Genomic DNA, 57,671 nt, shown 5'->3' with positions numbered 1-57,671 from the left:
ATGGCGCTTGTGCTGGGGTGCCGGCCGCAGTTGGTGCTGCTGTCCTGTTTGGCCTTCCCGCTGTTCTGGCGTCCCTTCATAACCGAGGGCCGCATCCGCACCCGCGAGGGGCGGCGGCAATTCGCCTGCCTGGTGGCGCCGTATCTGCTGGTGGGGGGTGCCATCATGGCCTACAATGCCGCCCGGTTCGGCAGCCCCTTCAACTTCGGCGCCAACTACAACCTCACGGTGAACGACATGACCAAGCGCGGCTGGCAAATCGGCCGCCTGGCACCGGCCTTGTTCGCCTATTTCCTGCAGCCTCCCTGCGCCAACGGGGTATTCCCCTTCCTGCAGCCGGAGCCGTTCGCCACTACCTACATGGGGCAAACGGTGAAGGAGGCCACGTTCGGCGGCATCTTCGCCTGCCTGCCGCTTCTGTGGCTGCTGCCCTTTGCGCCTCGGCTTTTGCGGTGGCGGCGCCAGGCGCGCCAAACCCGCACCGTATTCGGGGTGGTATGCGTGCTGCTGGCCAGCGGCGTGGTCATCGCGCTTTTGGATGCGGAGATGGCCGGCATCTTGCAGCGCTACTATGCCGACTTCAGCTTCATGTTCTTGGCGGCTACGGTGCTGTTGGTGCTGATTGCCAATGAGGCGCTGCAAAAACGGCCGCAATTGAAGGAGGTGCTGCTGAAGGTGCTTATCGTGCTAGTTACTTTGAGCGTAGCCTATTCCTCGCTCTTGTGCTTTGTTCCAGAAATTGGTTGGTATTCCGATGTGTATCCCTGGGCTTATCAGAACCTCCTGGATGCTGTGCTGTTTTGGACTTAGTCCCGGCTTGGCGCAGCTTTGACTGCGCGTGGGCTTGCGCCTGCGCCCGTTCTTTCTCCATCGCGATCATCGTTTCCCGTTGTTGTCAGAACCGTCATTGGCGGGCAACGGTTTGACACCGATGCTGCATTTTGCCTGCAAGGGGTCTACATTGGCCCAAAGGCCAAGCCTCCACGGAGGGGGCTGGGAAAGACGGTGATGTGCATGCGAAACTGTGCAATGCGGATGAGCGGGGCAGGGAAAGGCGCGGCGGTATTCGTTTGCGAACGAAAAGGCTTGAGGTGGTTGGCGGCGCTGGCGGCGGCTTGCATGCTGCTGGCCTGTTTGTGCGGCCCTGCCCGCGAACTGGCCTTTGGGGCTTCGGGTGATGAGGCGGCTGGGGCATCCGGTGGCTCAGTTACCGTGACTTACGTACCCGATCCGGCTGATGCGGGGGCGGTTTCGGTGGTTGAGAACGTCGTCAATCCAATGACAGGGGAGGGCATTACCGGCTCCACCGCCATGCCCAACCATGGTAGGGTGTTTGTCGGCTGGTACCAGGGGAATACGCTTGTTACCTCCGATGCACTGCTTGGCCCCTCTCAGGTGCGCGCCCATATGGTTACCGCTGGCACCGGCGGCTTGAAGTCCACGACGTTTGTGGCCCGTTTTGAAAAGCCCTCGCCGGCAATTGCCTTGGCCAAGGCCATAACGGCGCCGCCCGCCAACGGCACTCATTTTGTGGTGGGAGATACCGTGCATTTCGCAATCACCGCTACCAATACGGGTAACATTACCCTGACTGAGGTGGTCATCGATGACACCTTGGCCAGTCTGGCCCCCCTGACGAATCTGGTGCCTGGTGAAAGTCGTACCGTGAGTTATGACTATACGGTGACCGAGGCCGATCTGGATGCCGGCTACGTGAGCAATGTAGCAGTGGCTCAGGCCTCAGTTAAGGGGTGGGCCACCAAGGTGATTAAAAGCGAGCCGGCTAGCATTGCGGCCTTGGTGAAGGAAGCCCCACCGCAGTCCACTTATGTGATCTGCGGGGCCTATCCTGCCGCAGGAGGTACGGTGGACGTGCCCTATGAGGTGGTAGAGGACGACTCCGGAAGTGGCCTGAGCCCTGTGACTGCCTCTGCCGCCGAGGGCTACGACTTTGCTGGATGGTTCCGTCATGACGGTGTTCTTGTGTCTGGCGATCCGGTGCTTGGCGTGGATGTTATTCGCGCGGGTTTGGGCCTGGGTGGAGAAAAACCGTCCTATGTGCCTGCCCTTTATCTGGCCTATTTCGTGCCTCGGGCGGAGGAAATCCCCGATGGCCCTGATGCTCCCGACACGCCGGATGTTCCCGGCGAAAGCGGCGGCACCGATGATGTGGTGAAGCCGGGCGTCGATGGGGGTTCCGATGCCGTTGCCCCCGATGACGGACAGGCCGGCGGTGCCGATGCCGAAGAGGCTCCCGACAAGGGCGCTGGCGAATCCGCCAAGGAAAAGCCCACCTACCACAGCGCGGACAAACCTTCTGTGGCGGCAAAGGGCATGCCCCAAACTGGTGACGGTCTGTGCACGGTGGCCACGGTGCTGCTGTTGGTGGCCATGGCCTCTATCACCATTGCCTGGGCGGCCCAGCGCGGACGGCAGCGTTAGCGGCGAAGCATTCCCCAAATTGCGAAACCAAGGCGCACCTGTGCGAAAATGGGCTAGTATGGAACAGCGCGCTAGCGCCTGCGGATGCGCCTTTGACCAAGGAGAAAGGTTACCCATGAAATTCATCATCACCGAAGACTACGATGCCATGAGCCGTGCCGCCGCCAACGTGATCAGCGGCTACGTGACCTCCCATCCCGGCTGCGTGCTGGGCCTGGCCACCGGTTCCACCCCCATCGGCCTGTACAGTTGCCTGGTGAAAGACTACGAGGCCGGCGTTCTCAGCTTCTCGGACGTCACCAGTTTCAACCTGGACGAGTACCGCGGCCTGGACCCGCAGCACGACCAGAGCTACCGCTATTTCATGGAGCACAACCTGTTCTCCCACGTGGACATCGAGGCGGCCCGCACCCATGTGCCTGATGGCGCCTGCCCCGACGCCGAGGCCGCCTGCGCCGCCTACGAACAGGCCATCGCCGAAGCGGGCGGGCTGGGGCTGCAGCTTCTGGGCCTGGGCCACAACGGCCACATCGGCTTCAACGAGCCGGCGCCCGACTTCCCCAAGTACACCCACTGCGTCACCCTCACCGAGAGCACCATCAACGCCAACTCCCGCCTGTTCGACTCCATTGACGACGTGCCCCGCGAGGCCTACACCATGGGCATCGGCACCATCATGGCGGCGAAGGAGATTTTGGTGGTGGCCAGCGGCGCCGACAAGGCCGACATCGTGCGTCGCGCCTTCTTCGGCCCGGTTACCCCCGAGGTGCCCGCGTCGGTGCTGCAGTTCCACCCCAACGTAACGGTAATCGTGGACAAAGAGGCCGGCGCCCTCTGCTAGGGCCGCGCTTCGGCCCCGTGCGGGCCGGTGTGAAAAGTTTTCAAGAATCTGTCGAAGGGGAGCGCTCGGCTCCCCTTTGCGCTACCATGGCCCCGTTATTCCAGAGAGAAAGGCGGAGGCGCGATGACTGTTCCCGTAAGTGCCGTAGTGGGCGGAAAGCTGTTCAACGGATCCGGTTTCGAAGAGGGCGAGCTGCAAATTGCCGCAGGCCGCTTTGCGGGGGATGTGGGCGGCGCCGCCGATGGGGAAGTGGTGGACGCTACCGGCTGCTACGTGATTCCCGGTTTGGTGGACCTGCATTTCCACGGCAGCGCCGGCGCCGACGTGTCCGACGGCGATGAGGAGGGGCTGCACAAGATGGGGGCCTACGAGGCCTCTCGCGGTGTGACCGCCATGTGCCCCGCCACCATGACCCTGCCCGAAGACGTGCTGCTGCGGGCCGCCGAAGCAGCGGCCGCCTACGTGCCCGCCGCCAACGAAGCGGATTTGGTGGGCATCAACATGGAGGGGCCCTACATTTCCCCCGGCAAGGTGGGGGCCCAGAACCCCGACTATGTGCGCAACCCCTCCGTTGAGGAGTTCCGCCGCCTGCAAGAGGCGGCCGGCGGCCTGTTCAAGCTGGTGGACATCGCCCCCGAAGAGCCCGGCGCCGACGTCTTCATCCAGCAGCTGGGCGACGAGGCGCGCATTTCGGTGGCCCATACCTCCTGCGATTACGAAACGGCGGCCCATGCCTTCCAGGAAGGCGCGCGCCATCTCACCCACTGCTACAACGCCATGCCCTCCATGCACCACCGCACCCCCGGCCCCATTCCCGCCGCCGCCGAGCACGATGAGGTGACGGCCGAGATCATCGCCGACGGGGTGCACATCCACCCGGCCATGGTGCGGCTGGCATTCAAGCTGTTCGGCGACGACCGCATGATCCTCATCTCCGACACGCTGCGGGCGGCCGGCCTGGGCGACGGGGTGTACGATTTGGGGGGCCAGGACGTAACGGTGAAGGGATACGAGGCCCGCATCGACAACGGTGCCTTGGCTGGCTCGGTTAGCGATCTCATGCGCTGCCTGTATGTGGCGGTGACCCAGATGGGCATTCCGCTGGCCAGTGCCGTGAAGGCCGCTAGTGCCAACCCCGCCCGCGCTTTGGGGCTCTCAACTCTCTATGGTTCGCTGCAACCGGGCCATGTGGCCGATGCCGTGCTGTTAGACGAGGAGACCCTGGAAGTGAAGGCGGTTATCCTGCGGGGCAATCTCCTGTAGGCCATCTATCGTCGCCATTTCCGTTGCCGCTGGGGTTGCCGTTCGCGCCCCAGCTTTTCTATGTTACAGGCTGTTAACAGAGCTCTTGCTATACTCGACTAAAGTGTTCTGGGGGCAGTCGCCGGGCGACGCGCCATTTCCCCGTGACAAAAGGAAGGCGGTTGCCGATGGACGGCATAGTGGACTTCATCAACTTACTGGACGGCTGGGTGTGGGGTGTTCCCATGCTGGTGCTGCTTTTGGGGTCGCACATTTACCTCACGTTCCGTACTGGCTTCATCCAGCGCAAGCTGCCCACCGCCATCAAGCTGTCCGTCACGAAAGACCCGGACGCTCCCGGCGACATCTCGCAGTTCGGCGCCCTGTGCACCGCCCTTTCCGCCACCATCGGCACCGGTAACATCGTGGGCGTGGGCACCGCCATCCTGTCCGGCGGCCCCGGCGCGGTGTTCTGGATGTGGATTACCGGCGTGTTCGGCATGGCCACCAAGTACTCGGAAACCTTCGCCGCTGTGAAGTATCGCGTGAAGGACCACAATGGCAACATGCTGGGTGGCGCCATGTACGCCTGGAAGCGCGCCTTCAACAAGGAAGACGGCTCCACCCCCTGGTGGGCGCTTTTGGGCGCCGGCGCCTTTGCCCTGTTCGCCGCCATTGCCTCCTTCGGCATCGGCTCGGCGGTGCAGTCCTCGGCCATGACCGACGTCATTTCCACCAACCTGCCCGGCATCCCCGGCTGGGGCATCGGCCTGGCCATCGTGATCATGGTTTCGGTGGTTATCTTCGGCGGCGTGAAAGTCATCTCGAAGGTGTGCGAGAAGCTGGTGCCCTTCATGGCCATCGCCTATGCCTGGGGCTGCGTTGTCATTCTGGGCATGAACTGGGAGTTCGTGTGGCCGGCCCTGTGCCTTATCGTGGAGAGCGCCTTTACCGCCAAGGCCGCTTTCGGCGGCGCGCTGGGCAGCGGCATCATGCTGGCCCTGCAATTCGGCTGCGCCCGTGGCTTGTTCTCCAACGAATCCGGCCTGGGCTCTGCCCCCATCGTGGCCTCTGCGGCCGCTACCCGCAACCCAGCCCGCCAGGCGCTGGTGTCCATGACCGGCACCTTCTGGGACACCGTGATTATCTGCCTGCTCTCCGGCCTGGTGCTGGTTTCCACCATGCTGGGCAACGAGGAACTGGGGGCGCAGGTGATGGCCGGCAACATCACTGCCGGTGCCCAACTCACCAGCGCCGCCTTCGCCGGCATTCCCTTTGTGGGCACGCCCATTCTGGTGTTCGGCATGATCTTGTTCGCCTATTCCACCATTCTGGGCTGGAGCTACTACGGCAACCGCTGCGTCACCTACCTGTTCGGCAAGCACGCCGTGCGTCCCTACCAGGTTATTTACGTGCTGGTGGCCTTCCTGGGCGCCGTTGGGGTGGGCGACGTCATTTGGACCGTTTCCGACATCACCAATGCGCTGATGGCGGTGCCCAACATCATCATGGTGCTGCTGCTTTCCGGCATGATTGCCCGTGAGACCAAGCACTACGTGTACGACCACAATTTGGACGAGCGGGACGACGCCCCCATCCCGCAGCTTGACTCCAAGTAGACGCCCTTGGAATACCAGATATCAAATCTGCCGCTGCCCCTTGATTGCTTCGCGCAATCGGGGCAGCGCCTTGTTTCGGGCGAGGTTGCCCGGGCCCTGCGGGTGCCCCCCGCCTCGGTGGTTTCGTGGCAGCTTCTGAAGCGCAGCGTGGACGCTCGCAAGAAGAACGCGGTGCATTTCGTGGTGAACCTGCGGGTGCAGCTGGCCGACGGCGCTCTGCCGCGCCCGCAAAAAGGAGTGCAGGTGGCGCCGTGGAAGCCCCGGCAGCCATGGAGCGTGGCGCCGGCGAGCGCCCTGCGGCGGCCGGTTGTAGTGGGGGCGGGGCCCGCGGGCCTGTTCTGCGCCCTGGTGCTGGTCCGCGCCGGGTTGCGACCATTGGTGGTGGAGCAAGGCCAGCCGGCGCCGCAGCGGGCGGCAGTGGTGCGGGCCTTCTTCGAAGGGGGCGCCCTTGACCTTTTCTCCAACATCCAGTTCGGCGAAGGCGGGGCCGGCACGTTTTCCGACGGGAAGCTGAACACCGGCACCAAAAGCCCCCACATACGCCACGTGCTGGAAACGTTCGTGGAAGCCGGCGCGCCCGAGGACATCCTGTGGCAGGCGAAACCCCATATTGGCACCGACTACCTGGTGGACGTGGTGGTGCGGCTGCGGCAGATGATCGAAGAAGCGGGAGGGGAAGTGCGCTTCTCCACCCGGCTTGAGGGCTATTCCCTGGATGGGGAAGGCCATATGGCGGAGGCCGTTTTAGCGCCGGCGGGCGGCGGCCAGCCCGTCCGGGTGGAAACGGGCGATTTGGTGCTGGCTTGCGGCCACTCCGCCCGCGACGTGTTCGCGCTGCTGCAAAAGCGCGGGGTGCCCATGGAGCGCAAGCCGTTTTCGATGGGGGCCCGCATCGAGCATCCGCAAACATGGCTGAACCGCGCCCAGTACGGCCCGGCCGCCGGGCATCCGGCCCTGGGGGCTGCGGAGTACAAGCTGGCGGTGCGCAACCGCGGCGGGCGGGGCGTGTACACCTTCTGCATGTGCCCGGGCGGCACGGTGGTGGCCGCTGCCAGTGAGGAGGGCGGCTTGTGTGTGAACGGCATGAGCAATTACGCCCGCGACGGCGCCAACTGCAACAGCGCTCTTCTGGTTTCGGTGGAGCCGGGCGATCTGCCCGGCACCGATGTGCTAGCGGGTGTGGAACTGCAGCGACAGGTGGAGCAGGCGGCCTTCCGGCTGGGCCGCGCCGCCACCGGCCTGCCCTTTGCGGCGCCGGTGCAAACAGTACAGGATTTCTTGGCGGACCGCCGCGGCGCCCCCAGCACCTGGGTGGCGCCCAGCTATCCCCGGGCAGTGGCCTGGGAGAACCTTGCCCAGTGTTTGCCGCCGTTTATCGTCGACGCCCTGCGCGAGGCGCTGCCGCTCATGAACGGCAAACTGGCCGGGTTCGCCAACCCCCAGGCGGTGTTCACCGGCGTGGAAACCCGCAGTTCAAGCCCGGTGCGCATCCTGCGCGGCGACGACTTCGCCTCGGTGGGGGTGCCCGGCCTGTACCCCGCTGGCGAGGGCGCCGGTTACGCCGGGGGCATCATGAGCGCGTCGGTAGACGGCATGCGGGTGGCGGAGGCTCTTGCCGCGAAATATCGGGTTTAGTTTTTAAGCTCCCTTCCGCCTGTGGCGCCCGCGCCCAAGTTGTGGGAAAATGCCACTCGCTCTGTATTCAACGAAAGGTCCTTTCATGTTCGATTTCTTCAAGCGCAAGAACTCCGGAGATAACGGTTCCCCGAAGAAGGAAGCAGCGCAGTCCGACAAAACCACCCAAGAGGTGCTGCGCTCCTTTATGGATTCTCTTTTGCCCGATGCGGTGGACACCCTGCTGTTCCGTGCCTCCATGGCCGGGGCCGATGACGGCAGCTTCAGCGGTTTCGAGCGCTATGCGGCCCGCCTGCTCACCGAAGCGGACGGAGGCCGGTTGCGTTCGGTGGCGGTGAAAAGCCCGCTGGATCTGCGCTGGCTGAATTCCACCGGCATGTTTTGGACCAACTTCAACGGCCAGGAAGTGGGGGAGGAGGGCCGTCGGCTGGTGCTGCGCACTGAGTCGGCCTTGAGCCGCCTTGCCCTGGTGGCGCAGAAGATGGAGCAGGAATCTGGATTCCGCTCGGTGGGTTCGTTCACCGAGGCGCAGCTTTCCGCCTTCGACGATGAGGCGCTGCGTTCGGTGGCCGATGCTGCCGGCGAGTTCTTCAACTGCTCCCAAGAGGGCAACGACCTGCTGTCCTTCCACGGGGTAACCGGCGAGCGCGGCGGCAACTGGGATCTCTCCACCCGCTTTGCGAAGGCGGCCGAGTCGGTGGTGCTGCCCTATCGCCTGGAGTACCGCTTCATCGCCGATGCGCAAACCAGCACCATTTCCGTGAAGATCTCTCTGCCCTGTCCGGAAGATTTCCCCCATTCCCGCTTCGATGCGGCCGAAGGGAAATGGGTAGATTGCACCGCCGAGCTGGCTGCCCAAGCGGCCGCCTATGCGCTGCGGCTGGTGGTGCTGGTGGCTGCTTGCGCCTTTGGCTGCAGCATCGGCATCAGCCGCGTGGTGGTCACCGGCTACGATGGCTCGCTGGAGGGCACGCCGCTCATCTCCATGGATTTCGCCCGCATGGCGTTTTCCCTCACCGCGCTGGAAGCGGCCAAGGACGGCCGCCTGAAGGGGCGGCCGGGGGCGCCGCAGCCGGCGCAGCTGCTGGGGCTTTTGCACTGCAGCAACCAAGCGGTGCAGTTGGGCGAAGACGGACGCCTTCAGCCCATCGAGCCGTTGGAGGTGGAGCTGTCGGTGCCCGCTGCGCCCCTGACCGACGATACCCGCGAGCTGCCGGAGGAGCTGCAGGGGCTGTTCCAGGCCACCCGCGCCTGCGAGCTTGACGTGATTTCCCCGCAGGACCAAGAGCTGCTCGCCCGCTACCGCGCCATCATGGACGAGCGGGATGACTCGCTGCTTTTGGCTGCGGCCCAGTTGGAAGAGATCGTGGCCCAAACCAAGGAAGCCGACGACGCCCGCCTGGCCCAGGCCCGCGAGGCCTCCGCCGCCCCCGACAAAGTGAACCTGCTGTACTGCGAGAACGTGTTCTGTCGCTTCCTCACCTCCCTTGCCAACCCCGACCCCGCCGTGCGCTTCTGCCGCATGTCGGATGTGGGCTACGGGGCGCGCTCTGCGCTGGTGGACGTCAACCGCGACATGGGGGACAGCGAATCTGCCGAGTCCCTGTGCCAGGAGATGCTGGAGCTGGCCCCCACTTCCACGTCTCCCTACATGGACCTCATCAACACCTACGCCAACCAGGAGAATTACGAAGCGGTGGTGGAAGTGTGCAAGAAGGCGCTGGAGTTTGCCGTGGTGCGCTCCGACATCTCGCTTCTGTACTACCGCCTGGGCTACGCCTTCTGGCGCACCGGGCAGTACGTGCCGGCGCTTGCCGCCTACGACCGCGTGGCCAAGGACAGCCCCTTTGCCAGCGCCATGGAAGACGAGCGCAACGGCGTGCTGAACGACATGGGCGGCGCCCCCGACGGCGGCTACGACGGCCCTGCCGCGCTGCGCCTGGCCGGCGTGCCGCTGCCTCCCACCGATGCGGCCGAGCATCTGGTGGCGATGGCGGCCATCACTCTGTGCGACAAGGGCTTCCCGGCTGCGGCCGCCCCTGCCGCCACGGCGCTGGGGATGTTCGAGCGCAATGACATCCTAGAGGCCACCGCCGCCAGCCTGAAGGCCTGGGTGGCCCAATAGGGCCCGCGCTCGATGGCGGCTGCGGCGAAAAGCCCCGCTTGGGGCGGCGTTCCCGAGCTTATAACTGTTGATGAAGCGGCGGCGCTCCTGAAAACGGGGCGCCCCGTCATTTTCCCCACCGACACGGTGTGCGGCTTAGGACTGTGTCCTGCCTTTGCCGCTTCTCCGGCGGAGCTGTTTGCCCTCAAGGGGCGCGACGAAGGCAAGCCGGTGGCCTGGCTGGTGTCAGGAGCCGATGCGCTGGACGAGTGGGGGAGCGCGGTGCCCGATTGGGCGCGCCGGCTGGCCCGCAGCCATTGGCCCGGGGCCCTTACGCTGGTGGTGCGGGCGGCCCCCCGCGTGCCGGCCCCCTTTGCCTCCGCAGCGGGCACCATCGGGCTGCGCATGCCGGCAAGCCCCACGGCCCTGGCGCTCATGGAGGCGCTGGGGGCGCCTCTGGCCACCACTTCGGCCAACCTTTCCGGCGCATCGGCGGTGGCCTGTGTGAATGAGGTGGACCGAACCCTTGCGGCCCGCGTGCCTGTGGTGGCGCCGCTTGCGGGCGAGCGCCCTGCGCCCGGTGCCGCCGCATCCACCGTGGTGGGCTGCACGGGGGCGGCTCCGGTGGTTCTGCGCCAGGGCCCGGTGCAGTTGTAATACAATGGGCGCCATGCGGCCATTTCCCAGAAAGGACACCTCCATGCGCATCAGCATCGCCAGCGATCACGCCGGGTTCGAACAGAAGCAGGCTCTTGCCGCCTACTTGCAAGGGGAGGGCCACGAGGTGGCCGACCGCGGCCCCGAAAACGACGACCGGGTGGACTACCCGGATTTCGCCCAGCTGGTGGCCCAAGATGTGGCCGACGGCGCTGCCGACTACGGCGTGCTAGTGTGCGGCACCGGCATCGGCATGGCCATCGCTGCCAACAAGGTGCACGGCATCCGCGCCGTGAACGTGGTAACTCCGCAGTTCGCCGAGCTTTCCCGCGAGCACAACAACGCCAACGTGGTAACGGTTTCAGGCCGTTTCGTGCCGCTGGAAGAAAACGAGGTCATCATCGATGCATTCCTCTCCACCCCCTTCGGCGGCGGCCGCCATGCGGGGCGCGTGGAGAAAATCATGGCCCTGGAAGAGAACTAACCGCGCGCTCGCGCTCAAACGAAAGGCACACCCATGGCTGACGCCGCTGTCCAAACCCCTCATCCCGAAACGCGCCCCAGCTGGGATGAGTACTTCATGATGTTGGCGGAAGAGGTGGCCACCCGCACCACGTGCCTTCGGCGCGGGGTGGGGGCCGTTATCGTGAAGGACCGCCGCATCCTGGCCACCGGCTACAACGGCGTTCCCACCGGTTGCGCCCATTGCGCCGAAACCGGTTGCTTGCGCGAGCAGCTGGGGGTGCCTTCCGGTCAGCGCCACGAAATCTGCCGCGGCCTGCACGCCGAGCAGAACGCCATCATCCAGGCGGCCCGCTACGGCATCAACATCGACGGTGCCACTATTTACGTCAACACCCAGCCCTGCGTGGTGTGCGCGAAGATGCTCATCAACGCCGGCATCAAGGAAATCGTGTACAAGAACCCCTATCCCGACCAGCTCTCCCAAGACATGCTGGCAGAAACCGACATCCTGGTACGGGAGTTCGTTGGCGAATAAAACCGTTTCCCCGGAACGCAGGAAAACTATTGCAGCTAAAAAGGTGAGCGAGGCGCACAGTGGCGCCCGTAATTGCCCTGAAGGCCGGCTGAGCGTACTTCGGTGCGCGAAGGAAAGGCCTGAAGGGCAAGGACGGGCGCCACTGTGCGCCGCAGCGTCGAGCCGTTCTGACGGCCGTTAGGCCGGCAGAACAAAAAGAAACCACTCACCCCGCCTATTGCTTGAATATCGGGCTCTCCACTGTTGCAAATGTGTTTCGGGCTAGAATAGGGCCGTTTGAAATGGGCTTGAATGGAACACAAGCGCATGAGGGAAGCGAAGAGAAAGAAGGCGAATGCTGCCGGCCATTATCATCGGATTCGCTGCGGGCATAGTTGGCTTTCTGCCGCTGTGGGGTGCACTGTTGCTGATGAAGAAGGCTCCGGGCCAGGGTTTGGCCGGGTCGGTGTTCTGGCTTCTTTTGGCCCTGGTAGTGTCCTTCGTCCTTCTGGTGGCGGCCGTTTTCGCGGCCATTGCCATCAACAAGGATCTGGGCCTGCCGTTCCTCTTTTCCGAGGCCCTGGGCCTCTCCCTTGCTGCCATCGCGTTCGGCGTATGGCGCTTGCTCCATAACCGCTAAGGAAAGGGTAGGGTTTCGTGGACGCTCTGGAAATGCTTACAGAACACGCGCAGGAACTGCGGGAGTCGTTCGTCCCCCACGTGGTGTTGGGCAACGGTACCGTCGGCTTGACGCAGTACACCTTCTATATGATCCTCGTGTGGATTATCGTGGCGCTCATCGTGTGCCTCGTGGCCAAGCGCCTCACCCTCATCCCCACCAACAAGTTCCTGAACACGGTGGAATACGGCTACCAGTTCGTCCGCAACGACATCGGCGAAGGGGTTATCGGCCACGGCTTCAAGAAGCACGTGCCGTTTCTGGCCACCCTGTTCTTCTTCATCTTGGTGGCCAACTTCGTGGGCCTCATCCCCGGTGCCGGCGCCGCGACGGGCGCCATCTCGGTAACTTGGGCCCTTGCCACCATCTCGTTCGTGTACTTCAACTACTGGGGCATCAAGGCCCACGGCGGCCTGGGCTACATCAAGTCCATCGCCCCCTCTGGCCTGCCGGCCCCCATGGTGCCCATCATCTGGATCTTCGAGTTCATCTCGCTGGTGCTGCGCTGGCTCACCCTGGCCGTCCGTCTTTACGGCAACATGTTCGCCGGCCACATGGTGCTGGGCATCTTCGCCCTGGCCACCTCCATCTTCATCAACGTGGGCATTCAAATGGCCAGCCCCATTGCCGCGGTGTCGGTAGGCTGGTTCGCCCTGCTGTTCATCATGTACGCGCTGGAATGCCTGGTGGCGTTCATCCAGGCCTACGTGTTCACGGTCCTTTCCGCCGTGTACGTGTCGCTGGCCACCTCTTCCCACTAAGCGCGGGCGCCCGCCCCAGCGCATGGGGCCTCATTTCCCTTTGGGTTTTTCCGGTCCAATGACAGAGAAGGGCCGGTTGACCGTAGTATCCATGTTTTTGAGAAACAGGCTCAGAAACGGTAAAAGGAGGAAGTAATGGATCTTACCATCATTCTGTCTGCCATGAAGGTCATCGGCTACGGCCTTGGCACCCTTGGCCCCGGTCTTGGCATCGGCATCGCCTGCTACGGCTGCTGCGTCGGTTCCGCCCGTCAGCCGGAAATCGCCGGTCGTCTGTTCACCAACTTCATCATTGGTGCCGCTCTTGCCGAGGCTCTGGCCCTCATCGGCTTCGTTGTTGCGATGATCTCCTAACTCAAGTCGTTTCGGTTACATCCACGCCGAGAAGGCTGTAAAGGAGGAAAGCACGTGAAAACAAGAGCGAAACTGGCAAGCGTTGCGGCGGCTTCCGTAGTTGCCGTGAACACTTTGTCTCCTGCGCTCGCGTTCGCGGTTGAAGTTGAAGACACCAGTGCCGGGATTGGCCAGATCATTCCCGACATGCTGGAGTTCATCCCCATGCTGGTGGCCTTCATCCTCCTCTGGATTGTTCTGGCGAAGTTCGGCTGGCCCATGTTCAATGGCATGCTGGAGAAGCGCGAGAACAGCATTCGGGAAGCCCTGAAGAAATCAGAGGAAGCTCAAATCGAGAGCGAGCGGGTGCTTGCGGAGTACAAAAAGCAGCTGGCCGACGCAAAGGCTCAATCGGCTGAAATCGTTTCCCAGGCGCGCGCCGCCGGCGAAGCGGTGAAGGCCGACATCACTGCGAAGGCCCAGGCCGAGGCTGCCGACATGATCGCCAAGGCCAAGGGCGCCATCGAGGCGGAGAAGAAGGCTGCCATCGCCGAGCTGCAAACGTCCGTTGCCGACACGTCGGTTGCGGTGGCTGCTCGCCTGATTGGCGACGATCTTTCCGCCGACGAGCATCGCAAGATCATCGAGCGCTACGTGGCAGAGGCAGGTAGTTTCAATGCCAACTAATCGTCTTGTCGAAGAAGGCCAGGTAGAAACTTACGGCAGCGTCCTGTTCGACGCCGCCTTGGCTACCGGCGGGCAGGATGAGGTCCTTGAGGTGCGCGACCAGATGGAGCAGATTCTGTCCATCTTGCGCTCTGATATGGATTTGGCCATGGCGTTGGCCAATCCCGACTACACCCCCGAACAGCGGAAAACCCTGGCAGAAGGCGTGTTCGCCGGCTGTGTGGAGCCGCTTCGGGTTGTGCTGGCTGTCATGGCCGAGCGCGGTAACGCCCCGCTGCTGAAGCGGGTGCACGAAGCCTACAACAACCAGCTGGAAAGCCAGCTGGGCATTTGTGTGGTGGACGTTACCACCGTTGTGCCCCTCGATGACAACCTGCGCCACATTATTTCAACCAAAGCCGAGGCCGATTTGGGCAAGAAGGTGGTGCTCCGCGAGCACATCGACAAGTCCATTTTGGGCGGCATCATCATGAGCACCAATGGAAAGCGCATCGACGCCAGCATGAAAACCCAGCTGGCCAACGCGCGCAACGTGCTCTGCGACACATCTGATGGAGGTGAATGCTAGTGACTGAGATCACCGCTCAATCCATTGACGAAGCGCTGCGCAAGCAGCTGGATGCGCTCAATGTATCTGTGGAGTCCCGCGAAGTGGGCACGGTTATCCAGGTGGGCGACGGTATTGCCCGCGTGGACGGCCTGCGCGACTGCATGGCCGGCGAGCTTCTGGAGTTCTTGGGGGAGGGTGGCAAGACCGTTTACGGCCTGGCCCAGAACCTTGAGGAGGACGAAGTCGGCGCCGTGCTGCTGGGTGACGTCACCGCAATCAAGGAAAACGACCAGGTGCGCACCACCGGTCGTATCGTGGAAGTTCCCGCGGGCAAGGGCCTTCTGGGCCGCGTTGTGAACCCGTTGGGTATGCCCATCGACGGCAAGGGCCCCATTACGCCCGAAGGCTACCGCCCCGTCGAGTTCAAGGCTCCGGGCGTTATCTCCCGTCAGCCGGTTAACGAGCCCATGCAAACGGGCATCCTGGCCATCGACTCGATGATTCCCATCGGCCGCGGCCAGCGCGAGTTGATCATCGGCGACCGCCAGACCGGCAAAACCGCCATCGCGGTGGACGCCATCATCAACCAAAAAGACACCGATATGATCTGCATCTATGTGGCCATCGGCCAGAAGGCCTCCACCGTGGCGCAGGTTGTGGAAACCCTGGAGCGCCATGGTGCCATGAAGAACACCATCGTGGTGTGCGCCACCGCTTCCGACTCTGCCCCGTTGCAGTACATCGCGCCGATGGCCGGTGCCGCCATGGGCGAGTTCTTCATCTACAACGGCGAGGACGGCAAGCCCGCTTCCGCCGAGAACCCGGGCCGCGCCGTGCTGGCTGTCTACGACGACCTTTCCAAGCAGGCGGTGGCCTATCGCCAGATGTCGCTGACCCTTCGCCGCCCGCCCGGACGCGAAGCTTACCCCGGCGACGTGTTCTACCTGCATTCGCGCCTGTTGGAGCGCGCGGTGAAGATGTCGGACGCCAACGGCGGCGGTTCCATGACGGCTCTGCCCATCATCGAAACCCAGGCCGGCGACGTGTCTGCCTACATCCCCACCAACGTGATTTCCATCACCGACGGCCAGATCTTCCTGCAGACCGACCTGTTCTTCCAGGGCCAGCGCCCTGCTGTGGACGTGGGTATTTCCGTATCCCGCGTAGGCGGCTCCGCCCAGATCAAGGCCATGAAGCAGGTGGCCGGCTCGCTGCGTCTGGACCTCGCCTCCTACCGCGAGCTGCAGGCGTTCACCCAGTTCGGTTCCGACTTGGACAAGGCCACCCAGGATCAGCTGACCCGCGGTGCCCACATGACCGAGCTGCTGAAGCAGGGCCGTTACAACCCCATGCCGGTGGCCGAGCAGGTTATCGCCATCTTCGCCGGCAACGAGGGCTACCTGGACAGCCTGCCCCTGACCGATGTGGTGCGCTTCCGTGCCGAGCTGCTCGATTTCATCCGTTCCACTAAGGGCGGCATCATCGAGAAGATCAACACGGAGAAGAAGCTCACCGACGAGATTCAGGCAGAGCTGAAGGCCGTCATCGAGCAGTTCAAGCACACGTTTGCCGAGACGGCTTAAGGCAGGTAGACCATGCCCAACCTTCACGATATAGAACGGCGAATCAGCTCCGTCTCCTCGACGAAGCAGATCACGCGCACCATGGAGATGGTTGCGGCTGCCAAGATCCGTCGCGCGTCCGATCGCGTGGCCAACGCTTTGCCGTGGGCCATGGCGGTTTCGGACATGATGCACACCACCGCCGAACACGCCCCCATCGACATCGAGCCTCTGCTGCAGACGCACGATGAGGTGAAGAAGGCGCTGGTAGTGGTGCTGGCATCCGACCGCGGTCTTGCCGGCGGCTTCAACTCCAACGTGCTGCGCTACGCCGAGAAAATTATCCGGGAGAAGGAGCGTGCGGGCATCGAAGTTGAAGTTGTTGCGTGTGGGAAGAAGGCCATCGGGTACTTCAACTACCGCAACATCAAGCCTGTGATGGAATTCCAAGACCTCTCTGCCGATCCCACCTTCGGGGAAGCGGCCCAGATTGCCCAGTACGTGGCCGAGAACTACGGGGCCATGAAGCTGGACGAGGTGTTTTTGGTGTACAACCACGCCAAGAACGCGGCCGAGCAGACGCTGGTGGAGCAGCAGGTGCTGCCCATCGACGAGAAGGGCTATGAGGAACTCCTGGGACTGAAGCCGCGGGAGGAGGACATCTTCAAGCAATGGCGCGAGAAGGACATGTCCAAGCTTCCGGGCGACGTTGATTTCGAGCCCGAGCCCGGTAAGGTTATGAACTACCTTATGACGGCATACCTGCGCAACGCTTTCTACTATGCGCTGCTGGACTCGGCAGCGGGCGAGCAGGGTGCTCGACGTAACGCGATGAAGTCGGCAACCGACAACGCGAATGAGATGGTCTCGACGCTGACGCGCGTGTACAACCGCGTGCGCCAGGGTGCTATCACCACCGAGATCACCGAGATTGTTGGCGGCGCCGCAGCTTTGGAGGAATAAATGGCTGAAACTACTGAAACAAAAGCGGTCAGCCAAGGCGCCACCGGACGCATCGTCCGTATCGTGGGCGCTGTGGTGGACGTTGAGTTTCCGCCGGACGCGATGCCGGCCATCTACAACGCCCTGACCGTGAAAGCGACCACCCCCATGGGGGAGGTGAACACCATCCTGGAGGTGCAGACGCACCTGCCCGGCGACTTGGTGCGCACCGTTGCCATGTCGTCCACCGACGGCATGGTGCGCGGCATCGAGGCGGTGGACACCGGCGCTCCCATCATGATGCCGGTGGGCCCCTCTACCTTGGGCCGCATTTGGAACGTGATGGGCGAGCCCGTGGACGGCAAGCCCATGCCCGACGACGTGAGCTGGATGCCCATCCATCACCCGGCTCCGCCTTACGACACCCTCACCACCACCACCGAGGTGTTCGAGACCGGTATCAAGGTTATCGACCTCATCGAGCCCTACGTTAAGGGCGGCAAGACCGGCCTGTTCGGCGGCGCCGGCGTGGGCAAGACGGTGTGCATCCAGGAGCTCATCAACAACCTGGCCCAAGAGCACGGCGGCACTTCGGTGTTCACCGGCGTGGGCGAGCGCACCCGCGAGGGTACTGACCTCTACCTGGAAATGGAAGAGTCCGGCGTTATCAACAAGACCTGTCTGGTGTACGGCCAGATGAACGAGCCTCCCGGAGCCCGTCTGCGCGTGGGCCTGGCTGGCCTGACCGAGGCGGAGTACTTCCGCGATCAGGGCCAGGACGTGCTGCTGTTCATCGACAACATCTTCCGCTTCACCCAGGCCGGTTCCGAGGTGTCCGCTCTGCTGGGCCGTATGCCTTCCGCTGTAGGGTACCAGCCCACGTTGGCCACCGAGATGGGCGACCTGCAGGAGCGCATCACCTCCACCACCACCGGCTCCATTACGTCGGTGCAGGCGGTGTACGTGCCCGCTGACGACCTTACCGACCCGGCTCCCGCCACCACCTTTACCCACCTCGACGCCAAGACGGTACTCTCCCGTTCCATCGCCGAGCTGGGCATTTACCCCGCGGTTGACCCGCTGGAGTCCACCTCCCGCGCGCTCGATCCCGAGATTGTGGGCGAGGAGCACTACCGCGTGGCCGTGGGCGTGCAGCAGATTCTGCAGAACTACAAAGACCTGCAGGACATCATCGCCATTCTGGGTATGGACGAGCTTTCCGAAGAGCAGAAGCTCACCGTGAACCGCGCCCGTAAGATTCAGAAGTTCCTGGGCCAGCCGTTCCATGTGGCCGAGGTGTTCACTGGCAACCCGGGCAAGTACGTGAAGGTAGAGGACACCGTTCGCTCCTTCGCTGAAATCCTGGATGGCAAGTGCGACCACATTCCCGAGCAGTGCTTCGTGTACAAGGGAGCCATCGAGGACGTGTACGCCGCCTACGAAGCCATGCAGAATAAGGAGGCCTAATGCCTCAGATGCTGTGCACGCTGGCCATCCCGACCCACGAGCTGTATTCTGGGGCCGCTTCCTACGTCCAAATTCCGGGCGAGGATGGCAGCTTCGGCGTGTGCCCCGGTCACGAGATGTTGCTGACCACCACCTCGAAAGGGCTGGTCACGATTCAAGTGGACGAAGCGGGCAACGACAAGCGCGAGTTTCTGGTCTACGATGGCGCAGCAGAAGTCTTCAATGACAAGGTGACCATCCTGGCCCGTTTCGGCCGGGCGGTCGAGGACATCAACGCCGATGAGATCCGCGAAAAGGAGCAGGCCATTCGCGACATGATGAAAGCCGCCGAAGGCAACGAGGAGGAACAGCGCAGGATTGCGACTGAGAACTTCGAGCAGCGGCTTGACTGGTACGCGTTCCAGCTGGCCTACATCGGCAAGTAAGGTAGCTTTTACCTGAGAGCCTGTTTGGAGGGGCGCACCCATTGGGGGCGCCCCTTTAGTTTTTTTGGGGGGGGTTGGCGTATCGGTGGGGATTTGTTTTGGCTGGATGCTGTGCTGGAATCGTGGGCCGTGATGGAGTTCGAAGGCTCGCGGCATCGCCCAAACGAAATCACGCCCGATTCATCCAAAACCCACTATTTGTTCGGGGCGGGGAAGGGGTTTCGCTGGTATCATGACGGGCGATAAAACTGAGAGTTTTCGCCTACCCCTAACGGACCTGCGCGTACACACACCCCAACCGAACCCGTGCGCCTGCTTGAATGAAGAGGTTGCCCTGTCATGGCATTCGTTCATCTGCACAACCATTCCGAGTATTCCCTGCTTGATGGCCTGACTCATGTGAAGGACATGGTGCGCCGCGCCGCCGAGCTGGACATGCCGGCCGTGGCTCTTACCGACCATGGCGTGATGTCGGGCATTCCGGAGCTTTGCGACGCCTGCGCCGCCGTTTCCAAGGAAACCGGCAAAACCGTGAAACCCATCTACGGCTGCGAGGTGTATTTCCAGGCGCAGGACACGCCGGAGCCGGGCCGCAAGACGCCCCGCCTGTACCACTTGCTGCTGCTAGCCAAAACCAACGAGGGCTACCACAATTTGTTGAAGCTGGTCAGCGAGAGCCACGTGGACAACTTCTATTACAAGCCCCGCACCACCTTCGCCATGCTGCAGAAGTACGGCCACGGCATTATCGCCGCCTCCGCCTGCCTGGCGGGCATCGTGCCCCGCATGATTGACGAGCGCCGCTTCGACGATGCCGTGGAATGGGCGAAGAAGCTGGCCAGCTGCTTCGATCCCGGCGACTTCTACATCGAACTGCAAGACCAGGGACTGCGCACCGACGGCGGCATCACCCAGCGGGAGCTGAACATGGAGCTCACCCGCGTGGCCAACGCCTGCGGCTTCAAAACCATCGCCACCAACGACTTCCACTACCTGCTGAAAGAGGACGCCGCCGCCCAGGACATCATGCTGTGCATCGGCACCCAGTCCACCATCAACGACCCCAACCGCATGCGGTTCTCCAACGATCAGTTCTACATGAAGACGGAAGAGGAGATGCGTGCCGCCCTGGCGGACTTCCCCGAGGCCATCGACAACACCATCGAGATTGCTGAGAAGTGCAACGTAGAGCTGGAGCGCGACTCCATTTTGCCCCGATTCCCCTTGCCGGAAGGCGAGACAGAGGAGAGCTGGTTTCGCAAGCGGGTACAAGAGGGCCTGGAGAAGCGCTATGGCACTCCGGTGCCCGAGCGGGAGCAGAAACAGGCCGACTACGAGATGGACATCATCATCGGCCAGGGTTTTCCAGCCTACTTCCTCATCGTGCAGGAATACATCGAGTGGGCCCGCAACCAGGGCATCGGCGTAGGGCCGGGCCGTGGTTCGGCCGCTGGCGCCATCGTGGCCTATGCCATGGGCATCACCGACCTTGACCCCATGCCCAACGGCCTCATGTTCGAGCGCTTCCTTTCCCCCGAACGTGTGGAGATGCCCGATATCGACGTTGACTTCGAACAGGGGCGCCGCGAAGAGGTTATCGACCACATCAAGGACGTGTACGGCGAAGACCACGTGTCCCAAGTAATCACCTTCGGCACGCTGCAGGCGAAAAACGCTGTGCGCGACTCGGCCCGCGTGCTGGATTACCCCTACAGCGTGGGCGACCGCATCTGCAAGATGATCGGCGACGAGCTGGGCATCACCATCGACAAAGCCCTTGCCACCAACCCCGACCTGAAGAAGGCCTACGACACTGAAGAGGACGTAAAGAAGATCGTTGACGCGGCCCGCTCCATCGAGGGCCATGTGCGCGGCGAGGGGGTGCATGCTTGCGCCACCATCATCTGCCGCGATCCGATGAGCGACCACGTGCCCATGAAGCGCGACACCAAGGGCGGCGGCATTATCACCCAGTACGACGGTCACTACACTCCTGATTTGGGCCTTTTGAAGATGGACTTCTTGGGGCTGCGCACTTTGGACGTGCTGTCTTTTGCTTGCCGCAACATCGAGCAACGCACGGGTCAGAAGATTGTGCCGGAAGAGCTGCCCATCGAGGACGATGCGGCCTTCAAGCTGATGCAGTCCGGCAACATGGATGGCTTGTTCCAGGTAGAGGGAGCCCTGTACGTAAGCTTGTTCAAGCGACTGCCCCCGCAGCGCTTCTCCGACATCGTGGCCTCCATTGCCCTGAACCGCCCCGGTCCATTGGAGTCGGGTATGGTGGAAGACTACATCAAGGCGGCGAAAAACCCCGGGGCAGTGCACTACTACGACGACCGTCTGCGCCCCATTTTGGAAGAAACCTACGGCACCATGGTCTACCAAGAGCAGATCATGCAAATTTCCATGCACATGAGCGGATTTTCCGCTGGCAAATCCGACAAGCTGCGCAAAGCGATGGGCAAGAAAAAGCTGGACATTATGCGCCAGCTGCAAGCCGACTGGGATAGCGGTGCGGTGGAAAACGGCTTTTCACTGCAGGTGGCCCAGCAGATTTGGCAGGACGCCGAAAAGTTCGCGAAGTACGCCTTCAACAAGTCGCACTCGGCCGCCTATGCCATTCTGGTTATGCGCACCGCTTACCTGAAGGCCCATTACCCCAACGAGTTCATGGCTGCGGTGCTTACCAGCTACATGGGCAACACCGATCGCCTCATCCGCTACATCGCCAGCTGCAACCACAACGGCACGCCGGTACTGCCGCCCGACATCAACTCTTCCAACGCCGAGTTCACCCCGGTGGACGAGGGCATCCGCTTCGGGCTGGTGGGCGTGCGCGGCGTGGGCCGCAACGTGGCCGATGCCATCATCGAGGAGCGGGAGGCCAATGGCCCCTACACCTCGCTGCACGATTTCGTGGACCGCTTGGACGCTCGCTGCTACAACCGCAAAACGCTGGAAGCCCTCATCAAGGGCGGCGCCTTCGATTCCACCGGCTACACCCGTCGCCAGCTGATGTACTTCGTGGACGACACCAGCCTTTTGGAGGATGCCGCAAAGCGCCAGAAGGACAAGGATGTGGGGCAGGGGTCCATCTTCGACATCTTTGCCGAAGAGCCGGATTCCGACTACGCCCAGGAGGTGCCGGCGCCCGATGGGGTGGAATGGGACAAGGGCACCCTGTTGCGGTTTGAGAAAGAGATCATGAAAATCTACGTGTCCGACCATCCGCTGCGCCCCTACGAGGGCACCATTGCCCGCATGACCAAGTACGCGCTGGGGGATTTGGCAGAGCGCACCAAGGAAATCAAGTCCGCCACCTTTGTGGGCATGGTTTCCAACGTGGTGGTGAAGCTGACCAAACGGGGCACCAAGATGGCCACCTTCAGCTTGGAGGACACCACCGGTGCGGTGGACGCCATCACCTTCAAGTACGAGGATTTCCCGGAGGCCATCCAGGAAGACGCCATCATCAAGGTGAAGGCGAAGTTTGAGGTGAACGACCGCGGTGCCCAGCTTATGGTGTTCGAGGCGGAGCCGCTGCAGTTGAGCGAGGAGGACGCACGGCCCTCCCATCTCGAGTTGTCGCTGGGGGCCTGGGCCTTCGATCAGGCGAAAGCGGCGCGGCTGAACCGCATTTTGGGGTCGTATCCGGGCCATGATGGCGTGGTGCTGATGGTGCACCATCGCGACGGCCGCAAGTTCCGGGCAGAGCTGCCGGTGTCGGTGGACTCCCGCTCGGTGCTGATGCGTTCGGAAATCCAATCGCTGTTCGGTCAGGAGATACGAATGGCGTAGGATGTTGCGTTGTCCTGCCGGAGCATCGAGAGCGAATGAGCTCTTGGATGGTTTTCGTAGGGAAGAGGCTCTGCCTCTTCCTGGGGCGGCAAGGGGGCTCGGGATAGAGGCAGAGATAGAATCTCTGCCCTACGAATGTGCGGGGCACACCCAGGCCTGTGAGGAATCGGGGAATCAAGGTTGGCCACTTATTCGATAACGTTGGGCTATGACGGGGCGCCGTTTTGTGGGTTCGCGCGGCAGCCGGGGCAGTTGACGGTTCAGGGGGAGCTGGAGCGGGCTTTGGAGCTGCTGTTCCGCCATCCGGTGGATACGGTGTGCGCCGGCCGCACCGACGCCGGCGTGCATGCCCGTGCCCAGGTGGTGTCGTTTGAACTGCAACCGGAAGAACTGCGCGACCGCACGCCGGAAAGCCTGGTGCGCTCCCTGAACGCCCTCACCCACGACTCCATCGCGGTGCGCCAGTGGCAGCAGCGCCCCGACGGTTTCTCGGCCCGCTTCGATGCCAATTGGCGCGAGTACCGCTATTTTATCTGCGGAGGGGCCACCCCGCCGCTGTTTCGCGCCGCTACCTCTTGGCATGTGAAGGCGCCGTTGGACGTGGCCGCCATGGAACGGGCCGCTGCCTATCTGACAGGGGAGCACGACTTTAAGAGCTTTTGCCTGGCGGCTTCGGCGGAGGGGAAGCCCACCTGTCGCAACGTGCATTCCATTACCTTCTCCCGCGATGTGGCGCTGGGGGAGGGGGCTCTGGTGATTACCGTGGCGGGCAATGCCTTCCTGCATTCGATGGTGCGCACCATCGTGGGCACTCTGGTAATGGTGGGGCGGCACCAGCGCAAGCCGGAATGGGTGAGCGAAGTGCTTGAGGCTCGCAACCGCGCCGCGGCCGGCGAGAACGCCCCGGCTCAGGGGCTCGTGTTCTGGAACGTGGACTATGGCGCGTAAGGGCGCCGCGCCGCACCGTTTCGTTTGGCTTCCGAAAAGGGCCCTTTGCCCTCAGGCTTGCCGTAATTGGTGATATATTGCGATATGAGCTGTTGACCAGGTGAAACGTCTGGTAAGCCCCGCTATCCGCGATTCGCCAATTTGCAGGCCGCCAATTCGCGTGCCGCCTGGGTGAAGGAAAGGCCGTAATGGGAAGCCAAAACCACAAGAAGGGCTATTACTGCGTTGCCTCCGAGCCGGCGGCGGAAGGGCCGGCGACGGCCGTTCCCGCGCCAGTGCCGCCGCCGAAGCAAGAGTGGCCCGCCGCTGCGGCCCCCGCCACCTTCAGCCTGCTGTACGAGAGCAGCGACGGCTGCCTGTGCACCTTCGAGGATGCCGAGGGGCACTTGACCTCCGTAGACGCCCGCCGTTTGATTTAACGGTGCCATCGGCCGCCTTTGGCCGCCGTCTGTCGGCGCGGTTGCGCGCAGGCGGAACCCCGTTCCCGGCTTGCGGGGCCAGCCAGTATAATCTCCCCCTATCTGTACCGTGATTCGCGCGCCCGTCCGGGGTGCGAAGAGAGGGGTTTGTATGGCAACCACCGAGGGGGCCCGTGCCAGCTGGTCTGGCAAGTGGGCGTTCATCTTGGCCGCTGCCGCATCGGCGGTGGGCTTGGGAAACATGTGGCGTTTCCCGTATCTGGCGGCGAAGTACGGCGGCGGCACCTTCCTGCTCACCTATCTGGTGCTGGTGTTCACCTTCGGCGTATCGCTGCTGCTTCTGGAAACGGCGCTGGGGCGCAAAACCGGCCAATCGGCTATCGGGGCCTTCTCCAGCTTTGGTAAGAAGTTCACCTTCATCGGGGTGCTGGCCAGTGCGGTGCCTTTCATCATCACCCCGTACTACTGCATCATCGGCGGCTGGGTGACCAAATACACGGTGTCATATCTGGGGGCCGGCCCCGAGGCGCTGGCAGATGGCGGCGGCTTCTTCAGCGGCTTCATCACCTCCAACGTGGAAAGCTACATTTGGATGCTGGTGTTCATGGCGCTGGTGTTCGTTGTGGTGGGCCTGGGCGTGAAGGGCGGCATCGAGAAGGCCAACCTGGTAATGATGCCGGCGCTCATCGTGATGGCCATCGCCATTGCCATCTACACCCTCACCATGCCGGGAGCGCTGGACGGCGCCCTGTACTACCTCACTCCCGACTTCAGCAAATTCTCGCCCGAGCTGGTCATTTCCGCTTTGGGCCAGATGTTCTACAGCCTGTCGCTGGCCATGGGCATCATGATCACCTACGGCAGCTACCTGAACAAGAAAGAGTCCCTCACCTCTTCGGTGGTGCGCGTGGGCGGCTTCGACATCGGCGTGTCGTTCCTGGCCGGCCTCATGATCGTGCCCGCCGCCTTTGTGGCCATGGGTTCCGGCGAAGCGGTGGCCTCCAGTGCCGGCCCGTCGCTCATGTTCATCACCCTGCCCAGCGTGTTCGTGGACATGCAGGGCATGGCGGCCATCATCGGCTTCGTGTTCTTCCTGCTGGTGCTGTTCGCAGCCCTCACCAGCGCCATCTCCCTTACGGAAACGCTGGTGTCCATCGTGCAGGACGGCATGAAGTGCACCCGCAAAAAGGCGCTGGGCATCGTTATTGCCTTTGTGGTGATCGCCGGCGTGTTCATCAACGGCGGTTACAACGTGCTCAGCTTCATCGAGCCCCTGGGCGCCGGCAGCTCGATGCTCGACTTCGCCGACTTCATCTCCAACTCGGTGATGATGCCCATCGTGGCGCTGCTCACCTGCGTCTTCGTTGGCTGGATCATCAAGCCGAAGACCATCATCGACGAGGTGGAAGCGTCCGGCCCCTTCAAGGCCGCTTCCGCTTGGACCATCATGATCAAGTTCATCGCTCCGGTGCTGGTGACGGTTATCCTGGTGGCCTACGTGGCCGCCCAGTTCGGGCTCTTCAGCATGTAGGGGGGGTTGCGGCGGCTGCAGGCCGCCGCAACCACTCGTCCGCATAAACGCCCCCAGGTGCCCCATCTTGCCGTTCCCCGGCACCTCGGCGCGCACCGTAGTGCGCTTGGGTGCCGGCGCACAGCAATCTGGGGCACCTGGGGGCGTTTCTGCTGCTGGCGCTGGACCTGTCGGGCTTTTCTGGTTGCATCTTCCGTTTGGCGCTGGACCTGACGGGCCTCCGTTTTGGACGGGTTATTCGTAGGGCAGAGATTCTATCTCTGCCTTCTTTTTATGGGGGACTGGCTTTTGGGGTATCATGGTTCGGTTCTCAATCTAGTTTCGGAAAAGGAATCTGTATGGCTTTGTCTATCGGTATCGTCGGTTTGCCCAACGTGGGGAAGTCCACGCTGTTCACCGCTCTCACCAACAAGGGCGGCCTGGCGGCCAATTACCCCTTCGCCACCATCGAGCCCAATGTTGGCATCGTGCCGGTGCCCGATGAGCGGCTGCAGGCGCTGGCGGCCATCGACCACCCCGCCAAAATCATCCCCGCCACGGTGGAGTTCGTGGACATCGCCGGTCTGGTGGCGGGCGCGAGCCAAGGGGAAGGGCTGGGTAACCAGTTTTTGGCCAACATTCGCGAAACCGATGCCATCGCCGAGGTGGTGCGCTTCTTCAAAGACCCCGATGTTACCCACGTGGACGGCAAGGTGGACCCGCTGTCGGATGTGGACACCATTAAAACCGAGCTCATCTTGGCCGACATCGCCACGGTGGAAAAGGCCATTCCGCGCCTGGAAAAGGAAGCGAAGCGGGACAAGTCCGGCGCTGCCAAGCTGGACGCTGCCAAGAAGGTGCTGGCGGGGCTGAACGAGGGCCATCGCGCCCGCACGCTCGACCTCACGGAAGAGGAGGCGACGGCCCTTTACGAGCTGCACCTGCTTACCATGAAGCCCATGCTCTACATCGCTAACGTGGACGAAGGGGAGGTGGCCGCCGAGCTGCCGCAGATAGACGGCTGCACGCCGGTGCCCATTTCCGCCAAGGTGGAAGCCGATATCGCCGAGCTTTCCGAGATGGACCCGGAAGAGGCCAAAGAGTACATGGAAGCGCTGGGGCTGGGGGAGAGCGGCCTGGCCCGCCTCATCCGCGGCGCCTACCAGCTGCTGGGGCTGCAGAGCTATTTCACTTCCGGCCCCGATGAAGCCCGCGCGTGGACCATTCCGGTGGGGGCGAAGGCCCCGCAGGCGGCCGGCGTGATCCACACCGATTTCGAACGCGGCTTCATCAAGGCGGAAACCGCCAGCTTCGAGGACTACGTGGCCCTTGGGGGCGACAAGGGCTGCCGCGAGGCGGGCAAGCTGCGCCAAGAGGGCAAGGAATACGTGGTGCAGGACGGCGACGTGATGCACTTCAAGTTCAACGTGTAGGATTGACGGCAAGGCTTTGGTGGACGCCCGATTGCCGCAGGGCAGAGGTTCCATCTCTGCCTAAGCGGACAGCCTCCGTGTTGCAGCGGTTTAGGCAGACAAAGAATGTTTGCCCTACGAAAGACCATGTGCATATGCTGCGGACAGTGCTACAACCCCCGAGCCTCTCGGGCAGCCGCCAGGGAGGCTTCGTTTATCTGGCAGCCTTCCGGCACAAACACCGCCAAGCAGGGGAAAGAGGGTTTGGCGCTTTTCAGGGCGTTCGGGGCAAGCCCCCGCGTTCGCTCCTGTTCCCGCAGCCGGCGGCGCACTTCTGCTTTCGACAGCCCTGCGCGGCGAAGCGGGGAAACCACACCCGCTTCCGCCAGCGCCTTGAAACCGGGGCGGCGGGCCGGGTTGTCGGTGCCGTTAGTGCCGTCGGCTACCAGCGCAAACCCGTCTGCCGCTGCCGCGTTGGCCACCGTTTGGAAGATGAAGCGCTTGCAAAGGTAGCAGCGGTCTTGCGGGTTGGCGCAGATGTCCGCCTGGGCCAACACGTCCGCTTCCACCACCGCGAGGGGCACCTCAAGCGCCTGGGCCACCGTGCGGGCATCCTCCAGCTCGAACTGCGGCTGGAAAGCAGTTTTCACCATATAGGCGGCCACGGTGCAGCCGGCCTGTTTCGCCGCCGCCAGCAGCAGGGCCGAGTCGGTGCCGCCGGAAAACGCTACGGCAAAGCGGCGCTCGCGGGCCAGGAACTGGTCGAGCGGTTCCGCCTCCAGCTGTTGGCCCGGGCCCGTGTCCGGGCCGTCTGCGGCCAGCTGAGATTCGTAATCGGGAAATTCAAGTTCTGTGGTCACGGTTTTCCTGCTTTGCGAAGGGAAATGAAAAAGGACCAGATTTGCCTGGCCCTTTTGAAGTGCAGCAATGGCAGCGCTTATGCTTCGATCACTTGCATGGCTACCAGAGGGGCGCCCTTTTCGGAGGCGTGGTCGCGGTCCTTCGAGGCGGCGTACTCCACAGCTTCGTTGCCGGCGCCGGTGAAGCTCAAGGTGCCGGCGAAGCCCTTGTTTTTGCCCACCAGGGCACTGGGGTCGATGTCCTCAGGCTTATAGGCCTTGTAGGCCTCGTACTCGCCGAAGTTCAGGGCCACGGTGTACACGTAGCACAGCTTGTCGTCCAGGGTGAGCCGCAGCGGATTGTTCAGGGTGAGCACGTAGCCGTTGCCTGCCTTGGTCATCTTGCCCTCGAACTCAACCACTTGCGAGCTGGTGCATTCGATGTGGTACTGGGGCCGCTCTTCGTTGGCGTACTCCTCTTCTTCCTTCTTGGCCGCCTCTTCCTCTTCCTTATCCAGGATTTCCTGCTTCAGGTTGCGCTCGGCCACTTCCGGAGTGCTGGCTTCGGTGATGGCCGGCACCCAGCCCTTGGCGTTGTCCCAGGTGAGCTCTACGGTAATGGTGGCTTTGGCGGTTTGGGTCTCGGTTTGGGCGTACAGCCCCACGGCGATGGTGCCGCCGTCTTTGGTGAGCTCGGACGTGTGGCTGGTGGCCTCGGCCGTTTTGAACAGGGCCTTGAAGTTGTCGTCTTCGTAGCCGCGCACAATGAGATCGATGTCTGCCAGCACCGCATCGTAGGAAGCGGCGGAAAGCGGCGTGGTTTCAGGGGTGCCCAGCACTGGCTCGTCGTGCACCCAGGTTTCGTTGGCCTCATCGTAGGTGTACACCATCGAGATGGGCACGATGATACGGATGCCCTTGTTGTTGTAGGTGGCCTTGGTGGTGACCTTCTGGGAATAGACCGGGTTCTGGCCGGAAACCGTTTGCACCATGTCCTCGATGTCGGGGGTGCTGAAACGGGGGCCGATGAGGTCGTCGGTGAGGATGTAGGCATAGGAGGAGAGGTCGGGCAGGGGAATGTCGGCGTTGTTCAGGTCGTCCGAGATGCGGGAGGTGGTGAGCACGGTTGCCGGGCCCGAGGTACTGGGCAGCATCTGGGCGGGGCTCATGGCCTCGACAATCTTGGGCGCTGCCACCACCGCGGCGATAACCACCGCGGCGATTACCACCACTGCGGCGATGGCCCCCTTGCGGGAGTGCTTCTTTTGCAAGGGCTTTACCTGACCGTACACGCTGTGGCGGGCGGTGACTACCCGGTTGTCGGGGGTGGCGGCGATGGGGGCTACGGGCGCGGGGACAGCGGCGCGCGCGGCCGGTTCCTTTTTGGCCGCAGCAGGCTTTGAGGCGGCGGCAGCGGTGGCACCCTGTGCCGGCTCGGCCGCCGCGCGGGGCTCATCGGCCGGCTTCTCCTCTGCCTTGGCCTCTGCTGCCGGTTGCGGGGCCGCTTTCGCCACGGCCTTGGCTTTCGGTTCGGCGGCTTTTGCCGCGACGGTGGCTTTCGGCTGGGGGCTTTCCGCCGTGGCCTTGGCCTTGCCGCCGTTCTTCGGCTTGGCTTCTGGCTTTGGCACGGCCTGCGCGCTGTCTTCCGTTTTGGCTTCGGCTGCAGCTCCCTCTTTCGCCTTTTCCTGCGCTTTGGCGGGGGCGTCCTTGGTCGGCGTCTTCTTGGCGGAGGCCTTCTTGGTGCTTGCGGAAGCGGCCGGCGCCTGCGTCGCGGCGGTTTCCGCTACGGGCGCGGCAGCCGCCTTTGGCTTTGGGCTTTCCGCTGCGCCCTTGGCCGACCCCTTGGCGGGGGCCTTCTCGGTGCCTACGGAAATGGCGGGCATCGGGGCTGCGGCAGCTGCGGGGGCGCTGTCGGCGTCGGCTTCTTTGGCGGCGGCCTTCTTGGGCGCCGCTGCTTTGCCGGTCGTCTTGGTTTGGGATGCGCCCTTACCGCCGGCCTTCTTCGCCGTGCTTGCGCCGCCCTTTTTGGCGGAAGCGGCCTGAGAGCTGCCCGTCTGCTTTGCCGCTGGCTTCTTGGCGGTGGCTCCAGAAGGTTTCGGCTTGTTAGAAGCGCTGGCGCTAGCGGCCTTGCCGGTTTCGGTTTGGGCAGCCTGGGGAGCATCGGCGGCCGGGGAGGCCTCCGCGGATTTTTTGGATGATTGGCGTGCCATGGCGAGCCTTTCCTGTTCGCGCGCGTATAGCGCCCTTTTGTGCATTGCCCCATTGTAGCCGAAAGGAAACGAATAAGTAACACCTTGACAGTGCCGTTTGGGCAAACTCCACGGCGAAGGTGCCAGCGTATGAGGCCAGTTGAGGGCAATGTTTCTGCCGCCTTTGCACCGTTGTTGCCAAAAACCCACAACCGTCCGGCACCCCTTCTGTTAAAAGTTGGTCATCCTTGGTGCCCAGGCGGCGGGGGAAGGCGCGGGCTTTGCTATCATAGGCAAGTTATGTTTACGCGCCCTTCTTGCGTGCGGCGAAGCCCCGCTTGGCCGTTGGGCGCAATTCCTGTGGAAGAGGACCGACATACCATGGCAGAACATTTAACCGAAACCGACGTGCGCTCCATTGCGGAGTATTCGTGCATCGGGCTGACGGCCGAAGAGGTGGTGGCGATGACCGCCGACCTCAACGCCATCATCGACTCGCTCGCCCCCATCACCGAGTACAACTTGGAGGGGGTGCCGCCCACCTTCCATCCCATCGGCGATCTGGCGAACGTCATGCGCGACGACGTGGAGGTGCCCGGCTTCACCCAGCAGGAGGCGCTGATGAACGCCCCTAAGCAAGAGGACGGCAGCTTTCTCATCCCGTCTATTTTGGGGGAAGGGGGCGATCGCTAGATGAGCGAGATGTTCGGAGCCATGGGCATTGCCCGGCTGAAGGCGGGTTTGGCTGCCAAGGAATTCTCGGCGGCGGAGGTGGCCCAGGGAGCGCTGGCCCGCATCGCCGAGGCCGATCAGCAGGTGCACTCCTTCCTGGAGGTTACCGAGCAGATGGCCCTTGCCGCAGCGGCGCAGGTGGACAAGGCCATCGCGGCGGGCACCTTCGGCGAAATGGGAATCCTGGCCGGCGTGCCGGTGGCCTTCAAGGATAACATGAACCTGGAGGGCACCCGCACCACGTGCTCATCCCGCATGCTGGAAAACTATGTTTCCCCCTACACCGCCACCTGCGTGGAGAAGTGCCTGCAGGCGGGCGCCCTGCCCATGGGGAAATTGAACATGGACGAGTTCGCCTTCGGCTCTTCCACCGAAACCAGCGCCTTCGGCCCCACCCGCAATCCGTGGGATTTGCAGCGGGTGCCGGGCGGTTCTTCCGGCGGCAGCGCTGCGGCGGTGGCGGCGGGCCTCGTGTGCGCCACGCTGGGCTCCGACACCGGTGGCTCCATCCGTCAGCCGGGCGCTTTCTGCGGCGTGGTGGGGCTGAAGCCCACCTATGGCACCGTTTCCCGCTATGGCGTAGTGGCCTTCGGCAGCTCGCTTGACCAGGTGGGCCCCTTCACCCGCAGCGTTGAGGACGCCGCCTTGATGATGAACGTGCTGGCGGGTCGCGATCCGCTGGATTGCACCAGCCAGCCCTGCAGCGCCGACTTCACCGCCAATCTGGCCGAAGGGGTGCGCGGCATGCGCATCGGCGTGGTGCCGGAATTCATGGAGGCCAAGGGCCTCACCGACGAGGTGCGCCAAAAGGTGGCCGACGCCATCAAGCAGGTGGAGGCGCTGGGGGCGCAGCTGGTGGAGATAGACCTGCCCCACGCCCGCGCTGCCATGAGCGCCTATTACGTGCTGGGCCCCAGCGAAGCCTTCAGCAACCTTGCCCGCTTCGACTCGGTGCGCTACGGCTACTGCGACCCGGGCCACACCGACCTGGGCAGCCAGTACGACGCCAGTCGGGCGGTGGGCTTCGGCGCTGAGGCCAAGCGCCGCATCATGCTGGGCAGCTACCTGCTTTCCGCCGGCGTGTACGACAAGTACTATTACCCGGCCCAGCAGGTGCGCACCCTTATCATCCAAGACTACCAGCAGGCCTACGAAAAGGTGGATTGCATCCTCACGCCGGTGGCCCCTCGCACCGCTTTCAAGTTCGGCGAAATCGGCGATCCCACCGAGATGTACCTCTCCGACATGTTCACCATCTCCATCAACATTGCCGGTAACGGCGGCATGTCCATGCCGGTGGGTCTGGGGGAGGCCTCCGGCATGCCGGTGGGCGTGCAGCTCATTTCCCCGGCGTTCCACGACGCCAACATGCTGCGGGTGGCCGCGGCGCTGGAAACGGTGTACGGTCCCGCGCCGGTGGCCCCAGATTTCGCGGACGGGAAGGTGGCCTAGATGAAAACGCTGGAAGAGGTATTTGAAACTTGGGAGGCGGTTATCGGCCTGGAAATCCACGCCGAGCTGACCACCCTGAATACCAAGATGTTCTGCGGCTGCAAGCTGGAGTTCGGCGCCGCCCCCAACACCCACACCTGCCCGGTGTGCCTGGGGCTGCCCGGCGCGCTGCCGGTGCCCAACAAAGCGGCCATCGAGTCCATTGTGCTGGCGGGCCTGGCCACCAACTGCGGCATCGAGAAGCACTCGATGTTCTACCGCAAGAACTACATGTACCCCGACATGTCCAAGAACTTCCAAACCACCCAGGGCCCCATCGCCTTTTGCATGCGCGGTCATTTGGATTTGGAGGTGGACGGGCCGGCGGCGAAGGAGCGGTACCGGCTTGACAGCCTGAAGGTGGGGGAGAGCAACGGCAACATCACCCGCACCGAGGACGGCTACCGGGCCCATGTGGGCATCACCCGCATCCACATGGAGGAAGACGCCGGCAAGATGGTGCACCTAGGGGGCGGCGAGGGCCGCATCGCTGGGGCGAAGGAGAGTCTGGTGGACTACAACCGCGCCGGCACTCCCTTGATCGAGCTGGTGACCGAGCCGGATCTGCGCACCCCCGAGGAGGCGCGCCTGTTCATGCAGAAGCTGCGCCAGATTTACCTGGCCATCGGCATCTCCGACTGCTCCATGGAGGAGGGCAGCTTGCGCTGCGACGGCAACGTGAGCCTGCGGCGTCGGGGCACCGAGGCCTTCGGCACCAAAACCGAGCTGAAGAACATGAACTCGTTCAAGAACCTCCATGACGGCTTGGCCTATGAGATTTGCCGCCAGGCGCAGGTGTTGGAAGAAGGCGGCGTGATTTACCAGGAAACCCGCCATTGGGACCCCTCCGCCAAGCGCACCATCGTGATGCGGGTGAAGGAAACCGCCGACGACTACCGGCTGTTCCCTGATCCCGACCTGGCCCCTTACGACTTGAGCGACGAGTTCATCGAGGGGGTGCGGGCCAAGTTGCCCGAACTGCCCGACCAGAAGGCGGCCCGCTACAGCGCCACCTTCGGGCTTTCCGCCTACGATGCCCGGCATTTGGTGGACCACCGTGCCACCGCCAGCTTCTTCGACGAGTGCATGGCGCTGGTGCAAGCGGAAGATGAGGGCTCGAAGTTTGCGAAACCCCTGGCCAACCTGGTGATCAACGATGTGACCGCCCACCTGAACGCCAATCCCGGCGTCCAGCTGGCTGCCACGCCCCTCACGCCGGCCCGTGCGGTGGGGCTGGTGCAGCTAGTGGCCGACGGCACCATTTCCTCGAAGCAGGCCAAGCAGGTGTTTGCGGCCATTCTGGACGAGGACAAAGACCCGACCGTAATCATTGAGGAAAAGGGCATGAAGCAGGTGTCCGACACCGGCGCCATTGAGGCGGTGGTGGACGAGGTGCTGGTCGCCAATCCCGACAAGGTGACCCAGTACCGCGACGGCAAAACCGGCCTCATGGGCTTTTTTGTGGGCCAGTGCATGAAGGCCATGCGCGGCCAGGGCAATCCGCAGGTAATCAACCAGCTGCTGGCACAGAAGTTGCAGTAAGGGGGCACCGTGGGCATTTTCAAAGACGAGAACGGCCGCAGCTACGGCGACTGGACCCATCGCGACCAGCGCACCCGTGAAGAGGCCAACCGCATCGTGAAAGACCCCAACGAGAAGAAGTGGTACGACCAGAACTTCTACATCATCATGTTTTTGCTGCTGTTTTGGCCGGTGGGCATAGTGCTGTGCTGGCGCAGCAGCTGGCCTTTGGCGGCCAAGATCGTGGTGAGCATCTTGCTGGTGGCCATGGTGGTGGCCTTGGCCATGAACTACAACGCGGCAGTGGCGGCACTGGGGTAACTTCCGGTGTTTTTCGGCAGGTTCAAGCGGGCGTTTTTCTCCCGCTTGACCTGTTTTCTCTTGACTTTGAGTGAACTCTATGTGCTTACATAGGGCAGATTGTTGGGGATGAAGCTAACTATGCAATGAGGTGCACTATGAAAATTGCAGAAGTCAGCAAGCGGTATGGCATCTCCGCCGACACGCTGCGCTACTATGAGCGGATCGGAATTCTTCGGGACGTACCCCGCAATCCCAGCGGATTGCGAGATTATTCCGAGAAGAATTGCAACGCGGTTGAGTTTGTGAAGTGCATGCGCGGGGCGGGCATGTCCATCGAATCGTTGAAGCTGTACATGGACCTTTTTTACGAAGGGGATCACACCAAGGGCCAGCGCAAGAAGTTGCTGGAGGCCCAGCGGGATACGATTCGGGCTCGCATCTCCGAGCTGGAAGAGGCGTTCACCCGTCTCAGCTACAGGATAGACCATTACGAGGAAACCTCCTCGGCGGAGCGGGAGCTGATGGCCTAGCCTTTTGGAGGGCAACGGAATTACTCGGGAGCGCGGGCGATGCCTGCGCTCCTGTTGTTGCGGCCGCATTTCGCGGAAATCCGAAGGGAGCTTGCGTGAACAAACAGGAAATGAAGCGTCTGCTGGCGCTGGTGGCGGCAGGGGAGCTGTCGCCGGAGGAGGCGGCGGCGCAGGTTGACGCCCCCGACTTCGTCGATTTGGGGTTTGCCCGGGTGGACACGCGCCGGCAGCTGCGTTGCGGCGTGACCGAGGTGGTGTACGGCGAAGGCAAGACAGCCGCCCAGGTTACGGCCATCTGCCAGGCGCTGGCGGAAGAGGGGCAGCCCCGGGTGCTGGTTACGCGCCTTGCGGCCGAAAAGGCCCGGGCGGTGCAAGAAGCGCTGCCCCAGGCGCTCTATTGGCCCGATTCGCGGCTGCTGCTCACCCAGCCCCTGCCCCAGCCGGATGGCAAGGGCGCCATCGTGGTGGTATGCGCCGGCACCAGCGACTTGCCGGTGGCGGAAGAGGCGGCCATTACCGCCGAGGCCCTGGGGAACAAGGTGGAGCGCGTCTACGATGCGGGGGTGGCCGGCATCCACCGGCTGTTCTCCAGCGCCGACGTGCTGGCCCAGGCCCGCGTGGTGATTGCGGTGGCCGGCATGGAAGGGGCCCTGCCCAGCGTGGTGGCGGGGATGGTGCCGTGCCCGGTGCTGGCGGTGCCCACCAGCGTGGGCTACGGGGCGTCGCTGGGGGGCGTGGCGGCGCTTTTGGCCATGCTCAACTCCTGCGCCAGCGGCATTTCGGTGGTGAACATCGACAACGGTTTCGGGGCGGCGTTTCAGGCCAGCCTGATAAATCATCTGTAAGGGGGCTGGCAATGGGCAAAACCTTGTACTTGGAATGCGAGGCGGGGGCCAGTGGCGACATGCTGGTGGCGGCCCTGCTGGATTTGGGGGCCAGTCGAGAGGTGCTGGAGGCAGCCCTGGCCAGCCTGCCCCTGGAAGGCTACGAGGTGGTGGTTTCCCGCGTGGAGAAGTCGGGGCTTTCTGCCTGCGACTTCGACGTGCGGCTGGATGCGGCCCATGAGAACCACGATCACGACATGGCCTACCTCCACGGCACGCTGGAAGAGGCGGGGGAGGGCCGTGGCCACGGCCACGGGCACGAGCACGTTCACCGCAGCCTTCCGGAAATAGAGGCCATTATCGACGCCGGCGCCCTCACGCCGGGGGCAAACGCTCTGGCCAAAAAAGTGTTCGGCCTTTTGGCCGATGCCGAAGCGGCCGCCCATGGCCGTCCGCGAGACGAGGTGCACTTCCACGAGGTGGGGGCGGTGGATTCCATTGTGGACATCGTGGCCGCGGCCGTGTGCCTGGACAACCTGGCCCCCCAAGAGGTGGTGGTAACCCGCGTGGCGGAAGGGCGGGGCACGGTGCGCTGTCAGCACGGCATCATCCCGGTGCCGGTGCCCGCCACCGCCTACCTGCTGCGGCAGGCCGCCATTCCCACCAGGCCGCTGCCGGTGGAAGGCGAGCTGGTAACCCCCACGGGGGCGGCGCTGCTGGCGGCGGTGCGCACCCGGGGCCAACTGCCGGACGAGTACCTTATCGAGGGCTGCGGCATGGGGGCCGGCAAGCGGGATTACCCCACTTCCGGCTTGGTGCGCGCCTTTTGGATTTCCTAGGTTGCTTTATTACTCTACTGTGCTAAAGTATCGGCACTGACGATGCCGGGCCTCCCTCAGCGCCCGGAGCATTGCGAAAGCAAACGACCGGAAAGGAGCTGTTGTGGATCTGGTGACGCCTCTGGGGTTCAGGGATATTCTGCCCGCCGAAGCGCGAGAGCGGGAGGCCATTGCCCGCGAGGTGGCGACGCTGTTCGACGCCCGCGGCTACCGGCCCATCGAAACCCCCACCCTTGAGGTGATGGACGTGCTGCAGATGGGGGCCCGCAGCGTGCTTTCCCCGTTCAAGTTCTTCGATGCCCGCGGCGATCTTTTGGCCATGCGCCCCGACGTAACCGTGCAAATCGCCCGCATGGTGGCCACGCGGTTTTCCCAGGTGGAGGGCCCGCTGAAGCTGCGCTACCAACAGCGGGTGTTTCGCGAGGCGGTGCCGGAGATGCTCTCGGCCGCCCGCGAACAAACGCAGGTGGGGCTTGAGCTGATAGGTCAGGCGGGGCCCGCCGCCGATGCGGAAGTGGTGCGGCTGTTCTGCGAGGCGCTGGCGCTGGCGGGAGTGCGCGGCTACACCCTGGGGCTGGCCACGGTGGGGGTGCTGCAGGCGCTTTTGCAACGCAGCGGCGCGCCGCTGCAGTGGCAGCAACAGGTGCGGGCCGCCTTTCATTCCTCCAATTTCGTAGAGCTAGAGCGGCTCACCAACAGCCAAAACCCGCCCCAAGATGTGGATTCCTCGGGGCTTGCGCCAGTGTTTGCCCAGGCCATCCGCCGCCTGCCCAGCATTCGCGGCGGCCTTGAGGCCATCGCGGAGCTGCGGGAGCTGGTGGCCCCCTTGGGCTGCGAGGCGGATTTGGATGACTTCGAGACCACCTGCCGCGCGCTGGAGGGCCTGCCCGGCCAGCCGCGATTGCTGGTGGATTTCTCCCTCATCGGTTCGCCGGATTACTACACCGGCATCCTGTTCAGTGCCTATTCTCCCGATTTGGGGTCGGCCGTCGGGGGCGGCGGCCGCTACGATTCCATGATGGCCGCCTTCGGGTGCCCGCGCCCTGCCGCCGGCTTCGCCTTCGCCTTGGAAGACGCCATGGCGGCCGCATCCAGCGCTTCTGCGGCGGATGCGGCCGCCGCGCCCCAGCGCCCTTTGCGGGTGGCGGTGCCGAAAGGCGCCCTGCACAAAGACGCGGTGGCGGTGCTGGAGGCGGCGGGCCTGAACGTGGAAGGGCTGCTGAACCCGGGCCGCGCTCTCATCGTCTCGAACCCCGGGGTTGACTACATCATCGTGCGCCCCTCCGACGCCCCCGCCTTCGTGGCGCTGGGGGCGGCCGATTGCGGCATTTGCGGGAAGGATTCGCTGCTGGAGGCCAATTCCGACGTGGTGGAATTGGAAGATCTGCACTTCGGCGCCTGCCGCTTCGTGGTGGCCATGCCCGCCGGCGCCCAAGAGGCGGCCGATGAGCGCTACCGGCGGCTGGGGTCCATCCGCGTGGCCACGAAGTACCCGCGCATCACCGGTGCCCACTTCGCCAAAACCGGCATGCAGGTGGAAATCGTGCAGCTGCACGGCAATATCGAGCTGGCGCCGCTTACCGGCATGGCCGAGTGTATTGTGGACATCACCGCCACCGGCGCCACACTGCGGGAGAACAACCTTGAGGTGACCGAAGAGGTGCTGGGCTCCACCGCCCGCTTCTTCGCCAACCCGGCGGCCTTGCGCACCGACGAGCGCATCGGCCCTCTGGCCCGCGCGTTGGCTGGCGCCACCGCTGGGGTTACCTTCGAGGCCATAGCCGGCCAACCGCAGTAAAATAGTCCCTCGGGGCGGGCGTGCCGCCGGCCCCTTCCCAAGTGTTAAGGAGAACATCCATGCGTCGTGTAGTGCTGGGCCCCAACGATTTGTTTTCGGCCTCCCTCATCAACCGCACCGGTGCGTTCAACGCCTCCGCCATGACCGCCGCCACCGCCATCGTGGAGCAGGTGCGCGCCGAAGGCGATGCGGCCCTGCGGCAACTTACCCTGAAGTTCGACGGGGTGGAGGTGGAGCAGCTGCGGGTGAGCGAAGAAGAGATTGCCGCCGCGCGGGCCGCCGTTGCACCGGAAACTCTGGCGGCGCTTCAGAAGGCCGCCGATCAGATTCGCGAATTCCACGAGCGCCAGGTGGAGCAGAGCTGGTTTTTCGCCCGGGGCGACGGGGCGCTGGTGGGGGCCAAGATAACCCCGCTGGATTCCGTGGGCATCTACGTGCCCGGCGGCCGGGCCCTGTACCCCTCCACCGTGCTGATGAATGCCGTTCCCGCCCAGGTGGCCGGCGTGCGCCGCATCGTGTGCACCACGCCGCCCACGAAAAGCGGCGCGCTCGATCCGGCCATCCTGGCCGCATGCGACATCGCTGGCGTCACCGAGATTTACAAGGTGGGGGGCGCCCAGGCCATCGGCGCTTTGGCCTACGGCACCGCCTCCATCGCGCCGGTGGACAAGATAACCGGCCCCGGCAACGCCTTCGTGGCGGCGGCGAAGAAAATCGTGTCGGGGGATGTGGGCGTCGATATGATAGCCGGGCCCTCGGAGGTGTGCGTGGTGGCCGACTTCACCGCCGACCCGAAGCTGGTGGCCATCGATCTTATGGCCCAAGCGGAGCACGACCCGCTGGCCGCCTGCTACCTGGTGTGCTTCTCGCAGGATTACGCCGACGCGGTGGAGGCAGCGGTGCAGCGGCACCTGGCCGATTCCAGCCGCGCTGACATCACCCAAAGCTCGCTGGACAACGAGGGGCTGTGCGTGGTGTGCGAAACCATGGCCCAGGCGCTGGAGGCGGTGAACGTGATTGCCCCCGAGCACCTGGAACTGCACGTGGCCGACGCCATGGACCTGTTGGGGGCCATCCGCAACGCCGGCGCCATCTTCCTGGGGGCCTGGACCCCCGAGGCGGTGGGCGACTACGTGGCCGGCCCCAACCACACCCTGCCCACCGGCGGCACCGCCCGCTGGGCCAGCCCCCTTTCCACCGACGATTTCGTGAAGAAGTCGTCTATCATCCAGTACACGCCGGCGGCCCTTGCCCGCGACGGCGAAACGGTGCGCACCATCGCCACCCATGAGGGACTGTGGGCCCATGCCCGCAGCGTGGAGCTGCGGCTGGAAGAGCTGGAAGCCCAAGGGCTGGGGGCGGCTGGCCGTGCGGTGGAGGCCTCCCGTGGGTAGCCTGCGTCCCCCCAGCAGCCGCCTTGAGGGGCTGGTGCCCTACGACCCGAAGTACATTCCGGCCGAGGTGATGCTGTCTGCCAACGAGAACCCTTCCGATGTGCCGGAACAGCTGCGCCAAGAGCTTGCCCGCGCCCTGAAGGGGGTGCCCTTCAACCGCTATCCCGACCCGCTGGGAAACCAGCTGCGAGCCACCATCGCCGAGGCCAACGGCCTTGAGGCGGATTGGGTGCTTCTGGGCAATGGCGGCGACGAGCTGCTGTTCAACGTGGCGCTGGCCTGGGGCGGCAGCGGGCGCACCTTCCTCGATTTGCCCCCCACGTTCTCGGTTTACGCCGCCAACGCCCAGGTGACCAACACCACAGTGGTGTCGGTGGCCCGCCGCGCTGACTTCTCCATCGACGAAGAGGCGGTGCTGGCGCGCGTTGCCCAGGGGGACATCGATTACGTGATAGTGGCATCCCCCAACAACCCCACGGGGCAGCTGGCCTCCGAGGAGTTCCTGCTGCGGCTGCTGGACGCCACCGACGCTCTGGTGCTGGTGGACGAGGCCTACTTCGAGTTTTCCCACCGCACCATGCGCCCTTATCTGGAAAGCCACGAGAACCTGCTCATCCTGCGCACCTTCTCGAAGGCATTTTCGCTGGCCGGTGTGCGGCTGGGCTACCTTTTGGGGCACCCTTCGGTGATTCGCCAGTTCCTGAAAGTGCGCCAGCCCTATTCGGTGGACGCGCTGTCGCAGGCGGTGGGGCAGGTGGTGTTCCAGAACCGCGCCCTGTTCCAAGAGGGCATCGAGGCCATTCGCCAGCAGCGGGCGCGGCTGTTCGAGGGGCTGCGGGCCATCCCCGGGGTTCAGGTGTTCGAAAGCGATGCGAACTACCTGCTGTTCCGCATGCCGCGGGCGGGGGAGGCCTGGGAGTACCTTCTGGGCGAAGGGGTGCTGGTGCGGGACTTCTCCCGGGCGCCCTTGCTTGAGAATTGCCTGCGGGTGAGCGTGGGCTCGCCCGAGCAGAACGACCGGTTTTTGCAGGCGCTGCGCCGCTTCGTGATGGGCGGTGCGCCGGCCGGGGAGGCTTGAGGGCGCCGCAGCTGCGGGCGACGGCGCGAAGGGGCGGCTGGTGCCGCTGGTGTTTGAGCAGATAGGGACGACATGATGGACATGCGCACTGCCCGGGTGAGCCGGGCCACGAAGGAAACCAACATCACCATCGAGGTGGGGCTGGACGGCGCCGGCACGGTGGACGCCCAAACCGGCATCGGGTTCTTCGATCACATGCTGGACGCCTTCGGCCGCCACGGTTTGCTGGATTTGCAGGTGGACGCCAAGGGCGATTTGCGGGTGGACGGCCACCACACGGTGGAGGACACCGGCATTGTGCTGGGGCAAGCGCTGGCGAGCGCGCTGGGGGACAAGCGGGGGATTTCCCGCTTCGGCCAGTGCGTTTTGCCCATGGACGAGGCGCTGGTGATGGCGGCGCTGGATATCTCCGGCCGCGGTGCCCTGTACTGGGACGTGCAGCTGCCCTTCGGCATGGTGGGGGACTTCGATGCCCAGCTGGCGCGGGAGTTTTTCATCGCGCTGGCCGCCAACGCCGGCATAACCTTGCACGTGCGCCAGTTGGCCGGCGACAACGCGCACCACGTGATCGAGGCCACCTTCAAGGCGGTGGCCCGGGCGCTGCGCCAGGCGGTAGAGCCCGACCCGCGGGCCGCCGGGGCGCTGCCCTCCACTAAAGGCGCGCTGTAGGAAGCGGGGCAGACCGGTGAGCGTTGTTTTAGTCGATTACCACAAGGGCAACATCCGCAGCGTGGAGCGGGGGCTGCAGGCGGCCGGCGCCGAGGTTTTAGTGTCCGACCGCCCTGCCGACGTGCGCGCCGCCGATGCGGTGGTGCTTCCCGGCGTGGGTGCTTTCAGCGACGCCGCCGCCACGTTGGACCAGCTGGGTTTGGCCGCAGCGCTTAGGGAGGCCTGCGCGGCCGGCGTGCCGTTTCTGGGCATCTGCCTGGGGATGCACCTCATGTTCGCCGGCGGCGAAGAGCACGCTTCAGCGGACGCGCCGGCGCCGGGCCTGGGGCTTTTGCCGGGGGTTGTGGGGCGCGTTCCCGCCACCGATGAGGCCGGCCGCAGCTTCAAGGTGCCCCATGTGGGCTGGAACAGCGTTGAGCTGGTGCCAGGCGCCCCTTCGCTGCCCCAGGCCCTGTTCGAGGGCATCCGCGATGGGGAGTTCTTTTACTTCACCCACAGCTTCCAGGCGCCGCAAACGCCGGCCACCGTGGCCTGCACTTGCCATGCCCAGAGCTTTCCCTCGGCGGTGGCAGTACCGGGAAATCCCCAGTTCGGTGTGCAGTTTCACCCGGAGAAAAGCTCGGATGCCGGCGCTCGGCTGCTCGCGAACTTCGTCCGCCTCGCTGCTCGTGACAGGGGGACGGGGATAACGTCAGGTTTTTAAGGAAAGGATGATCGCATGTATCTGCTTCCTGCCATAGACATACTGGGGGGCAAGGCGGTGCGCCTGGCCAAAGGCGATTACGCTGCCGTGACCGAGTACAACGACGACCCGGTGCTGCAGGCGCAGTTGTTCGAGGAGGCCGGCGCCCAGTGGCTGCACGTGGTGGATTTGGACGGCGCCAAGAGCGGCAACGCCGATAACATCGAGGTGGTGCGCGCCATCTTGGCCCGCACGAAGCTTTCGGTGGAAGTGGGCGGCGGCGTGCGCAGTCTGGAGGTGGTCGACCGTTTGCTGGACGCCGGCGCCAACCGGGTTATTCTGGGCACGGCGCTGGTGCGCGACCCGGATTTCGCCCAGGCGGCCATCGAGAAGTTCGGCCCCGATGCGCTGGTGGCTGGCATCGATGCCAAGGCAGGGGAGGTGGCTGTGGCCGGTTGGACGGAAGGCTCGGGCATCGGTGCCGAAGCTCTGGCGGCCCGCATGGCGGCTTTGGGCTACGAGCGCCTAGTGTTCACCGACATCGCCCGCGACGGCATGCAAACCGGCTTCGATGCCGCCGCCTATCAGGCCATGGCCGCCGCCTTCGGCAACCCTGTCATCGCGTCGGGGGGCCTCTCTACCGTGGCCGACATCCAGGCCCTTTACCCCATTGCCGACGCCATCGAGGGCATCATCGCCGGCCGCGCCCTATATGAGCGCACCCTCACCGTGCAAGAAGGCGTTGCCGCCTGCCACCACACCCTGGAAGCCGGCACCCTCTCCGCCGAAGAAACCCCCCTCACCTTGGAAGACCTCGCGTAAAACGCGCATATGACGGGGGACGGGGATAACGTCAGGTTTCTGGAGGGTGGTCCGACCCGACAGGCCTGCGCTCGACGCTCCGTACGAGGGGAACTAACTCGCCCTTCAGGCGAGTGGATTTCCCCTCTACTCCGCTTGGCCGGACCTCGCTCCGACCTGCCGGGTCGGCCCAGCCAGGATGCTATCGCGGGTCGAATTCGTAGGGCAGAGATTCTATCCCTGCCTAAACTGACAAGGAAAGCCTTTGTCTCCTGAAGGAAAGGTGCACATGCTTACTAAACGGGTGATTCCCTGTCTGGACGTGAAGGACGGGCGCGTGGTGAAGGGCGTGAATTTCGTGGGGCTGCGGGACGCCGGCGACCCCATCGAGCTGGCCTGCCGCTACGATCAGCAGAAGGCGGATGAGGTGGTGTTTCTGGACATCACCGCCACCTCCGACAATCGCGACACCACGGTGGAGCTGGCCAGCCACGCCAGCGAGCGGCTGCACCTGCCCTTCTGCGTGGGGGGCGGATTCCGCAGCGTGGCGGACATTCGCCGCATGATAGCCGCCGGCGCCGACAAGGTGTCGGTGAACTCGGCTGCGGTGGCGAACCCCCAGCTCATCACCGATGCGGCCCATGCCTTCGGCACCCAGGCCATCCTGTGCGCCATCGACGCCAAGCAGGTGCCGGGCAATCCCAACAAGTGGGAGGTGTACGTGGCCGGCGGTCGCAAGGCCACGGGGCTGGATGCGGTGGAATGGGCGGCCGAGGCGGCGCGGCGCGGCGCGGGGGAGATTCTGCTCACCTCGATGGACCGCGATGGCAGCCGCGACGGCTTCGACTGTGCCCTTACCCGTGCGGTGGCGCGGGCGGTGGACGTGCCGGTTATCGCCAGCGGCGGCGTGGGGAAGCTGGAGCACTTCGCCCAGGGCATCCTGGAAGGGGAGGCGGATGCGGTGCTGGCCGCCAGCGTGTTTCATTTCGGCGAATTCACGGTGCGCCAGGTGAAGGAATCGATGGCCAGCTTCGGTATTCCCGTTCGGCTGTAGCCCTGTGGGGCGTCGGCGCTTCGGCTTTAGGCGCACGGCCCCGGTTTGCTCGGCCCGTACCCGGTGAAAGGAACTCCACGATGGATTTCTCCCTGTTGAAATTCAGCCAAGACGGCCTCATTCCCTGCATCGTGCAAGATGCCGATAGTGGCGAGGTGCTGATGATGGCCTGGATGAACGCCGATACCCTTGCCCGCACGCTGCAGTGCGGCGAAACGGTGTTCTGGTCCCGCAGCCGTCAAGAGGTATGGCACAAAGGGGCAACTTCGGGCAATACCCAGAAGCTGGTGGAGCTGCGCTACGACTGCGACGGCGACACGCTGCTGGCCCGGGTGCGCCCCGCCGGCCCCGCCTGCCACACCGGCGCCCGCTCCTGTTTCTTCCGCGCCTTCGACGCTCCTACAGGCAGCTAACTTGGAGAAGATGTCCCGCGCAGCCCTTTTCCGCCTCTTCATCGTCCCGCATTTCATCCCCCGTGGCGGAAATAGCCGCCTAATCCCGCCGCCGGCGCCGCCGAGTCCCTCCGTTGTGCCCGCCGTGACGGAAATAGCCGCCTAATCCCGCCACGGCGGGACAAAAACCCCGCTTATTCCGAGTTGTGGCGGAACTAGGCCCCTATTTCCGCCACCAGTTCGATGCCAGGGCTTCGTTTCGGGTCCAGTGGCGGAACTAGGCGGCTATTTCCGCCACGCGGGGGCATGCGGGCGGCGGATGTGGGTTGCGAGCGGGCGTGTGCGGCGTGTGCGGCGTGCGGGAATGCGGACATGCGGCATGCGGGCGGCGTGCGGCATGCGGGCGTGTGCGGCGGACGGCGTGTGGCATGCGGGTGCGGCGCGCGGGGGCATGTGGACGCGGGTTGCGGACGGCGTGCGGGCATGGCCGTTGGTTGCCGCTGATGGCTATTGGTTGCTTGAACCGGCGCCCCCCTTGCGCTACTATAGGTGCTGGCCTTATCCCTTTTCGTGAAACAAATGCAGCAGGCCAGGGCTTTCGCCCGGTGCCAGAGGTGATGATTCGGCCGCTTCTTATCCTTTCGCTTTGACAAGATGGGAAATTCCTCAGGTATTTTTGACCCCTCAGGTACTGTGCGCGCAAGCGCTGTTTGTTCCCGCCCATTCCCTATTTTGAGGAGGAAACCGTGAAGTTCTTTTTGGACACCGCTGACTTGGCGGAAATCGAGGAGGCGGCCAGCTGGGGCGCGTTGGCGGGTGTGACCACCAACCCCAGCTTGTACGCCCGCATTGGAGGCAAGCTGGACGATTTTCACAACCACATCAAGCGCATCTGCGATATCGTGGGGCCCGACTGCCCCGTGTCGGCCGAGTCGGTGGCCATGACCCGCGACGAAATTGTGGCCGACGGCTGCAAGCTGGCGGAAATCGCCCCCAACGTAGTGGTGAAGATTCCCACCATGGTGGAGGGCCTGGCCGCCACCCATACCCTGGCCGGTCGCGGCATTCCCGTGAACATGACTCTGTGCTTCACCGTGCCCCAGGCGCTTCTGGCCGCCCGCGCCGGCGCCCGTTACATCTCGCCGTTCGTGGGCCGCTTTGACGACATCTCCGAAGACGGCCTGTTCCAGCTGGAACAGGTATGTAGCGCCATCGGCAACTACGACTTCACCGCCAACACCGTTAACGGCGAGAAGATCGAGATCATCGCTGCGTCCATCCGCAGCGCCAACCACGTAACCCAGGCCGCCCTGATGGGGGCCGACATCGCCACCGTGCCTTTCGGTGTGCTGAAGAAGATGGTGCAGCACCCGCTTACCGAGCGCGGCTTGGACGCATTCCTTAAGGACTGGGAGAAAGTTCAGAACGCATGAGTGAAGTAACTGAGGAGAACCAGGGCGCAGCCGAATCGGCAGAAGCGCCGAAGCGCCGCGCCATCCGCACCCGTAAGGCGGCTGCCGAAGGGGCGCCGGCCGCAGCGGAGGCGGCAGACGAGGCCCAGGAGAAGCCGAAGCGCAAGACCGCTGCCCGCAAAAAGGCGGAAGCCGCGGCCGAGGCGCTGGCAGAAGGGGCTGCGGAAGGAGAGGCGGCGGCTCCCAAAAAGCGCAGCACCCGCGCCCGCGCGAAGGCGGACGAGGTGGCTGCCGCCCCTGCCGCTCCCGTAGCCGATGAGGCCCCGGAGGCCCCGAAACGGGCCGCTCGCGGCCGCAAGAAGGCTATGGAAGCCGAAGGGGCGCAGGCTGCCGCGGCCGATGCCGCAGCTGCTGCCGCGCCCGCGGCCGACGGGGGCGCCGATGCCGCAGCTGCTGCCGCGCCCGCGGCCGACGGGGGCGCCGAGGCAGAAGCGAAGCCCCGCCGCACCCGTCGCACCCGCGCCGCAGCCGACGAGGGCGCCGATGTGCCCGCCGTCCCGGCCGCAGAGCCGGCTGAGGCGGCGGCCCCGGCCGCCGATGCCGCCGAGGGGGCCCCGGCCGCCGATGGGGAGGGCCGCCAGAAGCGCCCCCTGCGCCGCGAGAAGCAGCGCCCCGAGAAGCGTCCCGGCAACAATCAGGCCCAGGGCAACAGCCAGGGCGGCAAGAACAACCGCAACAACCAGGGCAAGGGCAACCAGAACGGCCAAAACAACCAGAACAACCAGAACAACCGCAACCAGCGGCGCCAGCACCGCCAGAACAACCGCGAGGTAGCGCCGTCTGTCACCAAGGAAGAGCTGGCTGAATGGAAGGTGGCCGACCTGCGGGCCCGCGCCGCCGAGTTGGAGCTTGACGCCGCCGGCATGAAGAAGTCGGAGCTGGTGGAGGCCGTGTTCGAGGCCACCATGAAGGCGGAGGGCTTCATCGAAGTGCAGGGCATCCTGGACATCATGGGCGACGGCTACGGCTTCCTGCGCACTTCCGGCTACTTGCCGGGCGAGAAGGACGTCTACATCGGCGCCAATCTGGTGCGCCGCAACGGCCTGCGCCCTGGCGACATGGTGCGGGGCCAAACCCGCCCCGCCCGCGAGAACGACAAGTTCGCCGCGCTGCAGAAGATCATCTCCGTGAACGGCATCCCGGTAGAAGAGCTGGGGAGCCGCCCCAAATTCGCTGACCTCACGCCGGTGTACCCGGACGAGTGCCTGGTGATGGAGCACGGCAAGAACACCATCACCGCTCGCGTCATCGACCTGGTGGCTCCCATCGGCAAGGGGCAGCGCGGCCTTATCGTGTCGCCCCCGAAGGCGGGCAAAACCACCATCCTGAAGGACATCGCCGCCGCCATTTCCGCCAACAACCCCGACGTGCACCTTATGTGCCTGCTGGTGGACGAGCGCCCCGAAGAAGTTACCGACATGCAGCGCTCTATCCGCGGCGAAGTGATCTCTTCCACTTTCGACATGCCCACCGAAAACCACATCCAGGTGGCCGAGCTGGTGATAGAGCGGGCGAAGCGCCTGGTGGAGAACGGCGTTGACGTGGTGATTCTGCTAGACTCCATCACCCGTCTGGCCCGCGCCTACAACCTGGCCCAGCCGGCCTCGGGCCGTGTGCTCTCCGGCGGCGTGGACTCCAGCGCCCTGTACCCGCCCAAGCGCTTTCTGGGCGCCGCCCGCAACATCGAGGGCGGCGGCAGCCTTACCATTTTGGCGTCGGCCCTCATCGACACCGGCTCGAAGATGGACGAGGTGATTTTCGAGGAGTTCAAGGGCACCGGCAACATGGAACTGAAGCTGGACCGCTACCTGGCCGACCGCCGCATCTTCCCCGCCATCGACCCGGTGGCCTCCGGCACCCGCAAGGAAGAGCTGCTGATGGACCAGATGGAAGCGCCGCTCATTTGGGCTGTGCGCCGCATTCTGGCGAATTTGAACAACACCGAGCGGGCCATGGACATGCTGATCAAATCGTTGAAGAAGACCGAGAACAACCAGCAGTTCCTCATGCGCACCGCCAAGAAGGCCCAGGTGGCCCAAGGGCGCATGGACGAGAACATGGAACTGTAGGGCTGGAAAACCAAAGGACTAGATGCGCTGTGAGCGATTCCGAAAAACAATGGCAGAACGACATGTGGCCCGCCGCCGGCGATGATGCTGCCGCGGGGGAGGGCGCCCCGGCAGGCGGTGAAGCTGCGGGGAAGGAGGCCGGCTGGGCCCCGGCCCCGGCGGCTTCCACGGCCCCTTACGGTGGCCTGTACACTGAAGCCCCCGCTGCGGCCCCTGGCGCTGCCCCGGCCTCCGCTGCGCCGCCCGCCCGCCCCGCCTATTCGCAGCCCGCTGCCGCGCCGGCTTCCGCCTATGCCGCCACCTACGGCTACGGCGGCGGCGCGGTGCCCCCGTACGGTGCCGCCCCGGCTCCGGCGGCAGCCCCGACTCCGGTGGCTCCCCCGAAGAAGGGGGGCAAGGGCTGGATTGTGGGCCTTGCGGTGGTGATTTGCCTTTTTCTGCTGTGCGCCATCGCCATCGGCTCGTGCACCTCGGTGTTCTCCGCCTCCATGGGCAGCCTGGGCGGCCTGGGCTCGGTGGCCGATGAGGTTACTTACGGCGACACGGTGGGGGTCATCAACATCGATGGCACCATCCAGTACGACGGCAGCACCGCAAGTCCCGAGGGGCTGAAAGCCCAGCTTGACCGCGCTGAAGCCGACGACAACATCGTGGCCGTGGTGCTGCGGGTGAATTCCGGCGGCGGCACCGCTACAGCCGGTGAAGAAATGGCCATCTACGTGCGGGACTTCAGCAAGCCCATCGTGGTGTCCAGCGCCTCCATGAACGCCAGCGCCGCCTACGAGATTTCCTCCCAGGCCGATTACATCTTCACCGCCGAAACCACTGCTATCGGCTCCATCGGCACCGCCATGCAGATAACCGACTACTCCGGCCTTCTGGAGAAGCTGGGCATCCGCATCGACAACATCACCTCCGCCGAGTCGAAGGACTCCACCTACGGCGACCGCGCCCTTTCCGAAGAGGAGCGCGCCTACTACCAGCAGATGGTGGACCAGATCAACGCCACGTTCATCGAGAAGGTGGCCGCCGGCCGCGGCATGACCGAAGAGGAAGTGCGGGCGCTGGCCACCGGCCTTACCTTCACCGGCATCGACGCGGTGGAAAACGGCCTGGCGGATGAGATCGGCACCCTGGAGGACGCCATGGACTTCGCCGCCATGCTGGGCGGGGTTTCCTCCTACGACGTGATTTACCTGCAGCAGAGCGGCGCCGACCTCAGCTCGCTGCTGGGGCTGATGGGCGAAGACGAGGCCCAGCCGGCTCAGGCCGAAGAGGCGCTGCAGGCGCAGGCAGCCCTGGGGATGGCGGCATAAATTCCGCCCGACGGGACCCTGTTATGGGCTAACATTGGCAAGGCCGGGTTCCGGATGTGCGGGGCCCGGCCTTTTGGAAGCATAAGGGCCGCTTCGGCCGGCGAGGGCCGAGCCAGGCGGCAAGAGAGGGAAACTCATGGCTGACCTGAACATGAGCGAAAAGGTGGAGTGGCCGGCGCGCGCCGTGGTCACCGCAGGCATGCCCTACGGCAACAAACCGCTTCACTTCGGCCACATCGGCGGCGTTTTCGTGCCGGCCGACTGCTTCGCCCGCTTTCTGCGCGACCGCATCGGCGCCGAAAACGTGCGCTTCGTCAGCGGCACCGACTGCTTCGGCAGCCCCATCAACGAAGGCTACCGCAAGGCGGTGGAGGCGGGCACGTGCGATGGCTCCATTGCCGATTACGTGATGGCCAATCACGAGGTCCAAAAGTCCACGCTGGAGGATTACCAGATTAGCCTGGACATTTACGAGGGTTCCGGCATCGGACACGCCGGCGACGTGCACCAAACAGTCACCGACGGCTTCATCCGCGTCCTGCACGATAACGGCCATTTGCAGCTGAGCTCTACGCTGCAGTTCTTCGACACCCAGGCCAACACCTTCTTAAACGGGCGCCAGGTGCACGGCCGCTGCCCGGTGGCCGGATGCAAGTCGGAGAACGCCTACGCCGACGAGTGTGATTTGGGCCATCAGTACGAGCCTGCCGACCTCATCAGCCCGGTGTCGTCGATAACCGGCACCGTGCCCGAGATGCGCCCGGTGGAAAACTGGTACTTCGACCTGCCCGCCTTCCGCGACTACCTGGACGCCAGCGCCGAGGCCATGGAGGCGGACCCGGAAATCCGCGCCATCGTGCCGCAGGCGGTGAAGGAATTTCTGGTCCCCCCTATCATCTTCGTAAAGAACGAGGCCTACGACGACTACCTGGCGCTGGCCGATCAGCTGCCGCCCCACGTGTTCCGTCCGGCCGAGAAGGGCAAGCAGAGCTTCGAGTTGGAGTTCGATACCATCGAAGACCGCGACGCCGCCCGTCCGGTGCTCACCGGTGCCGGCATCCGGCTGCGCACCGGCAAGGCGCTGGTGCCCTTCCGCATCACCGGCAACATCGAGTGGGGGGTGCGCGCCCCTGAAATGGAAGGGGTGGAAGGCCTTACCGTGTGGTGCTGGCCGGAATCGCTGTGGGCCCCTATCTCCTTCACCATCGCCGCCAACGATGCCCGCGGCCTGCCCCGCGGCGCCTGGCGCGACTTCTGGTGCGCCGACGACGCCTGCGTGTACCAGTTCATCGGCCAGGACAACCTTTACTTCTACGGGGTGGCCCAGCCGGCCATGTGGGAAGCGCTGAAGCCGCTGGACATCCTCACCGGCGAAGCCACCGAAACGCCGCTGCGCCAAACCACGCTGGTGGCCAACCACCACATGCTGTTCGGCAAAACCAAGGCGTCGTCGTCGGGGAAGGTGAAGCCGCCCACTGGCGAGCAGCTGCTGGAGCACTACACGGTGGAACAGCTGCGCGCCCACTTCCTGGCGCTGGGGCTGGATCAAAAGTCCGTGGGTTTCAGCCCAAAGCCCTTCGACCCCGACGAGAAGAAGCGCGACGACCCCCGCGTGGCCGACCCGGTGCTGAAGGAGGGCGCGCTGCTCACCAACGTGTTCAACCGCCTGGCCCGCAGTTGCTTCTACGAAGCCCAGAAGAACTTCGACGGCTGCATGCCGCTGGGGGCGGTGAGCCCTGATGTGGTGGCCCGGGTGGCCCAGGTGCTGCAAACCTACGAGGCCACCATGCACCGGGTGGAGCTGCACAGCATCATGTCGCAGATGGACGAGTTCATCCGCTACGCCAACAAGTGCTGGACCGATGGCATCACCGCCGCCCAGAAGCTGGGAGACGACGCCGAAACCGCAGCGCAGCAGGCCGCTGCCGCCGCGGCGCGCCGCCAGGTGCTGGTGGATTCCTTCTACCTTCTGCGGGTGGCCGCGCTGCTGATGCACCCGGTGGTGCCGAGGGGCTGCGAAACCATCTGCGATTACCTCTCCTTCGACTTCGCCGACTTCTTCAGCTGGAACTACGATTTCGAGGGCATGGAGGAGCTGTGCTCGGCCATGGAGATCGACGAGGGGGCCCACCGCATCCAGCCGCTGCCGCCCCGTTTCGACTTCTTCCGCAAGCACGAGAGCCAATATAAATAAGTAAGGGCCGCCCTTGCCGGGCGTCTGGAGAGGGCATGTCGGGGGGAGCGTCCCGTTTTGGTGGCGCGCGGTTTTTACGTGCGCTGGCCAATATTTCCCTTGAAAATCCCGACCGCAGTTTTCGTAGGGCAGAGATTCTATCTCTGCCTAACGGACGGCCCGCCCGTGCTGGCGGCCCAGGCAGACATAGGATGTCTGCCCTACGAAGAACCCCTGGTGCGAGGACCTGTGTCTACGAGGGCTCAACGCGGAGGACGAAATGCCAGCCGCTTCTCGTGACGAGTGCGTGCATTCCGCCGGTTTTCCCTTGAAAACGCCGGCCATTGTGGTATTTTAGGCAGGCTGTGTTCGCAATGGTGCGGACGCGGCGGCAACTATCACACATGCTCGCGCGACTTGGCTCCGCCAGTGGCCACCGGAAAAGGCTGCGGAAGGCAAGGAAGACCGCGGGCAGAGGACTAACGAATGGAGAATGAAATGGCGAAAGTCAGCATTCAGTCGCTGCTTGAAGCAGGCGCGCACTTCGGTCATCAGACCCGTCGCTGGAACCCCAAAATGAAGCCGTACATCTTCGGCAGCCGCGGCGACATCTACATCCTTGATTTGAAGCAAACCCTCATCGGCATGGACAAGGCTTACACCTTCGTGTCCGACCTGGCCCGCAAGGGCGGCGTGGTGCTGTTCGTGGGCACCAAGAAGCAGGCGCAGGAGCCCATCGTGGAAGCCGCCAACCGCTGCGGCATGCCCTACGTGAACTCCCGCTGGCTGGGCGGCGAGCTGACCAACTTCGTCACCATCCGCGCCCGTGTGAACCGCATGGAAGAGCTGGAGGCCATGGAGGCCGACGGCCGCATGGCGCTGCTGCCCAAGAAGGAGCAGATCCTGCTGCGCAAAGAGCTGGCCAAGCTGCAGACCAACCTCAACGGCATCCGCAACATGAAGAAGGTGCCCGACGCCGTGTTCGTGATCGACACCTGCCGCGAGCAGATTGCCATCCACGAGGCCAAGCGCCTGGAGATTCCCGTGGTGGGCACCCTGGACACCAACTGCGACCCCGATGACGTGGACTTCGGCATTCCCGCCAACGACGACGCCATCCGTTCGGTGCGCATGCTGGCCGACTTCATCGCCGACGCCGTAATCGCCGGCTCGGGCGCCGAAGTGACCGTGGCCGAGATGGCCGGCGCGGTTCCCGAGGGCCAAGTGGTCACCTCTGTGGTGGAAACCCCCGAGGGCACCGTCGAGGTGGAGGCCATCGGCACCGCTGACGGCACCAGCGTGGTGACCAAGGAAGAGGCCGCTCCGGCCGCTGCCGCCCCCGCCCCTGCCAACGACGACGTTGAAGTTTCCGAAACCTTCGCCGAGTAAAGGCGCACTTTTCGTTCCTAACTTTTAGAAAGAGAGACAACATGGCTGCTATCACTGCTTCTATGGTTAAAGAGCTGCGCGAGATGACCGGTGCCGGCATGATGGAGTGCAAGAAGGCCCTGGCCGAGGCCGACGGCGACATGGACGGCGCCGTTGACGTGCTGCGCACCCGTGGCCTGGCCGCTGTGGCCAAGAAGGCCGGCCGTGCCACCAACGAGGGCACCGTCATGGCCATCGTGTCCGACGACTGCAAGACCGGTGCTTGCATCGAGCTGAACTGCGAAACCGACTTCGTGGCCATGAACGAGAAGTTCAAGGCCTACGCCGACCGCATCGCCCGCGCTGCCCTGGCCGCCGGTGCCCAGGACGTGGAAGCCGCCAAGGCCGCCGAGATCGACGGCGAGACTGTGGAGGCCATCCTCACCGACGCCATCCATGTGATGGGCGAGAACACCCAGCTGGCCCGCGTGGCCGTGGTGGAGGCCCCGGCTGTGGCTTCCTACATCCACGGTGGCGGCAAGATCGGTGTGCTGGTAACCTTCGACGTGGAGGGCATCAACCCCGCCGACGCCGCGTTCCAGGCCTACGGCCGCGACGTTGCCATGCAGGTGGCTGCCATCAACCCGGTGTCCTGCACCCGCGAGGACGTGCCCGCCGACGTGGCCGCCCACGAGATGGCCATCTACAAGGCCCAGGCGGCCGAGTCCGGCAAGCCGGAGGCCATCCAGGAGCGCATGGCCCAGGGCCGCATGGACAAGTTCTACAAGGAGAACTGCCTCACCGAGCAGACCTTCGTGAAGAACCCCGACGTCACCGTATCCCAGTACACCGACGACACCGCCAAGGAGCTGGGCGGCACCATCAAGGTGACCAGCTTCATCCGCTTCCAGCTGGGCGAGTAACTTTTCGTCCGGCGCCTTTGAGGCGCGAAGATCTGAGCTTTGGAAATCCCCGGTTTCGGCCGGGGATTTTTTCGCGCCCGGGGCATGGGGGCGGCCGGAAGGGGCGCTATGCCGGATGCCCGGCGGTCGAAGGGGGAGCGCGGAGCCGGCGCTGGCGTGCGCCTCGGCGCGACGGCCGTGGGGTTATTGCGAAGCGGGAAGGTGAGGTTTCGGTTTTCTCCTATAATAGGGAAACCAACCCGCGACGCGGCCGTATCCCGGCCGCGGTTTTACCCGATAAAGGTGGTTTCATGTCCGAAGAAGTAATTGTGGTGAAAGGCAACGGCGTCCTTCGGGGCACGGTGCGCGTATCCGGCGCCAAGAACTCGGCGCTGAAGCTGATGGCTGCAAGCATCCTGGGCCAGGGGCGCACTATCCTTCACAACGTGCCGGACATTTCCGACATCCGCCTGATGGGGGAGGTGTTGCGGCGTTTGGGGGCAACGGTGGAGCGGGAAGGCCACACCGTGATTGTGGACACCTCCACGGTGGACAGCTACACCACTCCCTACGATTTGGTGTCGAAGATGCGCGCCAGCATCTCGGTGCTGGGGCCGCTCATCGGCCGCTTCGGCCGGGCGCATGTGGCCATGCCCGGCGGCTGCCAAATTGGCGCGCGCAAGATAGACATGCACATGGTGGGGCTGGAAGCGCTGGGGGTGCAGTTCACTGTCGACCACGGCGATCTTCTGGCCGAAACCCCGGGCGGCATCCACGGCGCATCGGTGCTGCTGGAGTTCGCCAGCGTTGGCGCCACCGAGAACATGCTGATGGCGGCCGTGGTGGCGCCAGGCCGCACGGTGATCGAAAACGCCGCCCGCGAGCCGGAAATCGTGGACTTGGCCAACATGCTGAACGCCATGGGGGCCAAAGTCACCGGCGCCGGCAGTTCGGTGATAGAGGTGGAAGGGGTGCCGCTTTCCGCCATGCATCCCTGCGAGCACACCACGGTGGGTGACCGCATCGAGGCGGGCACCTTCCTGGTGGGGGGCGCCTTGACCGGCGGCCCCCTGACGGTGGAAGGGGTGAACCCGGACCACCTGCACATGGCCATCGTGAAGCTGCGGGCCATGGGCTGCGATGTGACCACCGGCGAGAATTCCGTCACTATTTCCCGCACCCGTTCGCTTTCCAGCATCGACATCCAAACGCTGCCGCATCCGGGCTTCCCCACCGATCTGCAGGCGCAGTTCATGCTGCTGGCTTCCATGGCCGACGGGGTTTCGGTCATCACGGAAAACGTGTTCGAGAACCGCTTCATGTTCGCCGCCGAGCTGCACCGCATGGGGGGCGACATCTCCATCGAGGACCATCACGCCATCGTGCGCGGCGTGGGGCGGCTGCAGGGGGCGCCGGTGAAATCCACCGACTTGCGCGCCGGCGGGGCGCTGGTGCTGGCGGGCATCGTGGCCGACGGGCAAACCCAGGTGCACCGCATCGAGCACATCGACCGCGGCTACGAGGACTACGTGGGCAAGCTGGCTTCGCTGGGGGCCGATGTGACCCGTCGGGTTCTGTAGAGGTTCCGACATCTGTTTGGGGCTTCCATAGGGTACAATCTTTGTGCTGTATAAATTGGTGCAAGGAGACGCCATGCTAGATAGCAACAAACGCCGAGCTCAGCAAACCCGACGGATATCCAGGCAAATGGAATCTTCCAGCACCTATGGCACCCATAACGCGGGAGGGGGTGCGTCGCGCGAGCCCTACCGGCCTTCGAAGGGGCCCCGCAACGCCGACCGCGTAAGCTTTTCAGACGCCCGCAAAACCAATCAGGCAAAGCGGGGTTACGTGCGCCAGGTGCAACCGCGCACCCGCACCGGCGAATCCAACGACGAATACAAGAAGCGCATCTCCAAGCGCACCTATGCCGAAGAGCTGCGCCGCCGCGCTTCCATGAAAAGCGGCGCCACGCTGGCGGCCATCGGCATCGTGGTGCTGGTGATTGCCGTGGCGGTGGGCATTGGCGTGTTCTTCGCCAGCTCGAACGCCAAGCTGAGCCTGGGGGACTCCAACGCCGCCGGCGCTTTGACGGCCGCCGAAGAGGGGCAGCCCTTCTACGTGCTGTGCGCGGCCCAGCTGCCCGGCACCTCTGACGGGGCTGCAGCAGGGGAGGGAGACACCTCCGGCGAAGGCGGCGACAGCGATGAGGGCGACAACGGCAATGCTAGCGAGGGCGACAACGCCAGCGGCGAAGGCGACAACGCTGGCGAGGGCGGCGACAACGCTTCCGCCGACGACCAGCAGGGTGGCGAGCCGGCCGGCGAGGGCGAAGGCGGCCAGGCCCCTGAAGGGGAGAACCCCGAGGGCGAAGGCGGCGAGGGATCTGATTCGGCTGATGCCGGCCTTAAAACTGACACCGCCTATCTGCTGGTGCGGGTAGACCCTGCCAACAAGCACCTGGCCTTCGTCACCGTTCCTTCCTCCATCACCCTCACCTTGAGCGACGGCCAGAGTCACTATCTCTACGAGGCCGCCGCAGTGGGCGGCGACGCCGAGCTTATCAAAAGCGTGGAGAGCATCGCCGATGTGAAAATTTCCCAGTTTGCCTCCATCAAGGCGGAGGGGCTGAAGTCGGTGGCGGCCAAGTTGGGGCTGGACGAGGCCACGGTACCCATCGCTCCCGCGGCCGACCAGCTGAACTACAAAACCCTGAAGCAGGCCTCCGACGCCCAGATTGCCTTCATGGTGGCGGTGTTGGACAAGGCGCTGGGGGATGAAAGCGCCAATTTGGCCGGCTACCTTTCCGAACTCTCCGCCGATGTGCAGGTGTCTTGGGACGCCTCGGGGCTGTTGGCGCTGGGGGAGGCGTTCACTCCCTTCGGCGAAGTCACCGTTACCGGTTCGCTGGTGCCGGGGCGCATGGCCACTGAAAACGGCCGCGACGCCTACATCATCACCGACAACGCCTGGCAATTGATGTTGGACAACATCAAGAACGGCCGCGGTCCCGATTCCATCGACGGCGGCGACCAGTTGGATCTGTCGCAGATTTCCGTCACGGTGCGCAATGGTTGCCGCGTAGACGGGCAGGCGGGACGCATGCGGGACGTGCTGCTGGAAACCGGTTTTGACGTGAGCAGCGTGGGCAATGTGGACGATGGGGCCCTGTACAAGGAAACCTTCGTCATCTACCACGATGAGAAGTACGCCATCGCCGCCCAGGTGGCCCTGGCCGACATCGGAGTGGGGCGCTCCTTCGACGGGGGCGATTTCTACAGCTTCGATACCGACCTTCTGGTGATCGTGGGCACCGATTGGGTGGCCCCCGACGGCACCGGCGCCCAGTAGCCCGCGCGTCTTGTCCTGTTGCCGGGACGCCTGTGACGGGGGCGTTGCGGGATTGCGCTTCTTTCGTGGCCCGCATCGGCCGCGACGGCGGTGTGGTATCATTCCATCTGTTTGAAAACACTACTCGATAGGAGCATTCTCATGGTTGAAAAGTCCGATGTGGCCGCTGTGCTGGAACTCATTCGTCCTTCCCTGCAGGCCGACGGCGGCGACGTGTCGCTGGTGGACGTGTCCGAAGACGGCGTGGTGACCGTGGAGCTGCAGGGCGCTTGCAAGGGCTGCCCCATGTCGCAGATGACCCTGGCCAACGGCGTTGAGCGCATCCTGAAAGAGCGCGTTCCCGGCGTGACCTCGGTGGTGCCGGCCGGCATGTAGCCGCAATTCGATAGTTTTGCAAAGCGAGGGCCTTGGCTGCCCTCGCTTTTGTTTTAATGGCCCTAAGAGAGAAGGAGGTTCCGTCGTGGTGAAATGCTGGGCCCGTCGCGGCTGCGACGACGAAATGCAGGGGCGCTGCCCCCACAACACCCCAGGCGAGGCATGCCCTGCTGACTGCCATTACGCCGCCTGCGTGCGCCCCACCCACAAGGTGGCGGAAGATTTCGGGCTGCTGTTGAACCCCGAGCGCGACTACGACGCCGCCCTGAAGCAGGTGTGCCGCTTCTGCGAGCACTTCCTCACCAACGGCCCCACCGTGGCCGAGCGCACCAAAGAAGTGCCCCGCGTGGGCAACCCCAACCGCTTCCTTTTGTAGAGCAGCTGTGCCAGGGGGGCGTGCCAGGGGGGACGTACGCTTTTGACACACGCGTGTGTCAAAAGCGGGGCTGGCCTACGTGCTGGGCTTCGCGCTGGCGGCCTTCATCCTGTACCGG

At 64.2% G+C, this 57,671-nt stretch carries 51 protein-coding genes (1 of these 51 running past the window's edge); 49 read left to right on the top strand and 2 right to left on the bottom strand.

Going from position 1 to position 57,671, the window contains the following annotated elements; genetic code table 11:
• The 24 genes from DMP11_RS04590 to ychF form a co-directional block, all read left to right on the top strand.
• A protein-coding gene (locus DMP11_RS04590) for a hypothetical protein (protein WP_214647043.1) crosses the window boundary here: on the top strand, positions 1-810 show its 3' end. Its footprint begins 1,368 nt before the window's first position; 810 of the gene's 2,178 nt are visible here — the last part of the coding sequence; the start codon falls outside the window, past its left edge; it ends in the stop codon at positions 808-810.
• A gap of 276 nt (positions 811-1,086) precedes the next feature.
• Positions 1,087-2,442, top strand: a complete 1,356-nt coding sequence (locus DMP11_RS04585) for a CLIPPER-2 domain-containing protein (RefSeq protein WP_161555298.1) — start codon at positions 1,087-1,089, stop codon at positions 2,440-2,442.
• Between the two features lie 115 nt (positions 2,443-2,557).
• Entirely contained in the window at positions 2,558-3,283 is a 726-nt protein-coding gene (gene nagB, locus DMP11_RS04580; protein ID WP_123185328.1) for a glucosamine-6-phosphate deaminase, read from the top strand.
• Positions 3,284-3,406: 123 nt separating this feature from the next.
• Complete coding sequence (nagA, locus tag DMP11_RS04575; RefSeq protein WP_123185327.1) at positions 3,407-4,546, top strand: N-acetylglucosamine-6-phosphate deacetylase; 1,140 nt, start codon at positions 3,407-3,409, stop codon at positions 4,544-4,546.
• Between the two features lie 167 nt (positions 4,547-4,713).
• A complete protein-coding gene (locus tag DMP11_RS04570; protein WP_123185326.1) occupies positions 4,714-6,144 on the top strand; it encodes an alanine/glycine:cation symporter family protein in 1,431 nt (476 codons plus the stop codon).
• 6 nt (positions 6,145-6,150) lie between these two features.
• On the top strand, positions 6,151-7,779 hold the full coding sequence (locus tag DMP11_RS04565) for an NAD(P)/FAD-dependent oxidoreductase (RefSeq protein ID WP_123185325.1): 1,629 nt from the start codon (positions 6,151-6,153) through the stop codon (positions 7,777-7,779).
• Positions 7,780-7,864: 85 nt separating this feature from the next.
• Positions 7,865-9,904 (top strand): tetratricopeptide repeat protein, encoded by a 2,040-nt coding sequence (locus DMP11_RS04560; protein ID WP_123185324.1) that lies wholly within the window; start codon positions 7,865-7,867, stop codon positions 9,902-9,904.
• A gap of 12 nt (positions 9,905-9,916) precedes the next feature.
• Positions 9,917-10,540, top strand: coding sequence for an L-threonylcarbamoyladenylate synthase (locus DMP11_RS04555; protein WP_123185323.1), 624 nt, complete (start codon positions 9,917-9,919; stop codon positions 10,538-10,540).
• A gap of 43 nt (positions 10,541-10,583) precedes the next feature.
• Positions 10,584-11,024, top strand: coding sequence for a ribose 5-phosphate isomerase B (rpiB, locus tag DMP11_RS04550; RefSeq protein ID WP_123185322.1), 441 nt, complete (start codon positions 10,584-10,586; stop codon positions 11,022-11,024).
• A 33-nt stretch (positions 11,025-11,057) separates the two neighbouring features.
• Entirely contained in the window at positions 11,058-11,540 is a 483-nt protein-coding gene (locus DMP11_RS04545; protein ID WP_123185321.1) for a deoxycytidylate deaminase, read from the top strand.
• Between the two features lie 334 nt (positions 11,541-11,874).
• Entirely contained in the window at positions 11,875-12,159 is a 285-nt protein-coding gene (locus tag DMP11_RS04540; protein WP_123185320.1) for a hypothetical protein, read from the top strand.
• Positions 12,160-12,176: 17 nt separating this feature from the next.
• Positions 12,177-12,959: a F0F1 ATP synthase subunit A gene (atpB, locus tag DMP11_RS04535; RefSeq protein WP_214646997.1), complete on the top strand. Its 783-nt coding sequence runs from the start codon at positions 12,177-12,179 to the stop codon at positions 12,957-12,959.
• A 162-nt stretch (positions 12,960-13,121) separates the two neighbouring features.
• Positions 13,122-13,313 carry an ATP synthase F0 subunit C gene (gene atpE, locus DMP11_RS04530; protein ID WP_169301857.1) on the top strand — a complete coding sequence of 64 codons (192 nt, stop codon included), beginning with the start codon at positions 13,122-13,124 and terminating at the stop codon, positions 13,311-13,313.
• A 54-nt stretch (positions 13,314-13,367) separates the two neighbouring features.
• Positions 13,368-13,979, top strand: coding sequence for a F0F1 ATP synthase subunit B (gene atpF, locus DMP11_RS04525; protein WP_214646996.1), 612 nt, complete (start codon positions 13,368-13,370; stop codon positions 13,977-13,979).
• Positions 13,969-14,547 carry an ATP synthase F1 subunit delta gene (atpH, locus tag DMP11_RS04520; protein WP_123185318.1) on the top strand — a complete coding sequence of 193 codons (579 nt, stop codon included), beginning with the start codon at positions 13,969-13,971 and terminating at the stop codon, positions 14,545-14,547. Before atpF ends, atpH begins: the two co-directional genes overlap by 11 nt.
• Complete coding sequence (atpA, locus tag DMP11_RS04515; protein WP_183621459.1) at positions 14,541-16,112, top strand: F0F1 ATP synthase subunit alpha; 1,572 nt, start codon at positions 14,541-14,543, stop codon at positions 16,110-16,112. The genes atpH and atpA overlap by 7 nt, the downstream gene beginning before the upstream one ends.
• Before the next feature lie 12 nt (positions 16,113-16,124).
• Positions 16,125-17,054 carry an ATP synthase F1 subunit gamma gene (atpG, locus tag DMP11_RS04510; protein WP_123185316.1) on the top strand — a complete coding sequence of 310 codons (930 nt, stop codon included), beginning with the start codon at positions 16,125-16,127 and terminating at the stop codon, positions 17,052-17,054.
• Entirely contained in the window at positions 17,055-18,500 is a 1,446-nt protein-coding gene (gene atpD, locus DMP11_RS04505; RefSeq protein ID WP_123185315.1) for a F0F1 ATP synthase subunit beta, read from the top strand.
• Positions 18,500-18,925: an ATP synthase F1 subunit epsilon gene (atpC, locus tag DMP11_RS04500; protein ID WP_123185314.1), complete on the top strand. Its 426-nt coding sequence runs from the start codon at positions 18,500-18,502 to the stop codon at positions 18,923-18,925. The genes atpD and atpC overlap by 1 nt, the downstream gene beginning before the upstream one ends.
• A gap of 339 nt (positions 18,926-19,264) precedes the next feature.
• Positions 19,265-22,726 (top strand): DNA polymerase III subunit alpha, encoded by a 3,462-nt coding sequence (gene dnaE / locus DMP11_RS04495; protein WP_123185313.1) that lies wholly within the window; start codon positions 19,265-19,267, stop codon positions 22,724-22,726.
• A gap of 180 nt (positions 22,727-22,906) precedes the next feature.
• Positions 22,907-23,674, top strand: coding sequence for a tRNA pseudouridine(38-40) synthase TruA (gene truA / locus DMP11_RS04490; RefSeq protein ID WP_123185312.1), 768 nt, complete (start codon positions 22,907-22,909; stop codon positions 23,672-23,674).
• Positions 23,675-23,862: 188 nt separating this feature from the next.
• Complete coding sequence (locus DMP11_RS04485; protein ID WP_123185311.1) at positions 23,863-24,093, top strand: hypothetical protein; 231 nt, start codon at positions 23,863-23,865, stop codon at positions 24,091-24,093.
• 151 nt (positions 24,094-24,244) lie between these two features.
• A complete protein-coding gene (locus DMP11_RS04480) occupies positions 24,245-25,624 on the top strand; it encodes a sodium-dependent transporter (RefSeq protein ID WP_123185310.1) in 1,380 nt (459 codons plus the stop codon).
• Positions 25,625-25,962: 338 nt separating this feature from the next.
• On the top strand, positions 25,963-27,036 hold the full coding sequence (gene ychF, locus DMP11_RS04475; RefSeq protein ID WP_123185309.1) for a redox-regulated ATPase YchF: 1,074 nt from the start codon (positions 25,963-25,965) through the stop codon (positions 27,034-27,036).
• A gap of 149 nt (positions 27,037-27,185) precedes the next feature.
• Here the strand turns inward: ychF and DMP11_RS04470 are convergent, their stop codons facing one another.
• Positions 27,186-27,875 carry an ATP-dependent sacrificial sulfur transferase LarE gene (locus DMP11_RS04470; protein WP_214646995.1) on the bottom strand — a complete coding sequence of 230 codons (690 nt, stop codon included), beginning with the start codon at positions 27,873-27,875 and terminating at the stop codon, positions 27,186-27,188.
• A gap of 77 nt (positions 27,876-27,952) precedes the next feature.
• Entirely contained in the window at positions 27,953-30,064 is a 2,112-nt protein-coding gene (locus tag DMP11_RS04465) for a hypothetical protein (protein WP_123185308.1), read from the bottom strand.
• 360 nt (positions 30,065-30,424) lie between these two features.
• Between DMP11_RS04465 and gatC the strand changes: the two genes are divergently transcribed.
• The 25 genes from gatC to DMP11_RS04335 all read left to right on the top strand — a co-directional run bounded on the left by gatC (position 30,425) and on the right by DMP11_RS04335 (position 57,553).
• Positions 30,425-30,736: an Asp-tRNA(Asn)/Glu-tRNA(Gln) amidotransferase subunit GatC gene (gatC, locus tag DMP11_RS04460; protein WP_123185307.1), complete on the top strand. Its 312-nt coding sequence runs from the start codon at positions 30,425-30,427 to the stop codon at positions 30,734-30,736.
• Positions 30,737-32,227: an Asp-tRNA(Asn)/Glu-tRNA(Gln) amidotransferase subunit GatA gene (gatA, locus tag DMP11_RS04455; RefSeq protein WP_123185306.1), complete on the top strand. Its 1,491-nt coding sequence runs from the start codon at positions 30,737-30,739 to the stop codon at positions 32,225-32,227.
• Positions 32,228-33,808, top strand: coding sequence for an Asp-tRNA(Asn)/Glu-tRNA(Gln) amidotransferase subunit GatB (gene gatB, locus DMP11_RS04450; RefSeq protein WP_123185305.1), 1,581 nt, complete (start codon positions 32,228-32,230; stop codon positions 33,806-33,808).
• 9 nt (positions 33,809-33,817) lie between these two features.
• On the top strand, positions 33,818-34,108 hold the full coding sequence (locus tag DMP11_RS04445) for a holotricin-3 (protein ID WP_194950435.1): 291 nt from the start codon (positions 33,818-33,820) through the stop codon (positions 34,106-34,108).
• A gap of 137 nt (positions 34,109-34,245) precedes the next feature.
• Complete coding sequence (locus tag DMP11_RS04440) at positions 34,246-34,620, top strand: MerR family transcriptional regulator (RefSeq protein ID WP_123185304.1); 375 nt, start codon at positions 34,246-34,248, stop codon at positions 34,618-34,620.
• 95 nt (positions 34,621-34,715) lie between these two features.
• On the top strand, positions 34,716-35,465 hold the full coding sequence (larB, locus tag DMP11_RS04435) for a nickel pincer cofactor biosynthesis protein LarB (RefSeq protein ID WP_123185303.1): 750 nt from the start codon (positions 34,716-34,718) through the stop codon (positions 35,463-35,465).
• An 11-nt stretch (positions 35,466-35,476) separates the two neighbouring features.
• Positions 35,477-36,283, top strand: a complete 807-nt coding sequence (larC, locus tag DMP11_RS04430; protein ID WP_123185302.1) for a nickel pincer cofactor biosynthesis protein LarC — start codon at positions 35,477-35,479, stop codon at positions 36,281-36,283.
• A gap of 103 nt (positions 36,284-36,386) precedes the next feature.
• Complete coding sequence (hisZ, locus tag DMP11_RS04425; protein ID WP_123185301.1) at positions 36,387-38,081, top strand: ATP phosphoribosyltransferase regulatory subunit; 1,695 nt, start codon at positions 36,387-36,389, stop codon at positions 38,079-38,081.
• A 59-nt stretch (positions 38,082-38,140) separates the two neighbouring features.
• A complete protein-coding gene (gene hisD / locus DMP11_RS04420; RefSeq protein ID WP_123185300.1) occupies positions 38,141-39,475 on the top strand; it encodes a histidinol dehydrogenase in 1,335 nt (444 codons plus the stop codon).
• Entirely contained in the window at positions 39,468-40,553 is a 1,086-nt protein-coding gene (hisC, locus tag DMP11_RS04415) for a histidinol-phosphate transaminase (protein WP_235869390.1), read from the top strand. Before hisD ends, hisC begins: the two co-directional genes overlap by 8 nt.
• A gap of 72 nt (positions 40,554-40,625) precedes the next feature.
• Positions 40,626-41,222 carry an imidazoleglycerol-phosphate dehydratase HisB gene (gene hisB, locus DMP11_RS04410; RefSeq protein WP_306811820.1) on the top strand — a complete coding sequence of 199 codons (597 nt, stop codon included), beginning with the start codon at positions 40,626-40,628 and terminating at the stop codon, positions 41,220-41,222.
• A 16-nt stretch (positions 41,223-41,238) separates the two neighbouring features.
• On the top strand, positions 41,239-41,925 hold the full coding sequence (gene hisH / locus DMP11_RS04405) for an imidazole glycerol phosphate synthase subunit HisH (protein WP_123185298.1): 687 nt from the start codon (positions 41,239-41,241) through the stop codon (positions 41,923-41,925).
• Between the two features lie 15 nt (positions 41,926-41,940).
• A complete protein-coding gene (hisA, locus tag DMP11_RS04400) occupies positions 41,941-42,726 on the top strand; it encodes a 1-(5-phosphoribosyl)-5-[(5-phosphoribosylamino)methylideneamino]imidazole-4-carboxamide isomerase (RefSeq protein ID WP_123185297.1) in 786 nt (261 codons plus the stop codon).
• Between the two features lie 268 nt (positions 42,727-42,994).
• Entirely contained in the window at positions 42,995-43,759 is a 765-nt protein-coding gene (hisF, locus tag DMP11_RS04395) for an imidazole glycerol phosphate synthase subunit HisF (RefSeq protein ID WP_123185296.1), read from the top strand.
• Positions 43,760-43,839: 80 nt separating this feature from the next.
• Positions 43,840-44,172, top strand: coding sequence for a phosphoribosyl-AMP cyclohydrolase (hisI, locus tag DMP11_RS04390; RefSeq protein ID WP_123185295.1), 333 nt, complete (start codon positions 43,840-43,842; stop codon positions 44,170-44,172).
• Positions 44,173-44,897: 725 nt separating this feature from the next.
• On the top strand, positions 44,898-45,584 hold the full coding sequence (locus DMP11_RS04380; protein ID WP_123185293.1) for a transaldolase family protein: 687 nt from the start codon (positions 44,898-44,900) through the stop codon (positions 45,582-45,584).
• Complete coding sequence (gene rho, locus DMP11_RS04375) at positions 45,581-47,692, top strand: transcription termination factor Rho (protein WP_214646993.1); 2,112 nt, start codon at positions 45,581-45,583, stop codon at positions 47,690-47,692. Before DMP11_RS04380 ends, rho begins: the two co-directional genes overlap by 4 nt.
• Before the next feature lie 29 nt (positions 47,693-47,721).
• Positions 47,722-49,008 carry a signal peptide peptidase SppA gene (gene sppA / locus DMP11_RS04370; protein WP_235869389.1) on the top strand — a complete coding sequence of 429 codons (1,287 nt, stop codon included), beginning with the start codon at positions 47,722-47,724 and terminating at the stop codon, positions 49,006-49,008.
• A 136-nt stretch (positions 49,009-49,144) separates the two neighbouring features.
• Positions 49,145-51,202, top strand: a complete 2,058-nt coding sequence (locus DMP11_RS04365) for a class I tRNA ligase family protein (RefSeq protein ID WP_123185292.1) — start codon at positions 49,145-49,147, stop codon at positions 51,200-51,202.
• A 465-nt stretch (positions 51,203-51,667) separates the two neighbouring features.
• Complete coding sequence (gene rpsB / locus DMP11_RS04360) at positions 51,668-52,570, top strand: 30S ribosomal protein S2 (RefSeq protein WP_371826722.1); 903 nt, start codon at positions 51,668-51,670, stop codon at positions 52,568-52,570.
• Positions 52,571-52,611: 41 nt separating this feature from the next.
• Entirely contained in the window at positions 52,612-53,472 is an 861-nt protein-coding gene (gene tsf, locus DMP11_RS04355; protein WP_123185291.1) for a translation elongation factor Ts, read from the top strand.
• A 290-nt stretch (positions 53,473-53,762) separates the two neighbouring features.
• The gene (gene murA, locus DMP11_RS04350) at positions 53,763-55,031 is read left to right on the top strand and encodes a UDP-N-acetylglucosamine 1-carboxyvinyltransferase (protein WP_123185290.1); all 1,269 of its coding nucleotides are present in this window, start codon (positions 53,763-53,765) and stop codon (positions 55,029-55,031) included.
• Between the two features lie 127 nt (positions 55,032-55,158).
• Entirely contained in the window at positions 55,159-56,802 is a 1,644-nt protein-coding gene (locus DMP11_RS04345; RefSeq protein ID WP_161555297.1) for an LCP family protein, read from the top strand.
• A 141-nt stretch (positions 56,803-56,943) separates the two neighbouring features.
• Complete coding sequence (locus DMP11_RS04340; protein ID WP_123185288.1) at positions 56,944-57,177, top strand: NifU family protein; 234 nt, start codon at positions 56,944-56,946, stop codon at positions 57,175-57,177.
• A gap of 85 nt (positions 57,178-57,262) precedes the next feature.
• The gene (locus tag DMP11_RS04335) at positions 57,263-57,553 is read left to right on the top strand and encodes a hypothetical protein (RefSeq protein WP_123185287.1); all 291 of its coding nucleotides are present in this window, start codon (positions 57,263-57,265) and stop codon (positions 57,551-57,553) included.
• Positions 57,554-57,671: the final 118 nt, after the last annotated feature.

The organism is Parvibacter caecicola, assembly GCF_003725335.1.
Classification (GTDB): domain Bacteria; phylum Actinomycetota; class Coriobacteriia; order Coriobacteriales; family Eggerthellaceae; genus Parvibacter; species Parvibacter caecicola.
This window is presented reverse-complemented; position numbering and strand designations above follow the sequence as displayed.

Bases quoted from the DNA above. Each gene is read 5' to 3' on its own strand.
- nagB (WP_123185328.1), top strand. From the start codon at position 2,558: ATGAAATTCATCATCACCGAAGACTACGATGCCATGAGCCGTGCCGCC.
- nagA (WP_123185327.1), top strand. From the start codon at position 3,407: ATGACTGTTCCCGTAAGTGCCGTAGTGGGCGGAAAGCTGTTCAACGGA.
- DMP11_RS04570 (WP_123185326.1), top strand. From the start codon at position 4,714: ATGGACGGCATAGTGGACTTCATCAACTTACTGGACGGCTGGGTGTGG.
- DMP11_RS04560 (WP_123185324.1), top strand. From the start codon at position 7,865: ATGTTCGATTTCTTCAAGCGCAAGAACTCCGGAGATAACGGTTCCCCG.
- DMP11_RS04555 (WP_123185323.1), top strand. From the start codon at position 9,917: ATGGCGGCTGCGGCGAAAAGCCCCGCTTGGGGCGGCGTTCCCGAGCTT.
- rpiB (WP_123185322.1), top strand. From the start codon at position 10,584: ATGCGCATCAGCATCGCCAGCGATCACGCCGGGTTCGAACAGAAGCAG.
- DMP11_RS04545 (WP_123185321.1), top strand. From the start codon at position 11,058: ATGGCTGACGCCGCTGTCCAAACCCCTCATCCCGAAACGCGCCCCAGC.
- DMP11_RS04540 (WP_123185320.1), top strand. From the start codon at position 11,875: ATGCTGCCGGCCATTATCATCGGATTCGCTGCGGGCATAGTTGGCTTT.
- atpE (WP_169301857.1), top strand. From the start codon at position 13,122: ATGAAGGTCATCGGCTACGGCCTTGGCACCCTTGGCCCCGGTCTTGGC.
- atpH (WP_123185318.1), top strand. From the start codon at position 13,969: ATGCCAACTAATCGTCTTGTCGAAGAAGGCCAGGTAGAAACTTACGGC.
- atpA (WP_183621459.1), top strand. From the start codon at position 14,541: ATGCTAGTGACTGAGATCACCGCTCAATCCATTGACGAAGCGCTGCGC.
- atpG (WP_123185316.1), top strand. From the start codon at position 16,125: ATGCCCAACCTTCACGATATAGAACGGCGAATCAGCTCCGTCTCCTCG.
- atpD (WP_123185315.1), top strand. From the start codon at position 17,055: ATGGCTGAAACTACTGAAACAAAAGCGGTCAGCCAAGGCGCCACCGGA.
- atpC (WP_123185314.1), top strand. From the start codon at position 18,500: ATGCCTCAGATGCTGTGCACGCTGGCCATCCCGACCCACGAGCTGTAT.
- dnaE (WP_123185313.1), top strand. From the start codon at position 19,265: ATGGCATTCGTTCATCTGCACAACCATTCCGAGTATTCCCTGCTTGAT.
- DMP11_RS04485 (WP_123185311.1), top strand. From the start codon at position 23,863: ATGGGAAGCCAAAACCACAAGAAGGGCTATTACTGCGTTGCCTCCGAG.
- DMP11_RS04480 (WP_123185310.1), top strand. From the start codon at position 24,245: ATGGCAACCACCGAGGGGGCCCGTGCCAGCTGGTCTGGCAAGTGGGCG.
- ychF (WP_123185309.1), top strand. From the start codon at position 25,963: ATGGCTTTGTCTATCGGTATCGTCGGTTTGCCCAACGTGGGGAAGTCC.
- DMP11_RS04465 (WP_123185308.1), bottom strand. From the start codon at position 30,064: ATGGCACGCCAATCATCCAAAAAATCCGCGGAGGCCTCCCCGGCCGCC.
- gatC (WP_123185307.1), top strand. From the start codon at position 30,425: ATGGCAGAACATTTAACCGAAACCGACGTGCGCTCCATTGCGGAGTAT.
- gatA (WP_123185306.1), top strand. From the start codon at position 30,737: ATGAGCGAGATGTTCGGAGCCATGGGCATTGCCCGGCTGAAGGCGGGT.
- gatB (WP_123185305.1), top strand. From the start codon at position 32,228: ATGAAAACGCTGGAAGAGGTATTTGAAACTTGGGAGGCGGTTATCGGC.
- DMP11_RS04440 (WP_123185304.1), top strand. From the start codon at position 34,246: ATGAAAATTGCAGAAGTCAGCAAGCGGTATGGCATCTCCGCCGACACG.
- larC (WP_123185302.1), top strand. From the start codon at position 35,477: ATGGGCAAAACCTTGTACTTGGAATGCGAGGCGGGGGCCAGTGGCGAC.
- hisD (WP_123185300.1), top strand. From the start codon at position 38,141: ATGCGTCGTGTAGTGCTGGGCCCCAACGATTTGTTTTCGGCCTCCCTC.
- hisB (WP_306811820.1), top strand. From the start codon at position 40,626: ATGATGGACATGCGCACTGCCCGGGTGAGCCGGGCCACGAAGGAAACC.
- hisA (WP_123185297.1), top strand. From the start codon at position 41,941: ATGTATCTGCTTCCTGCCATAGACATACTGGGGGGCAAGGCGGTGCGC.
- hisF (WP_123185296.1), top strand. From the start codon at position 42,995: ATGCTTACTAAACGGGTGATTCCCTGTCTGGACGTGAAGGACGGGCGC.
- hisI (WP_123185295.1), top strand. From the start codon at position 43,840: ATGGATTTCTCCCTGTTGAAATTCAGCCAAGACGGCCTCATTCCCTGC.
- rho (WP_214646993.1), top strand. From the start codon at position 45,581: ATGAGTGAAGTAACTGAGGAGAACCAGGGCGCAGCCGAATCGGCAGAA.
- DMP11_RS04365 (WP_123185292.1), top strand. From the start codon at position 49,145: ATGGCTGACCTGAACATGAGCGAAAAGGTGGAGTGGCCGGCGCGCGCC.
- rpsB (WP_371826722.1), top strand. From the start codon at position 51,668: ATGGAGAATGAAATGGCGAAAGTCAGCATTCAGTCGCTGCTTGAAGCA.
- tsf (WP_123185291.1), top strand. From the start codon at position 52,612: ATGGCTGCTATCACTGCTTCTATGGTTAAAGAGCTGCGCGAGATGACC.
- murA (WP_123185290.1), top strand. From the start codon at position 53,763: ATGTCCGAAGAAGTAATTGTGGTGAAAGGCAACGGCGTCCTTCGGGGC.
- DMP11_RS04345 (WP_161555297.1), top strand. From the start codon at position 55,159: ATGGAATCTTCCAGCACCTATGGCACCCATAACGCGGGAGGGGGTGCG.
- DMP11_RS04340 (WP_123185288.1), top strand. From the start codon at position 56,944: ATGGTTGAAAAGTCCGATGTGGCCGCTGTGCTGGAACTCATTCGTCCT.